54 protein-coding genes and 1 riboswitch (1 of these 55 running past the window's edge) are annotated in these 57671 nt (G+C 43.5%); of the genes, 41 read left to right on the forward strand and 13 right to left on the reverse strand.

All coding sequences use genetic code 11. The features are described 5' to 3' along the window. Positions 1–303: the 3' portion of a glycogen synthase GlgA gene (gene glgA / locus ABEW32_RS17870; protein ID WP_430189999.1), read on the forward strand. The gene continues 1140 nt to the left of window position 1, outside the view; 303 of the gene's 1443 nt are visible here — the last part of the coding sequence; its start codon lies off the left edge, out of view; its stop codon occupies positions 301–303. Positions 304–389: 86 nt separating this feature from the next. On the opposite strand, the gene ABEW32_RS17875 is transcribed toward glgA, so the two are convergent. Together ABEW32_RS17875 and ABEW32_RS17880 are read right to left on the reverse strand one after the other, a co-directional pair. Next, positions 390–1478, reverse strand: coding sequence for a glycine-rich domain-containing protein (locus ABEW32_RS17875; protein WP_430190002.1), 1089 nt, complete (start codon positions 1476–1478; stop codon positions 390–392). A gap of 39 nt (positions 1479–1517) precedes the next feature. Further along, positions 1518–2696, reverse strand: coding sequence for a M20 family metallopeptidase (locus ABEW32_RS17880; RefSeq protein WP_430190004.1), 1179 nt, complete (start codon positions 2694–2696; stop codon positions 1518–1520). A 148-nt stretch (positions 2697–2844) separates the two neighbouring features. Between ABEW32_RS17880 and ABEW32_RS17885 the strand changes: the two genes are divergently transcribed. The 3 genes from ABEW32_RS17885 to ABEW32_RS17895 all read left to right on the forward strand — a co-directional run bounded on the left by ABEW32_RS17885 (position 2845) and on the right by ABEW32_RS17895 (position 6102). After that, the gene (locus ABEW32_RS17885) at positions 2845–4308 is read left to right on the forward strand and encodes an ABC transporter substrate-binding protein/permease (protein ID WP_430190007.1); all 1464 of its coding nucleotides are present in this window, start codon (positions 2845–2847) and stop codon (positions 4306–4308) included. Next, entirely contained in the window at positions 4295–5017 is a 723-nt protein-coding gene (locus tag ABEW32_RS17890; protein WP_430190009.1) for an amino acid ABC transporter ATP-binding protein, read from the forward strand. Before ABEW32_RS17885 ends, ABEW32_RS17890 begins: the two co-directional genes overlap by 14 nt. Positions 5018–5258: 241 nt before the next feature. Next, positions 5259–5427: riboswitch (cyclic di-AMP (ydaO/yuaA leader) on the forward strand. Positions 5428–5433: 6 nt separating this feature from the next. After that, on the forward strand, positions 5434–6102 hold the full coding sequence (locus ABEW32_RS17895; protein ID WP_430190012.1) for a 3D domain-containing protein: 669 nt from the start codon (positions 5434–5436) through the stop codon (positions 6100–6102). 140 nt (positions 6103–6242) lie between these two features. Here ABEW32_RS17895 and ABEW32_RS17900 read toward each other — a convergent pair whose 3' ends face one another. Next, positions 6243–7049: a polysaccharide deacetylase family protein gene (locus ABEW32_RS17900; RefSeq protein ID WP_430190015.1), complete on the reverse strand. Its 807-nt coding sequence runs from the start codon at positions 7047–7049 to the stop codon at positions 6243–6245. 306 nt (positions 7050–7355) lie between these two features. On the opposite strand from ABEW32_RS17900, the gene ABEW32_RS17905 reads away from it, so the two are divergent. The 5 genes from ABEW32_RS17905 (at position 7356) to ABEW32_RS17925 (ending at position 10971) form a co-directional block, all read left to right on the forward strand. Next, positions 7356–8378 carry an NADH:flavin oxidoreductase/NADH oxidase gene (locus ABEW32_RS17905; protein WP_430190018.1) on the forward strand — a complete coding sequence of 341 codons (1023 nt, stop codon included), beginning with the start codon at positions 7356–7358 and terminating at the stop codon, positions 8376–8378. A gap of 87 nt (positions 8379–8465) precedes the next feature. Continuing rightward, positions 8466–9134, forward strand: coding sequence for a PspA/IM30 family protein (locus ABEW32_RS17910; RefSeq protein ID WP_430190021.1), 669 nt, complete (start codon positions 8466–8468; stop codon positions 9132–9134). Between the two features lie 130 nt (positions 9135–9264). Further along, the gene (locus ABEW32_RS17915; protein WP_430190025.1) at positions 9265–9672 is read left to right on the forward strand and encodes a DUF350 domain-containing protein; all 408 of its coding nucleotides are present in this window, start codon (positions 9265–9267) and stop codon (positions 9670–9672) included. Between the two features lie 23 nt (positions 9673–9695). Beyond that, positions 9696–10202 (forward strand): DUF4178 domain-containing protein, encoded by a 507-nt coding sequence (locus ABEW32_RS17920; protein WP_430190027.1) that lies wholly within the window; start codon positions 9696–9698, stop codon positions 10200–10202. A gap of 13 nt (positions 10203–10215) precedes the next feature. Then, positions 10216–10971 (forward strand): DUF4247 domain-containing protein, encoded by a 756-nt coding sequence (locus ABEW32_RS17925; RefSeq protein ID WP_430190029.1) that lies wholly within the window; start codon positions 10216–10218, stop codon positions 10969–10971. Positions 10972–11143: 172 nt separating this feature from the next. On the opposite strand, the gene ABEW32_RS17930 is transcribed toward ABEW32_RS17925, so the two are convergent. Beyond that, positions 11144–11401 carry a helix-turn-helix transcriptional regulator gene (locus ABEW32_RS17930; protein ID WP_430190032.1) on the reverse strand — a complete coding sequence of 86 codons (258 nt, stop codon included), beginning with the start codon at positions 11399–11401 and terminating at the stop codon, positions 11144–11146. A 260-nt stretch (positions 11402–11661) separates the two neighbouring features. Between ABEW32_RS17930 and ABEW32_RS17935 the strand changes: the two genes are divergently transcribed. From ABEW32_RS17935 to ABEW32_RS17950, 4 genes are read left to right on the forward strand one after another with little or no spacing between them, the layout of a single operon-like run. Next, positions 11662–12381, forward strand: a complete 720-nt coding sequence (locus tag ABEW32_RS17935; protein ID WP_430190035.1) for a hypothetical protein — start codon at positions 11662–11664, stop codon at positions 12379–12381. After that, positions 12326–12874 carry an accessory gene regulator ArgB-like protein gene (locus ABEW32_RS17940; protein ID WP_430190038.1) on the forward strand — a complete coding sequence of 183 codons (549 nt, stop codon included), beginning with the start codon at positions 12326–12328 and terminating at the stop codon, positions 12872–12874. The genes ABEW32_RS17935 and ABEW32_RS17940 overlap by 56 nt, the downstream gene beginning before the upstream one ends. Beyond that, positions 12847–12978, forward strand: coding sequence for a hypothetical protein (locus ABEW32_RS17945; protein ID WP_430190041.1), 132 nt, complete (start codon positions 12847–12849; stop codon positions 12976–12978). The genes ABEW32_RS17940 and ABEW32_RS17945 overlap by 28 nt, the downstream gene beginning before the upstream one ends. 4 nt (positions 12979–12982) lie before the next feature. Continuing rightward, the gene (locus ABEW32_RS17950; RefSeq protein WP_430190044.1) at positions 12983–13717 is read left to right on the forward strand and encodes a hypothetical protein; all 735 of its coding nucleotides are present in this window, start codon (positions 12983–12985) and stop codon (positions 13715–13717) included. Positions 13718–13985: 268 nt separating this feature from the next. Here the strand turns inward: ABEW32_RS17950 and ABEW32_RS17955 are convergent, their stop codons facing one another. Next, on the reverse strand, positions 13986–14201 hold the full coding sequence (locus ABEW32_RS17955) for a helix-turn-helix transcriptional regulator (protein ID WP_430190046.1): 216 nt from the start codon (positions 14199–14201) through the stop codon (positions 13986–13988). 87 nt (positions 14202–14288) lie between these two features. Between ABEW32_RS17955 and ABEW32_RS17960 the strand changes: the two genes are divergently transcribed. The 3 genes from ABEW32_RS17960 (at position 14289) to mobB (ending at position 16504) form a co-directional block, all read left to right on the forward strand. Next, positions 14289–14528, forward strand: coding sequence for a helix-turn-helix domain-containing protein (locus tag ABEW32_RS17960; protein ID WP_430190049.1), 240 nt, complete (start codon positions 14289–14291; stop codon positions 14526–14528). Positions 14529–14678: 150 nt separating this feature from the next. Next, positions 14679–15956 carry a molybdopterin molybdotransferase MoeA gene (locus tag ABEW32_RS17965; RefSeq protein ID WP_430190052.1) on the forward strand — a complete coding sequence of 426 codons (1278 nt, stop codon included), beginning with the start codon at positions 14679–14681 and terminating at the stop codon, positions 15954–15956. Continuing rightward, entirely contained in the window at positions 15953–16504 is a 552-nt protein-coding gene (gene mobB, locus ABEW32_RS17970; protein ID WP_430190055.1) for a molybdopterin-guanine dinucleotide biosynthesis protein B, read from the forward strand. Before ABEW32_RS17965 ends, mobB begins: the two co-directional genes overlap by 4 nt. 8 nt (positions 16505–16512) lie before the next feature. Here the strand turns inward: mobB and xerS are convergent, their stop codons facing one another. Further along, on the reverse strand, positions 16513–17613 hold the full coding sequence (gene xerS, locus ABEW32_RS17975; protein WP_430190058.1) for a tyrosine recombinase XerS: 1101 nt from the start codon (positions 17611–17613) through the stop codon (positions 16513–16515). A 111-nt stretch (positions 17614–17724) separates the two neighbouring features. Here xerS and ABEW32_RS17980 point away from each other — a divergent pair, with 111 nt between their 5' ends. The 3 genes from ABEW32_RS17980 to ABEW32_RS17990 all read left to right on the forward strand — a co-directional run bounded on the left by ABEW32_RS17980 (position 17725) and on the right by ABEW32_RS17990 (position 23109). Continuing rightward, positions 17725–18234: a GNAT family N-acetyltransferase gene (locus ABEW32_RS17980; RefSeq protein ID WP_430190061.1), complete on the forward strand. Its 510-nt coding sequence runs from the start codon at positions 17725–17727 to the stop codon at positions 18232–18234. Between the two features lie 158 nt (positions 18235–18392). Next, positions 18393–19565, forward strand: coding sequence for a M20 metallopeptidase family protein (locus ABEW32_RS17985; protein WP_430190064.1), 1173 nt, complete (start codon positions 18393–18395; stop codon positions 19563–19565). 472 nt (positions 19566–20037) lie between these two features. Beyond that, positions 20038–23109: a cellulose binding domain-containing protein gene (locus ABEW32_RS17990; RefSeq protein ID WP_430190067.1), complete on the forward strand. Its 3072-nt coding sequence runs from the start codon at positions 20038–20040 to the stop codon at positions 23107–23109. Positions 23110–23394: 285 nt separating this feature from the next. Here ABEW32_RS17990 and ABEW32_RS17995 read toward each other — a convergent pair whose 3' ends face one another. Then, on the reverse strand, positions 23395–24312 hold the full coding sequence (locus tag ABEW32_RS17995) for an AEC family transporter (RefSeq protein WP_430190070.1): 918 nt from the start codon (positions 24310–24312) through the stop codon (positions 23395–23397). Positions 24313–24552: 240 nt separating this feature from the next. Between ABEW32_RS17995 and ABEW32_RS18000 the strand changes: the two genes are divergently transcribed. Together ABEW32_RS18000 and ABEW32_RS18005 are read left to right on the forward strand one after the other, a co-directional pair. Next, the gene (locus ABEW32_RS18000) at positions 24553–25464 is read left to right on the forward strand and encodes a copper amine oxidase N-terminal domain-containing protein (protein ID WP_430190073.1); all 912 of its coding nucleotides are present in this window, start codon (positions 24553–24555) and stop codon (positions 25462–25464) included. 158 nt (positions 25465–25622) lie between these two features. After that, positions 25623–26411 carry an SDR family oxidoreductase gene (locus ABEW32_RS18005; RefSeq protein ID WP_016820742.1) on the forward strand — a complete coding sequence of 263 codons (789 nt, stop codon included), beginning with the start codon at positions 25623–25625 and terminating at the stop codon, positions 26409–26411. A 90-nt stretch (positions 26412–26501) separates the two neighbouring features. Here the strand turns inward: ABEW32_RS18005 and ABEW32_RS18010 are convergent, their stop codons facing one another. Next, the gene (locus ABEW32_RS18010) at positions 26502–27230 is read right to left on the reverse strand and encodes a DsbA family oxidoreductase (RefSeq protein ID WP_430190077.1); all 729 of its coding nucleotides are present in this window, start codon (positions 27228–27230) and stop codon (positions 26502–26504) included. A gap of 213 nt (positions 27231–27443) precedes the next feature. Between ABEW32_RS18010 and ABEW32_RS18015 the strand changes: the two genes are divergently transcribed. The 11 genes from ABEW32_RS18015 (at position 27444) to ABEW32_RS18065 (ending at position 39548) form a co-directional block, all read left to right on the forward strand. Continuing rightward, the gene (locus ABEW32_RS18015; RefSeq protein ID WP_430190079.1) at positions 27444–28472 is read left to right on the forward strand and encodes a LacI family DNA-binding transcriptional regulator; all 1029 of its coding nucleotides are present in this window, start codon (positions 27444–27446) and stop codon (positions 28470–28472) included. Then, positions 28465–29343, forward strand: coding sequence for a ribokinase (gene rbsK, locus ABEW32_RS18020; protein ID WP_430190081.1), 879 nt, complete (start codon positions 28465–28467; stop codon positions 29341–29343). The genes ABEW32_RS18015 and rbsK overlap by 8 nt, the downstream gene beginning before the upstream one ends. After that, on the forward strand, positions 29343–29777 hold the full coding sequence (rbsD, locus tag ABEW32_RS18025; RefSeq protein WP_430190084.1) for a D-ribose pyranase: 435 nt from the start codon (positions 29343–29345) through the stop codon (positions 29775–29777). Before rbsK ends, rbsD begins: the two co-directional genes overlap by 1 nt. Before the next feature lie 30 nt (positions 29778–29807). Beyond that, positions 29808–31289 (forward strand): sugar ABC transporter ATP-binding protein, encoded by a 1482-nt coding sequence (locus ABEW32_RS18030; RefSeq protein WP_430190086.1) that lies wholly within the window; start codon positions 29808–29810, stop codon positions 31287–31289. A gap of 1 nt (position 31290) precedes the next feature. Continuing rightward, positions 31291–32259: a ribose ABC transporter permease RbsC gene (rbsC, locus tag ABEW32_RS18035; protein ID WP_430190089.1), complete on the forward strand. Its 969-nt coding sequence runs from the start codon at positions 31291–31293 to the stop codon at positions 32257–32259. Positions 32260–32293: 34 nt separating this feature from the next. After that, positions 32294–33214, forward strand: coding sequence for a ribose ABC transporter substrate-binding protein RbsB (gene rbsB, locus ABEW32_RS18040; RefSeq protein WP_430190092.1), 921 nt, complete (start codon positions 32294–32296; stop codon positions 33212–33214). Between the two features lie 217 nt (positions 33215–33431). Further along, complete coding sequence (locus tag ABEW32_RS18045) at positions 33432–34439, forward strand: ABC transporter substrate-binding protein (protein WP_430190095.1); 1008 nt, start codon at positions 33432–33434, stop codon at positions 34437–34439. A gap of 33 nt (positions 34440–34472) precedes the next feature. Beyond that, on the forward strand, positions 34473–36188 hold the full coding sequence (locus ABEW32_RS18050) for an ABC transporter ATP-binding protein (protein WP_430190098.1): 1716 nt from the start codon (positions 34473–34475) through the stop codon (positions 36186–36188). Positions 36189–36225: 37 nt separating this feature from the next. After that, positions 36226–37206 carry an ABC transporter substrate-binding protein gene (locus ABEW32_RS18055; RefSeq protein WP_430190101.1) on the forward strand — a complete coding sequence of 327 codons (981 nt, stop codon included), beginning with the start codon at positions 36226–36228 and terminating at the stop codon, positions 37204–37206. A 229-nt stretch (positions 37207–37435) separates the two neighbouring features. After that, entirely contained in the window at positions 37436–38500 is a 1065-nt protein-coding gene (locus tag ABEW32_RS18060) for a FecCD family ABC transporter permease (protein ID WP_430190103.1), read from the forward strand. 1 nt (position 38501) lies between these two features. Beyond that, positions 38502–39548: a FecCD family ABC transporter permease gene (locus ABEW32_RS18065; RefSeq protein ID WP_430190105.1), complete on the forward strand. Its 1047-nt coding sequence runs from the start codon at positions 38502–38504 to the stop codon at positions 39546–39548. Positions 39549–39624: 76 nt separating this feature from the next. Here the strand turns inward: ABEW32_RS18065 and ABEW32_RS18070 are convergent, their stop codons facing one another. The 3 genes from ABEW32_RS18070 to ABEW32_RS18080 all read right to left on the reverse strand — a co-directional run bounded on the left by ABEW32_RS18070 (position 39625) and on the right by ABEW32_RS18080 (position 41245). Further along, entirely contained in the window at positions 39625–39792 is a 168-nt protein-coding gene (locus ABEW32_RS18070) for a hypothetical protein (protein ID WP_167669746.1), read from the reverse strand. Positions 39793–40238: 446 nt separating this feature from the next. Continuing rightward, positions 40239–40994, reverse strand: a complete 756-nt coding sequence (gene aiiA, locus ABEW32_RS18075; RefSeq protein ID WP_430190107.1) for a quorum-quenching N-acyl homoserine lactonase AiiA — start codon at positions 40992–40994, stop codon at positions 40239–40241. An 80-nt stretch (positions 40995–41074) separates the two neighbouring features. Further along, complete coding sequence (locus ABEW32_RS18080; RefSeq protein WP_430190111.1) at positions 41075–41245, reverse strand: hypothetical protein; 171 nt, start codon at positions 41243–41245, stop codon at positions 41075–41077. Between the two features lie 224 nt (positions 41246–41469). Between ABEW32_RS18080 and ABEW32_RS18085 the strand changes: the two genes are divergently transcribed. From ABEW32_RS18085 to ABEW32_RS18105, 5 genes are all read left to right on the forward strand, one after another. Continuing rightward, on the forward strand, positions 41470–42426 hold the full coding sequence (locus ABEW32_RS18085) for a tyrosine-type recombinase/integrase (protein ID WP_430190114.1): 957 nt from the start codon (positions 41470–41472) through the stop codon (positions 42424–42426). 305 nt (positions 42427–42731) lie between these two features. Then, positions 42732–43733: an ROK family protein gene (locus ABEW32_RS18090; protein ID WP_430190118.1), complete on the forward strand. Its 1002-nt coding sequence runs from the start codon at positions 42732–42734 to the stop codon at positions 43731–43733. A 256-nt stretch (positions 43734–43989) separates the two neighbouring features. Beyond that, positions 43990–44988 carry an MFS transporter gene (locus ABEW32_RS18095; protein WP_430190120.1) on the forward strand — a complete coding sequence of 333 codons (999 nt, stop codon included), beginning with the start codon at positions 43990–43992 and terminating at the stop codon, positions 44986–44988. Positions 44989–45554: 566 nt separating this feature from the next. Next, positions 45555–46361, forward strand: a complete 807-nt coding sequence (locus ABEW32_RS18100) for an HAD-IIB family hydrolase (protein ID WP_430190123.1) — start codon at positions 45555–45557, stop codon at positions 46359–46361. A 68-nt stretch (positions 46362–46429) separates the two neighbouring features. Beyond that, positions 46430–47335, forward strand: coding sequence for an ROK family protein (locus ABEW32_RS18105; protein ID WP_430190126.1), 906 nt, complete (start codon positions 46430–46432; stop codon positions 47333–47335). Positions 47336–47479: 144 nt separating this feature from the next. Here ABEW32_RS18105 and ABEW32_RS18110 read toward each other — a convergent pair whose 3' ends face one another. Beyond that, the gene (locus ABEW32_RS18110) at positions 47480–49441 is read right to left on the reverse strand and encodes an endonuclease MutS2 (RefSeq protein WP_430190129.1); all 1962 of its coding nucleotides are present in this window, start codon (positions 49439–49441) and stop codon (positions 47480–47482) included. Positions 49442–50072: 631 nt separating this feature from the next. Between ABEW32_RS18110 and ABEW32_RS18115 the strand changes: the two genes are divergently transcribed. From ABEW32_RS18115 to ABEW32_RS18125, 3 genes are all read left to right on the forward strand, one after another. Then, entirely contained in the window at positions 50073–51062 is a 990-nt protein-coding gene (locus tag ABEW32_RS18115) for a helix-turn-helix transcriptional regulator (protein WP_430190131.1), read from the forward strand. Positions 51063–51200: 138 nt separating this feature from the next. Beyond that, positions 51201–53042, forward strand: a complete 1842-nt coding sequence (locus ABEW32_RS18120; RefSeq protein ID WP_430190134.1) for an ABC transporter ATP-binding protein — start codon at positions 51201–51203, stop codon at positions 53040–53042. Continuing rightward, the gene (locus tag ABEW32_RS18125; protein WP_430190136.1) at positions 53039–54760 is read left to right on the forward strand and encodes an ABC transporter ATP-binding protein; all 1722 of its coding nucleotides are present in this window, start codon (positions 53039–53041) and stop codon (positions 54758–54760) included. Before ABEW32_RS18120 ends, ABEW32_RS18125 begins: the two co-directional genes overlap by 4 nt. Positions 54761–54845: 85 nt before the next feature. Here ABEW32_RS18125 and ABEW32_RS18130 read toward each other — a convergent pair whose 3' ends face one another. Further along, a complete protein-coding gene (locus ABEW32_RS18130; RefSeq protein WP_430190139.1) occupies positions 54846–56075 on the reverse strand; it encodes an MFS transporter in 1230 nt (409 codons plus the stop codon). A gap of 382 nt (positions 56076–56457) precedes the next feature. Between ABEW32_RS18130 and ABEW32_RS18135 the strand changes: the two genes are divergently transcribed. Next, the gene (locus ABEW32_RS18135) at positions 56458–57561 is read left to right on the forward strand and encodes a DUF3900 domain-containing protein (RefSeq protein WP_430190141.1); all 1104 of its coding nucleotides are present in this window, start codon (positions 56458–56460) and stop codon (positions 57559–57561) included. The last annotated feature ends 110 nt before the right edge of the window (positions 57562–57671 follow it).

The following is a 57671-nucleotide window of genomic DNA, read 5'->3' on the forward strand; positions in this document are numbered from 1 at the left end:
CCTTGTGGGATTAGTCAGCTGCTGGCGCTTCGCTATGGAAGCATCCCCATAGTACGAGAAACTGGCGGTCTGAACGATACTGTGCAGGCCTACAATGAATCCACAGGAGAAGGCAACGGTTTTAGCTTCACAAACTACAATGCACATGATATGCTGCATACCATTCGTCGTGCTGTTCATTTCTACCGCCAACCTGAGCATTGGAATAAACTCACACAGACGGCCTTTGCAGGAGAGTACAGTTGGAATGTATCGGCTGAGGCGTATATGGAGATTTACCGTTCGCTAGTAAAAACTGATTAAACAGGGTAGAAATACAATAATTATGCTAATAAAAAGGGAATCCCTTTAGCCACTGTTGGGCTGAGGAATTCCCCTTTTTGCTGCGGTCAGTCTCCGCCACCACCACAGCTGCTTCCGCACGAAGAGCTGCTGCTACACGAAGAACAACTGCTACACGAGGAATGACTCCCTGAATCACCTGAGTCATGGTGAGAAGATTCTCCGCAGTGAGAACTATCATGGGAGGAATGATGATGCGAATGGTGTGTATCCCAGTTTGAGCAGCCGCTTGCGGAGCTACAGCCGGATGAGCTGGCTAGTGCGGCACTGTTTGTAGAATCTGGGTGCATGAGTATGGCAAACTGGTCAGGCTGATACCATGAATACCACACAACAGCCAAGAGCAGATAGTCAATCTGTAAATAGTTGACCTTAGGCAGCTGCTTGCCCTCAGGATCACTTACAGCTTTATTTACCCGTTCACGGAGGTGTTCGACTATCTTATGAACAGCATGTGCTGCTTGCTGTGAAATGCCTGCATTGTCCTGTGAATTCCATCGGTCACCTTCTGGCTGCGCCGAAGCTGTCCGTTTGTAATAGTGCGAAAGCTCATCGTTCGGTAGAGGATGATTAAAAAAAGTCCCCCACAAACTGGCGCTGTAGCGGTTCCAGCCAAAGCACTCCACATACAACCAGTCAAACCACGCCCGCTCCTCAGGCATCGGCTGAGAGCCACCTGAATGGGGGGCATGGTGAAGCATACGACCAAAAAAAGCTTCCGAGAACTGCTGGTATTCGCGAGTAAACATTAACATTTCGTGCCATAGTTCATCCACAGCACTACTGAACATAGGCACTCGGTTCATAATCGCACATAGCATGAAGTATCGTTTTAGCTCATGCCAGCGCCAATCATATTCTTGCTCCGTCAGATTAGGATGGGCTTCCATGACACGTTGCTTTACGTTGTGAGCATAGAAGGCTGGAATGGATCGCTCCAGCAGCTCCTTCAGCTCCGTAATCTCTGGATGACGCTCCTGCGTGAGTGACGAAGGAGACGGGGAGCTAAGGAAAAATGCATTCCGGCGGCGCGTGCTTCTGTTTCCACGTTTCCTACGTATTGCACGGAATATAAACCAAAAAATGATGAGGTCAACCACAATAAACAACGTCCAAAAGCTACTCATACTATCCATAATGGCACTCCTTTCTCCAAGAAGACGGCATTTCCGATTTTAGCTTTTGCTATTCAGTAGAGCGAATTCTTTTTTAATCTGTGCCAGCAGCTCAGAATTTGTGATTACATCGCAAGCAGTCCATGCCAAGGTTCTCGCGGCCAAGAGCATTCCTTCCATTGCACGGTCCTGCATTGCCAGATCACGGAATTCTGGTGTATGCAAGGCATGCTTCTCGTCAATAACTTGAATGTACGGATGGATCGCAGGGCAATGAAGCGATACATTTCCGATATCCATTGAGCCATGATCGTCGCCTTCCGTAATATCTTCATGCGCAATGCCAGCCTGTACTAAATTTGCGGTAAAGGTGTCGGAGAGAACACGGTTAGTCACCATTTCATCGTAAGAAGTCTCATAATTGGAGGGTTCCAAACGACACCCAGCCTGTAAAGCAGCTCCCTCAGCGATTTGAATAACACGGCGGGTAAGCGGGTTCAGCTCTTGGCGAGTAGCAGCTCTCACGTAAAATTGGGCAGAGGCGTAATCAGGAATAATATTGGCAGCCTGCCCCCCCTGATTAATGATGCCATGGATACGCACTGAACTTTTCACCTGTTGCCGAAACGCGTTGATCCCGTTAAACGTTTGAATCACAGCGTCTAAAGCATTAATCCCTTCGTGTGGACTAGCCGCAGCATGAGCAGATTGACCAAAAAATTCGAATTGCACAGCATCAATCGCCAGCGATTTGCCCGATTTTTCGTAGCGGTCAAAGGGGTGTGTCATCATGGCTATGTCGCAATCATCAAACAACCCAGCCGCCGCCATCGGCACCTTTGCACCACGTGTTTCTTCCGCAGGCGTGCCGTATACACGTATCTCTCCACCCGTTTCGTCGATGATCGACTTGAGGCCGACAGCAGCACCTGTACTCATCATACATATCAAATGGTGCCCACAGGCGTGTCCTAGCCCTTTCAGAGCATCGTATTCTGCCAGAAAAGCAATGACTGGCCCAGGCTTGTCTGCTTTGTAGGTAGCAATAAAAGCGGTTTCTATACCCAATACGGACGATTGAACCTCAAATCCGTGAAAAGCGAGCTCTTCTTTTAGACGGGCAGAGGCAAGGAATTCCTCGTTTCCAAGTTCAGGATTTGCGCCAATATATAACGAAATATCCTTAAACCGTTGGGCATGCTGCTCAATTGTGTGTTGAATGGTCTGTTTAAAATCCATGCTGAAAACTCCTTTATATAATCTGTAATATAGGTACTGCGATAGGTGCACTAAAATTGTACTATAACATTCATTGCATATTCATGCATATTCATTTATAATGACACAATCTTATTTATTATAAAGAATTTAAGGAGAGAAAAAAAGATTGAAAAAGGCATATCGTTTTACCGCCCTGGTTTTGTCGGCGGTTATCTTGCTGTTGGCTGGTCTTCCTATGCTTACTGCATACGGATCGGAAGGAAAGCCACAGAAAAAACTTGTAGTGGGTATGAGTGCTGACTTCCCGCCGTATGAGTTTCATAAAGTGATTAACGGTCAGGATACCATTGTCGGGTTTGATGTTGAAATCGCCAAGGAAATCGCCAAGGATCTGAATGCGGAGATGGTCCCAGAGGACATGAGTTTTGACTCTTTGCTGCCTGCTCTGCAAAGTGGTCGTGTAGACTTGGTATTATCCGGTATGACACCGACGGATGAACGCAGAAAGAGCATTGATTTCTCGGATGTATACTATCGCTCCAAGCAAGTCATTATGGTACGTCCAGAGGATAAGGACAAATACTCAACGATGGCTGCTCTGAAAGGAGAGAAGCTTGGCGCTCAAAAGGGGAGTATCCAGGAAGAAATTGCACAAAAAGTGCCTAATGCTTCTGTAACCTCTTTGGATAAAATATCCGATTTGGTACTCCAGCTTCGGACTAAGCGTATTAACGCAGTTGTAATCGAAGATACCGTTGCTAAAGGATACACGCTAGACGGTACCGTAACCCTTGCCAAGGCAGTACCTGAAGATGAAGGAGCAGAAACTGCTGTAGGCATCCGTAAAGGAAATGCAGAATTGCTTGCTTCAGTAAATAAAACGTTGGCTCGCCTGAAAGCTGACGGGTCGATTGAGAAGTTTTCTACAGAAGCGAGTGCACTGTCTGCAGACAGACAGGTTTCTTCAAACAGCATTGTGGATATATTTATGAAATATCGCAGTTTTTACGCTACGGGTATCGGCTACACCCTACTGCTGTCTGCGCTCGGAGTACTGTTCGGATTCATTATTGGCCTGATCATTTCCTTGCTACGGATGAGTGGTATCCGTATTATCGAGTGGCTGGGCACCGCATATGTAGAAATATTGCGCGGTACACCAATGCTAGTGCAGCTCATGATCATTCATTATGGTGTTGCTTTGACATTGGGTGTTAATTTTACGCCACTCCAGTCCGGTATAATAACATTGTCCCTAAATAGTTCAGCATATTTGGCAGAAATTTTCCGTGCCGGTATTCAGGCCGTAGACCGTGGACAAATGGAAGCTGCCCGCTCGCTCGGGATGGGACGAGGCAAAGCGATGCGTCACGTTATTTTACCGCAAGCCTTTAAATCTATATTGCCTGCTATCGGTAATGAGTTCATTACCATCATTAAAGAATCATCTATTATTTCGACCATTGGGATGGTGGATATTATGTATCAAGCCCAGGTCATTAAGAATATTACGTACGAAGGTTTGAGTCCGTTCGTAATCGCAGCCGCTATTTATTTTGTAATGACATTCAGCTTATCTAAGCTGCTGGGTTTATGGGAAAGGAAGTTGAGAGCCAGTGATCACCGTTAAACAACTGCGTAAATCGTTCGGAAAAAATGAAATTCTAAAAGGCATCGATATAGATATTGCCAGAGGTGAAGTAGTCGTCATTATCGGCCCGAGTGGTTCGGGAAAAAGTACGTTTTTGCGTTGTATGAATCTGTTGGAACAGCCAACAGAAGGGGAGATTCTGTTTGAGGGTGAGCCAATTACGGCTCGTGGTCATAATATTAATGCGACTCGGGAGAAAATGGGGATGGTGTTCCAGCATTTTAATCTGTTTCCGCACAAAACAATATTGCAGAATCTGACGCTGGCACCAACGCAGGTGAAAAAGCAGTCAGGGAAAGAAGCGGAAAAAATTGCACTGGAACTCCTGCGGACCGTGGGTCTTGAGGATAAAAAGGATACCTATCCAAACCAGTTATCTGGTGGTCAAAAGCAGCGTATTGCGATAGCACGTGCTTTGGCCATGCAGCCGCACGTAATGCTGTTCGATGAGCCTACTTCTGCCCTGGACCCTGAAATGGTTGGGGAGGTACTAGATGTAATGAAGAAGCTCGCTGAAGGCGGCATGACGATGGTGATCGTGACGCATGAAATGGGCTTTGCCCGTGAGGTAGGAGACCGAATCATTTTTATGGACAACGGTCAAATTATAGAGCAAGGTACACCGGAGCAAGTTTTTGGTACTCCAAGCCATGATCGTACTCGTGATTTTCTAGCTAAAGTACTGTAAGATGTGCTTTTATAAATTGTTTGACAAAGCCCGCTGTGATAATTTTTCACGAAGGGCTTTTCTTTTTTTGTCACCATATCTCCACATTTTCGTAATATAAAACGGATTCTTGGTGACAAAATTGTAATGAGTATAGTATGATATTCAAGGTTCCCAACATTTTCATGCAGATATGGTTACAAAATTGTGATATTATGCAGTAAGCCAAAACTTACCGGGGCAGTAGCAATGATGACAAGTGCTCAATGCTGTGCTCCAAACCATGGGAAGTGCGGGGGACGTAACAACGGCAATTATTCCAAGACGTCGTTAGATGTGGGGAATATGCCTAGGGGTGAATTGCACAAGCATAGGGCTTCTCCTAAGCCCGAATCCGACAGCTAACTTCGCAGGCATAACAGAGGAGGTACATATCTTTGAAACATTTAAAACATATTGGAAAAACTATGAAATTTGCGGTGCTTGCCGCAGCAATTGCAGGGCTGGCACAGACAGCTGGAGTAGCAGATGCTGCTTCGCTTCATACTGCCAAAGAAGGGGATACCTTCTTTCTTCTTGCTCAACGTTATGGAGTATCGGTAGATGAATTGACGAAAGCAAATCCGAATATTGCGTCCCAAAACATATATGCAGGCTTGCAAATTAAGGTACCAGACGAAAAAAGTGTGAAGGCGGCTGCGGATTCGAAACCACAGCTTTTGACTGAGAAAGAATCAGCAAGTGAAAGGCCGACAATTGAAGCATGGGGAAAAACATTCAATTACAACAAAGTAATTGATGTTAAAGCTACAGCATATTCTGCCGCAGCTGATGAAAATGGCAAATGGGGTGCAGTCGATTATTACGGCAATCCGCTTAAGCTAGGTACAATTGCTGTAGACCCGAAAGTCATCCCTATGGGAACAAAGGTGCTAGTTACAGGCTATTCCCATCCCGGCTTGCCAGACCATTCTTTTGTAGCTGTTGCCCGTGATCAGGGGAGCGCCATTACCGGAAAACGGATTGATATCTTTATCCCTGGCAACAAATCATACGTGAATGACTTTGGCTTCCAAAATGTGAAACTGTACGTCATTGATAAATAGCATTAAGCATAGACATTATTAAATTAAACATAATGTACATTATGTAAACTTAAAAGGCCGTCTTGAAAAGCAGAAACTTTCTGCTCGTCAAGACGGCCTTTTTACGTTCTTAGATTTTATTGCTGAAGCTTGGCACAGTGTCATTTCCGTTCAGAGGTGTGAAGGAGCCGGGGGACTGTGACAAATTTGTAGCCCTTGGCTTTTAAAGAGTGGATGAGACCCGGCAAGGCTTGGACAGTACCTTGCAGGTTGGAACTTTGCCCTCCACCCGCATGCATTAAAATTATGGAACCAGGACCGGTAGCCGGGATCACGTTGCGCTGAATTTGTGTTCTGCTTAATCCCTTCCAGTCTAGAGAGTCCACATTCCAATTGACAATCATGTACCCATGACGACGTGCCCACTGGATTTGCGGCTCCGTGATTTCACCATAGGGTGGTCGTATCAACCTGGGTCGAAAACCTGCGCTAGCTTCTAAAATGCGTTCTGTTTTTGTAATCTGATGGCGAAAGCGCTCTGGTGTAGCCTTCCTGAAATCTGGATGAGTATAGGAATGGTTACCTATAGCATGCCCCTCACGGATGATGCGGCGTATGATCCCTGGATGCTTTTCCGCACGATGACCGACGATAAAAAAGGTAGCTTTGATACCGTTCGCGTGTAATACGTCCAAAACCTGGGGCGTATATCTTGAATCGGGTACATCATCAAAGGTTAAAGCGATTTGGCGGGTGTGCGGGCCGCACATTTTAAAAATGTCCGCATGCTTTTTTCGCAGCATCGCTAATGTAGGAGTAGCTTGTTCTTTACTTTGATATACAGACGTAGCGACAGCAGTTTCCTTGGGATGGGGCGTTCCGATATTAGGAGGCGTGTCCGCGTGAACTGGAAAACTTGGAAATGCTAGTAGCAGTGCTAAACATGGCAACATTCCCCTGTACCGCATTTGTATTCCCCCTTTCCGTGCAGTGGTACCTAATGGTGCTCTCAGCTATTATGTACCTGTCCTGTTAAAATTATGCCGGTGACTACTGAGTGAAGCCCTGTACAACTGAAGAGAAGCGCATCATGAAGTGAATATCCGTGAAGATGACGAAGTAAATGCACACATTCTCTTAAACACGAACGAAAACAGGAGTATTTTCGCAAGTTTTAGCCTTACACAGGATTCGGTATACTGTGACAGCTGGTGTATAATGGGGATGCTATTCATAATGTTACAGACTTGGAATTGAGGGAAGGATGGATAAAAGTGACCGACTTGTTTACTCCTTATCAATTAAAGGGGCTATCTTTGAAAAATCGGATTGTCATGCCCCCGATGTGTCAATATAGCGTAGAAGCCAAGGACGGCAAACCGACGAATTGGCATTATGTCCATTATGTGAGTCGCGCGGTAGGAGGGACTGGGCTCATCATTATGGAAATGACAGCGGTTCATCCCGATGGACGCATTACGGATCGCGATTTGGGCCTTTGGAGTGACGAACATATTCCTGCATATCGTAAAATTGTAGAGGAAGTCCACAAATATGGTGCGAAAATTGCCATTCAATTAGGCCATGCTGGACGCAAGGCTGAAGATGCTGATCCACCTGTTGGCCCGTCCTCAATTCCCTTTAGTGAACGCTTTAAAGAGCCGCACGCTTTAACGAGAGCAGAAGTCAAGGAATTGGTTCAGTCCTACAAAGAGGGGGCGCGCCGGGCGGTAGAAGCTGGCTTTGACACGATAGAGATTCACGGCGCTCACGGCTACCTAATTCATCAATTTCATTCCCCTTTAACAAATACCCGAGAAGATGAGTATGGGCAGGATCTATCCCTGTTTGGTGTTGAGGTTATACGTGCAGTTAAAGAGGTACTTCCTGCTGATATGCCTCTGCTTATGCGGATATCTGCCAAAGAGTATGTCCAAGACGGATATGATATTGAATACATAGCAGCTATAGGGGAACGATATCGTGATGCGGGTGTGGACATTTTCCATATTTCTTCTGGTGGCGAGGGTCCGATTGGCTCCAGTGGAGGTCCATCTGCACGTGCCGGCTATCAGGTGGATTTGGCTCGTACGATCCGTGAAAAACTGAATGTACCTGTCATTGCTGTCGGCTTGTTGGATGATTATGAGGATGCCCGCCGAGTTGTTCAGCAGAATGAAGCTGATCTGGTAGCCGTAGGGCGTGCCATGCTGCGTGATCCCTATTGGGCGCTGCATGCATCACGGGCGCTAAAAGTACAGGCAGATATCCCAGTGCCTTATTTACGCGGTTTTTAGATATTTTTGAAACCTCTTTGCAAAGCTTGCGTAAACATGTGTACAGAGCTTAAAATTTAAGCATTCAACTCTAGGAGGAAACTTCACATGTCTATTTTCAAACGATTAAGAGATCTTACAATGTCCAACATTAACGCCATTATCGACAAGGCAGAAGACCCAGTTAAAATGACGGATCAATACATTCGTGATATGCAAGAGGATCTGGAAGACGCAGAGAAGGCGGTAGCCGCTCAAATTGCTATTGAAAAGAGATTTAAACAGCAATACGAAGAACAGGCAGCTTTGGTGAAAAAACGCGAAGAACAGGCTCATACGGCAGCAAAAGCACAAAATGTGGATCTTGCTCGTCGTGCGCTGGAAGAAAGGAAATCTGCCGAACAAAAAATGAACGAGTTTCAAGCTGGTTATGAGCAAAACAAAGCTGCAGCTGACAACCTGCGTGGTAAGCTGGATGAAATGCGTAGACAGCTGACTGAAATGAAAAATAAGCGCGAGACACTGGTTGCCCGTTATAACGCAGCTAAAGCACAAACTGAAATTAACAAAGCGATGAACGGTTTTAGCTCAGATACGGCAACTGCCGGATTGAAGCGTATGGAGGAAAAAATGCTGCAAGCAGAAGCTCGCGCTGAAGCAAGCAACGAAATGGCTTCCAAGGAAAAATCGCTGGATGAAGAATTTAAAGAGCTGGATAAGAAAAGCGCTGTGGACGACGAGCTTGCTGCTTTGCTTAAACAATACGAAAACAAATAAGAACTTTGATGCATTACCGCTGGTGTGATGGCTCAGGAAGCGAAGGAGAAAGGTTTTCTCCTTCGCTTTTCCCTGCCTGGAGGCCGCAAATCAATTTATGTAGTCAAGAAGATGTGGAGGATGGTAGAAAATGCATTTTTTGGAAACGATGAAAGCGATGCTGGTATGGACGGGCGCGGGTGCTATTTTGCTGTTCGTATTAATGTATGTTGATTCTTTATTTACAAAGTATAAGGATTTTGCCGAAGTAAAAGCTGGAAATATGGCTGTCACGATACGGATGATTATGAAGCTGATTGCACAAGGATATATTTTATCAGGTTCAATTGCTACTGCTAATAATTTGCTCGAAGCGCTTGTGTATTCTGTAATTGCCTTTATCATCTTGCTTGTTCTGGAAGTGATTGTGCGTCTGCTGTTACGGTATTGGGCACAGTTTGATCTGGATAAAGGTACCCAGGAAGGCAAAATCGGTTTTGGTCTATTTTCTGGAACCCTGCATCTGGTGGGGGCCTTGATCATTACAGCATGCTTCTAGGCAAAGAAAGGACGAATATGACGATGAGTGTATGGAAACGAATTTCGAATCTATTTGCCAAGCCGGAGCCGCCGAAAGCGGAAAAAAGCATGCTTCACTTAAATCCAGGTGATATATGTGAAGTGTCGCTTGTCACCTATGAGGTGGTAGGGCGTGTACATAATCGTGCCCGGAATGCCGTTGTTTTGACGCTTCAGGATGGGAATCAAGTAAGTTATCTTCATATTGAGGAACGGGAAACACTGCAATTCGGACTATATCAGGCCATTGACGGCAGACTGGACAACCCGGAGGAAGTACCGACCATTTTAGAACTGGACGATACGATGTATCATTTGGAAGAACAGTATTTTGGGCATGTTACCGTTATGGGCCGTGCTCCTTTCCGACAGGGTGGAGAGCAGTATGTTTGGCAGTACCAGTCTGATGATTACCATCTATTGCGGGTAGAATGGCAGGACGGTCGCTTTATGCTTTATGAAGGAGAAGAAGTGATTACCGGAGACGTCAAGGTTATTCGAGCAAGCTAGGAGAGGGTTACACATGAGCAAACGCACCTGGCAATATGCATTAAAGGTCATTGTGGCGCTGAGCTTGTTCGTATCCGTGCTGAGCGGCTGCGGCGCGCCAAATGTAAAAGATACGTATCCGCTGGAATCCGTTAGTGGTAGTGGAAACTCGACCTCATACGTGTATCGGGCGGCAGGCAAAACAGTTCCCGAAGTAGCGGAGGAATTGAAGGAACAGCGTACACCGGAACAAATGTCACCTCAGAGCAATGAGCGGATGTTTCTGGTGTATAGCGATGAGTGGTACCATTTGCAGCAAGATCCAGCCAAGAAGGAAGATACACTCATTGAAATTGACAGTAAAAAGTATGTCGAGCAAAATTACAGTTCCAGCTTTCTAAAAGGATACTTAACCGCCACTGTGCTGAATGCTCTGTTCGATTCGTTGCGGGGGTCTGGCTCCTATCGAGGTTATTCAAGCAGAGATGTATACCGACCTTCACAGGGGCAATATCGTGCTCCAACAGCACAAGAGAAAAAAGCGATCCCACCGATAACAGTGGAACGAAAGGGTTCAGTTACCCGTAGAGGAAAAAACTCGGATTCCAGCGTTGGATCAAGCGGCAGTCTATTTGATAGAGGCACCAGCAGTTCACCAAGCAGAGGTTCGATTTCACGTGACCGAGGCAGCAGCGGCGGCTCCAGCATATTTGATTCGCCGCGTAAATCTTATAGTAAGCCTAAAACACGCAGCGGTTCAGGTAAAATTAGCCGGCGAAGTCGACGCTGATAGTAATTTTGTCGTGCTGTAGGGAATGCTAAAATGCTGGTTATGTACTTCGCCGTTTCTTTTTCGTCCATTTCTATTTTCTTCTAAAATTTATTTGCGGAACTGTGGAACTGTAGCACAGTTCCCTTTTTTGTTGTTTGATGAACCTTATGTGAATTGAACAGCTGCTCCCTCACTTCGATTTATTACCATCTACTTTGACCTGTTCTTGATCAAGGCTTATGTCCTCAATGCCATTTTCCTCAATGATGTTGCTTTTTTTGATACAGAAATGACGAGCTATCTTTTCTATAGCACCCATCCGTGGCTCAGAAAGCCCGCTCTCCCAAGCTGAAATTGCTTTATTGGTAACCCCAGCAATCTCAGCCAGCTCTTGTTGAGACAAATGATATTTTATACGTAATTTTTTAAAGTTGTCACTTAAAGCCACTTTAATCCCTCCACCCCAAATTAAGTAGATTATAACCTTGATATCGAAAAAAAACCAACATAATACATTAGCAAAAACAATTTTCTCTTCAGGATGATTTTTTTATCACGAGTGAATGTTGATTTGAAGAAGAAAATCGTGTGATAAAAATTTTTATTCTATATTCATACAAAGATTACCAATTTACTAGATTATTTCATTGCCACATCTATTAGTAAAATATACAATTACATCAGGAGAAATAGGAGGATGATGTAACTGTGTTATCTGCTTTTTTGTATATTTTACTTGGTTTTTTCGATGCTCTAGCGGCAGTTACCTTGGTTTTGAAGCTTTATATGCTCCCCGTATGGGAAAAGCGAAGAAAAATACTTTTCTATGCAATTGGCATAGCTTTATTTTCCTTTCTCATGAGAGAAGTAATAGGCATGCCTAAATTCGATTTTCCACTTCAGTATTTGTTAATGGTTCTCTTTCTAAGATTTGGTTTAGGGATCAAAACATATCTTGCGGCTTTTTCTGCTGGTTCCGGTCTAACAGCTTACATCAACCTACAGCTATTTGTATATATATTTGCAAATTTTTTCGGAGTAGCACAACCTGGCGTTATTAATAATACTTCTGGCTCTTCTATTTACGTTATACAGCTAGTCTCTATTTTTACTGCGTACTTCATTTCTTTTGTTATGGGGAAATACAACTTTGGTTTCTCATTCATCATTCAGCCCCCGCATGATTTTTTAAAAGGTGAAAATTACCTATCCTCTCTTAATAAATTGTTTATTATAGGCTCCCTAATCTCATGTACTACTATTTTTGTTACTTTGTATATGCTCTATAACTCCAATACGATAGGCTTACTTTCCATTTCGTTGCTAACTTTCGGAATATCGTATTTCTTTTCAGAGAAAGGGGATTACGAGGATGCTAGAAGCGCTATCGAGGCACATCGCATCAGAAATAAAGAAAGCGGATCCTGATGGACCCACAAGTGTAGAAGTGATGGAGTATGCGATTGGTATAAAAATCACTGAAATTTCAGCAGTGTTCATGATTGCAGTTATGGGTTGGATAACAGGCCATTTTTTTGGGGCATTATTAGCCCTGGTTACGATCATGCTTGTGAGGAGATTTTCAGGGGGAGCACACTTCAGCAGCCTTACACTTTGTGTCTGTGTTACAACGGCAATATGTGTAGCTATACCTTTCGTTTCTTTAAATTTAGATACGGTTTTAATTGTTAACGCTTGCTCAGCATTAGTATTTGTAGTTTATGCTCCTAATCATTTTATTTTTATTCGTAAGACCAAATACCACAAATATTATAAAACGATATGTATTTTGGTTTGCACATTAAATTTTTTTATACAATCACACATCATATGTTTAGCTTTAGCTGTACAAGCATTTAGTATTCTTCCTTTATGGAAAGGAGGTGAGCGAAAATGGATAAGAAATTGGCGAGAGCTTTAAATATAAGCCTTGGGAAATACGCTAACGAGTCTACCAAAAATGAAAAAACAATATTTGGTGCTAAACCGGTACCGGCAGAGCTGAAGAAAAAAGAAAACAACTGATTATATGGAAGAGGGAAAGCGAATCCTTGCTACTAAGTTGCTTGATGACAATTCACTTGGAGATTGCTCTTTTTTTTGTGAAAATCACCTTGTTGCAATTGAATTGTGGAAGCCTAAAAGCAATTATCACATCCCGCTTTTTCATACTTCACATGGAAGATTTACTGTTCCCACCACCCTCCATGAATGTTCTGACGGCTTACCCACTTTTTCCAATTTGGACGGATCTAATCTGGTTAACATAACACAAGTGGATAAGATCATTACGGGAGATTATGGAGGGGGTCAGGTTGTTTTTAAAAATCATGATAATAAGGAAAGTATAAATTCAGCTAATCTATCTCGGTGGAAACAAATATATGCGAATGCAATGCACGCCGATAAGGAAATTCGTTATATTTTCGGATCGGAAATTAAGGGAGTGGGCAAGGCAGCAGTAAGCGGTTTTTTTAAGGTAATGAATATGCTTAGTGTGGACATGTGGGAACCTAAAAAAAATTATTATGTGCCGCGTTTCAACTCTGGAGATCGCTCTTATACGATCGGGCTAACTGCGCAGGCTTGCAGGGAAGCTTTTTCATATCTGTATCCAGCTTATAAAGATACCCTGATAAATCTCGACCTGATTTGTGAGATTGAGTCTACCGCATTTGGAGGTCTGGTACGATTTGAGGGATCTGACTTTACTTGCGCTATGTCCCATAATAAGCTTAAAGCACTTAAAAGATTGTGGAAATGACCTGTGAATTCATGGGTCATTTTTGCTATCATATTTAAATGAATAAGTCAATAATCAGTTAGACTAGGATAAGCCGGACGAATTCGATTTATTTCGACATATTTCCCGTTTTTAATCATTTTCTGTATGATAAAATTTGATTATGAAAAAAATAACAATCTTTTAAATCAAAGTATAAACATTCTACATAAAAGAATAGGAGGGTGGAATTAGGGGATACAATGTAAATGCCGGCATGTACAAAATGCCCGAAGGAAATGCCTGTTTGTCAGGCAAGTTCCCACTCATATAAGTCCTCTGCTTTACACTCCAATATCCTAGAAATGAGGACTGCCGCCTCGAATGACATTTTGTCACGTCCTGCGATCCAGTTGGATATTTGTTGCCGCGAATATCCAGTTCGTCGGGCGAGCCAAGATTGAGTGCGTCCATGAGATCTGAGCTCCTCTTTCAAAAGGCATTTCCCCCGAGTAAGTTTTTGCACCTTACTTGCTCCTAACAGGGGAAAGTGTTTCGTTCAGAGTATACAGGTAAATTACTTTTTTATCAATTATATTGTGGAGTTGATTGGATGGTTGCAGATAAAAATGAAAATATAACTTGTACCAGCTTTTATACAATAAAGATGGCACGCCTTGCTTCTGGATATAGTGAGTTAATAGCTTGTAATATGCTTGGTATGTCTATGAATGAATTAAAACATATAGAGGAAGATTCATCCGACTTAACAATAGCTCGAGCACAGCAAATGTCCTTGTTGTATAATGTTCCAATAGATTCAATCTATTTCGGCAAAATTAATATAAATTGAAATCTGCCAAAAACAGTCGGGATATGATATTCAGGCTGTTTTTGTGGGTAGAGGTATGCCACAATCCACTAAACTCTGTTCGGATTTGCCAGAAAACGCTTTTAGCGTTATAACAGAAAGAGGGTATTTTTAGAAGAACGGAGTGAGAACATGAATCAAACCCCACTAAACACGGAAAAATTTCAACGTAAAGCAATTAAAGTGGAAGAAGCACAAAGCAGGATAGTTAGCTATGTTCAACAGGGCGAAAGGGAGGATGTAGGGCTCGAGCAAGCACATGGTCGCTATCTGGCAATGGATATGAACGCGCCACATCCGTATCCCCGTTTTCGTCGCTCTGGTATGGACGGTTATGCGATCCTAGCTTCGGACACTGAAGTCTGTTCAACCGGTCAGGAAATCTGGCTCCATGTGATTGATGAAATTCCTTGTGGCACCGTGTCGGACAAGCGGGTGGAGACGGGAATGGCAGCTCGCATCATGACAGGAGCACAGTTACCTGAAGGAGCAGACACAGTAGTTATGCTGGAAGCGACGCAATTGCGTGAGGAGAATGGGCAGATATACGTTGGTTTGAAGAAGCGTATGGAAGTTGGAAAAAATGTGACCCAAATTGGTCATGAGATTAAGGCAGGTCAGCTATTGCTCAGTAAGGGAACTTGCTTGGGAGCGGGCCACATGTCAGTATTGGCTACTTTTGGTGTACATCGGGTGCCTGTTTACAGGAAGCCAAGGGTGGCTGTTTTTTCTACAGGGTCAGAATTGCTCGCAGTGGATGAGCCATTACAACCGGGGAAAATTCGAAACAGTAATACATATATGCTGGCTTCTCAAATTAGAGAGGCAGGAGGAGAACCGTTCATTCTGCAAGCCATTCATGATGATTTGAATCTTGCCCGCGCTTCTGTAAGAGAAGCGATAGCTGCCTACGATATCGTGGTTACGAGTGGTGGAGTGTCGGTGGGTGACTTTGATATTATGGGTGACCTCGTAAGACAGGAAGATGTGAATATGCTGTTCAACAAGGTTACAATGCGTCCAGGTAGTGTAACCACAGCTGCAGTGATTGACGGCAAGCTGTTATTTGCGCTCTCAGGTAATCCCGGAGCATGCTTTGTAGGCTGTGAACTGTTTGTACGACCGACTGTTCAAATGATGTTGTCTTCGGAACATCCTTATTTGCAAACCTGGACGGCAAAACTAGGCGCAGATTATACAAAGGTAAACAACTATACCCGCTTTGTACGCAGTTCTTTGGAGATACGGGGTGGGCAAGTATATGCGATTCCTGCGCGAGTAGATGAATCCAGTGTCATGGTTACGATTAAGGACAGCGATTGTCTGATCGTGGTTCCTCCCACAACAGAAAGCTTGCGCGAAGGTGAAGAGGTACAAGTACTGGTGCTTCAAGGCGGACAAGCGACGTGAATACGAAACATCCATTTGTATGTCAGATCGTTGGATTCAAAAATACAGGAAAAACAACCTTTCTTGGAGGTTTGATTCGTTATGTTCAGCAGTCAGGACTGCGTGTAGCGGTGATCAAGCATGATGGACATGAGTTTGAGATGGATCATGAGGGAACTGATACTTACAAGCACCGACAGGCAGGCGCTGAAGGCGTAGCGATTGTTTCAGCAGGAAGAACAGCCATTTTGGAGGAACACAGTCGGCCAGTGATCGGACTCATTCGGCATTTTCAGGCATATGACTGTGTGTTGCTGGAAGGTTTCAAGCAGGAAAATTATCCGAAGCTGGTCATGGTGCGAGAACAATCGGATGCTCAGCTTGTTCAAGAACTGACCAATGTACAGGGAGTAGCAGTTTGGAAATATCATATAGATTGGGCTCGGAGTCACTACGTAGATGAAAAAACGATACAGATATTTCCTGCCGATGCCAGCGGCCCGGCAGGCCGCTGGTTACTCGAACAAATTCAGAAGCACAAAGCAGGATTCCAGACAGAACAGAGCTGAGATGACCATTAATCGGCTGAATCAGTCAGATTCTCGATCCGCCGTTCGATCGCCTGAGACATCGTTTTGTCTGTCAGATGGGCATAGACTTCTGTTGTTTCTGTCGAAGCGTGCCCCAGTTGTTCCTTGGTTTTGTAAATATCATTTTGTAAATAATAATCAGTTGCAAAGGAATGACGGAGCTTGTGAACGGTCAAATAGGGCTTGCCGAACCGTTTGGCGTATTTGATGATCATAGCTTGGATTGCTCTTTTGGTCATCCGTTTGCCCTCCGTACTACCGTTGGGACGCGCGACAAAGAGAGCTTTTTCTTTTTTTGGAGCGCGATAACGGGTATGTCTTAAGGATAAATAAAGTGTGAGATCATCTTTGGACTGCTCGCGAAAATATACTGGTGTTTTAAAAGTTTCATCGTTATTTCCTTTTCGGTACACATATAGTAATTTATTGTTTATGTCCAGATCATCCATGTTCAAGTTGACGATTTCGGATACACGCAGTCCCGAGTTCAAAATGAGGCTTGCGATACAAGCGTCCCGCTCCTTGTTTAATTCATAGGAATATAGAGCTTGCTTGTTATCAGCCAAATCTTGTCCATAGCCTTCATAAATATAGCCGATAAATTCAAGCAGTTCTTCCTCTTCCAGTATTTTTCCCTTAAGCTTGGCGGCCGTATCCTTGGGTTTATGTACACGCTTAATTTCGACTTTGGCCATAATATTGCGCTTAAGCAGCGGGTAAAAGTTTTCATCCTCAGCGATTTGGCTCAAATAATGAAAGAGTGAACGCAGGGACGATAGCTTACGTGAAATGGTAATGCGAGAATTGGAGCCTTCGCGTTTGGTAGATAGGAACAAGCGAAAGCCTGTAATGCTATCCATATGAAGTGTCTCTAATTCCTCCAGCGTAACTTGGGCATTCGTTTCTCCAGCAGACAAGCCTTCCGAGCGAAGCCATGAAAAAAAAGCTTCGTAATCCCGTACATATTCCAGCAAAGTTGAGGGGGATAGGTCGGGGAGCTTGTAGTCCATAAATTGCTGTACGTACCATGGTAGATCCGGCATCTTCTCATCCAGTTTGCGCCGGTCGATGATCTTTTGTATGTTCATAGGTTCCACCTCGTCCGGTCATAATATATGTATTTTAGCATATTTTGAGCAGCACTGGATGGGAAGTCATCGAAGTAAAGAACGAGTTGAATCGCCAAGAGAGGTGAATTTATGGGGTATAATATTAAATCAGAATTGAAGCTGTCCCTAAAGAGTGTGCCGGAGTCGCAAAAGGACATTATTGTGCAGCTCATGCAATTTTATTTATATGATTTTACAGCCTATCTGCGAATTGATGTCACGGAGAAAGGGACATTTCCGGCTTATCCAGACTTATATCAATACTGGACGAGCGGTGAACAGAAGCTGCCTTTTCTAATCTGGAGACAGAGTGTTCCCGTGGGCTTTGCACTCGTCGATCGAATGTCTAGCAGTCGAGAAGCTGACTACTACATGGCTGAGTTCTTTGTACTTCGTCCTTATCGGCACAATGGTGTGGGCACTTGGGCGGCGCATGAGCTGTTTGGACGTTTTAACGGACGCTGGAAGGTGACTCAGATGGGCACGAATAGACCAGCACAATCCTTTTGGCGTAAGGTAATTGGAAGCTATACGAACGGTGAGTATAGGGAACAAACACATCCAGTACGAGGGAATATAAGTCAGTTTTTCAATACATGAAAAATTCATAATAGAAAAATCAGCAGAAAGAGCCGAGGAGAATATCCTGTCGGCTTTTTTTGTCATTTATATTTGTACAATTCATATATAACTTAAGGGAATCATTTATGGTAAGATAAGGATAGAAGTATATAAATTCAATAGGAAAAGAGGGTATTATGCTAGAGAAATGGTTTGGGGAACTAAAAGATGGTGAACAAGAACTGATTGCATGGAGAAGACATCTGCATCAGCATCCAGAGCTTTCTTTTGAAGAAACGAATACATCTGCATTTATCGCCGATCAATTACGCTCTTTTGGTATCGAAGTAAGAACGAATGTTGGTGGAAATGGTGTGCTCGGTTTTTTAGAAGGCGGCCAGCCAGGTAGAACGATTGCATTTCGTGCTGATTTTGACGCACTTCCTATTCAGGATGAAAAGGATGCGCCTTATAAATCAACCGTTCCCGGTGTTATGCATGCTTGTGGACATGATGGACATACCGCTGCGCTGCTAGGCGTGGCACGAGTGTTAAGCCATCATCGTCAGACACTGAAGGGAAAGCTTGTGTTTATTTTTCAACATGCCGAAGAAAAGCCGCCTGGCGGAGCCCAATTCATGATCGAGGATGGTTGTCTGGATGGGGTGGAAGCAGTATATGGTATTCACCTTTCCTCGGAAATCCCACTGGGTAAAATCGGTTTAAAGAGTGGTCCGGCAATGGCGGCAGTCGATGCTTTTACAATTCAGATCAATGGTAAGGGTGGACATGGCGCCAGACCGCATCAGACAGTGGATTCCATCGTGATTGGCAGTCAGATTGTGAACGGATTGCAGCAGGTGGTAAGTCGCAGAGTGGACCCTATTGAATCAGCGGTGCTAACGATTGGGGTATTTCAAGCGGGTACTGCCTTTAATGTAATTGCAGATAAGGCCAAAATTGAAGGGACCGTACGTACGTTTAATAAGGAAATACGCAAGGAAGTCGAGAACGAAATTCGGAGTATCGTAAAAGGTCTGACGGATGCTTATCATGCCGGATACGAAATGAATTATTTGAATGGCTATCCTGCTCTGGTGAATGCCGAGGCTGAAACGGAACGGGTGCGTGAGCTAGTTAGCAAGCTGTATGGAGCAGATGCTTTTATGGATTTAAAACCGGTCATGGGAGCAGAGGATTTTGCCTATTATCTAGAGCAACGACCTGGAGCTTTTATTCATGTGGGTGCCCGTAATGAGGATGAACGAACGCATTTTGCTCATCACCATCCTCACTTTGATTTTGATGAGCGCGCGTTGCTCATTTCAGGACATATTTTTTTAGCGTTGGTGCTTGAATATTTGCAATAACTTTATTATTTAATGATTAGCCATAGGATGAATGAAAGCCCGAACCGCGCATAGCGCGGTTTTTTGCTGTAAATCAAAGTATTTTGACATCTAACCAGAATGATAATTAAAGGAAATAATTCACTATATGAAAAATTCATAAAAGTAAATTATAAAAGGTATCAACTGCAAGGGGAAGTTGACTCTTATATTACAAGTTGTCAAGCAGGAGATCAGATTGCAATATCTTGATTTTTCACACAAGGAAATGAGAAAAAGATGACGAATCTATTGAGCAGACAACGATGTAAGCGCTAACAAAAAATATTATGTCTGTATTGGATTACATCTACTGGAGGTGAGTTTGAGGGAACATTTGTTGGATTAGTGAGATGAAATGATAACGATAGGAACGAATCTGCAATTGTCTGATTACTTTTAGCTCAAAATGGCTTTTCTATTCAAATGAATACGGATAAGGAGGTTGAATTCATTGACTAAGGCCAAAAGCAGGTTGAAAGTTGCGTGTTTGGCGCTTGTAATAGCGAGTGCTTCCTGGACAGGCATGATAGCACCCACCCATGCTGCTTCAAGTGATGATTATACTTGGAAAAGTGTCGTTACAGGTGGTGGAGGTGGTTTTGTACCTGGTATCATTTTTAATGAAACGGAAAAAGATCTAATCTATGCTCGTACAGATATCGGGGGAGCTTACCGCTGGAATCCTGCCAATGAGAGCTGGATTCCACTGACGGATTCTGTGGGTTGGGAGGATTGGAACAAAAATGGTGTCGATGCACTAGCCACCGACCCTGTGGATCCGAATCGTGTATATATAGCTACAGGCACGTATACTAATTCCTGGGATAAACAAAACGGGCAAATTATGCGCTCCACCGACAAGGGGAATACGTGGCAGACGACGAAGCTCCCCTTCAAGGTAGGAGGCAATATGCCGGGGCGCTCGATGGGTGAACGACTGACCATTGATCCGAATAAAAACAATATATTATTCTTCGGAGCTCGAAGTGGCAATGGACTGTGGAAAAGCTCCGATTACGGGGCGACCTGGAGCAAGGTGAGTAGTTTTCCGAATCCGGGGACTTATGTACAGGACCCTTCAAATGAATATACCAGTGATATTGTCGGCTTAGCCTGGATCACCTTTGACAAAAAAACGGGCTCCTCCAGCAAAGCAACACAGACCATCTATGTAGGTGTCGCAGATAAAAAGCAAAGTGTCTATCGCAGTACAGATGGTGGCACAACCTGGTCTGCTGTAGCGGGGCAGCCTACAGGCTATTTGCCACATCACGGTGTTTTATCTCCAGATGGAAATCTGTATATTTCTTACAGTGATGGAGCTGGACCGTATGATGGAACAAAGGGTGAGCTATGGAAATTGAATACAGCCAGCGGACAATGGACTAACATCAGCCCCGTTGCGAGTAGCAGTGCGGACAATCATTTTGGATATGGCGGACTGACAGTGGATGTCCAGAAGCCCGGTACCCTTATGGTTGCAACGTTAAATGCCTGGTGGCCGGATGAGACAATTTACCGCAGTACTGATAGTGGAGCAACCTGGAGCCCTATTTGGGAATTTGATGGTTATCCGACTCGCAAGCTGAAGTACAAGCTGGATATATCCGGTGCACCTTGGCTGACTTTCAATGTCAATCCTGCACCGCCGGAAGTATCGCCCAAGCTGGGCTGGATGATTGGAGATCTGGAAATAGATCCATTCAATTCAGATCATATGCTGTATGGCACAGGGGCTACGATATATGGCTCTAAAAATCTAACCAATTGGGACAAGGGAGGTAAGCTGGACATTTCGGTAGCCGCTAAAGGGATAGAGGAAACAGCGATTTTGGATCTGGTCAGCCCTCCAGCAGGAGCTCCTCTGGTGAGTGCAGTGGGTGATGTATCCGGATTCAGACATGACGATTTGTTCAAGGCTCCTGCTAAAATGCTGGATAATCCAACCTTTACAAGCAGCGAAAGCATTGATTATGCCGAGTTGAACCCTGCTTTTATGGCTAGGGTGGGTAAAGCAGACTATAAAAAAGACCCCAATGCCAAATCTATCGGATTTTCCAATGATGGCGGAGCGAACTGGTACAAAGCAAATAGCGAGCCTTCCGGTACAGTAGGAGGAGGAAGCATCGCCGTTGCGGCAGATGGTAATGGCCTGCTGTGGAGTACGTCGGACAAAGGTGTATTTTATTCCAAAACCGGAGGCAACTCATGGACAGCAAGCACGGGGATTCCAGCCAATGCAAAAATCGCCTCTGACCGAATAAACTCTAACAAATACTACGCGTTTGCTGATGGAAAAATATATATCAGTGTTAATGGAGGAGTATCCTTCACTGCATCCACAATTACTGGTTTACCAAGTGTAGGGAATGCAGATATTGGTGCAGTACGAGGAGCGGAAGGAGATGTGTGGTTTGCTGGAGGCTCCGAGGACGGAGGGCCATACGGCTTATGGCATTCCAAGGATTCAGGTGTTACATTCAACCAGCTTGATCAAGTGCAGGAGGCGGATTTTGTAGGCTTTGGTAAAGCAGCACCCAATCGTACGAATGCAGCAGTGTTTATCGTTGGTAAGATTGACGGAACTCGTGGATTTTATCGTTCGGACGATGCTGGCGCAAGCTGGGTGCGCATTAATGATGACAAGCATCAATATGCTCGAGTGACCACCATTATTGGGGACCCTCGGGTTTACGGACGTGCTTATCTGGGAACGAATGGGCGCGGCATTCTGGTGGCAGATCGTGTGGGTGGTGACCAGCCGACTACCGGGCAAGCAAGTATTACGCCGACGGCTGCAACCTATGAAGTGGCTAAAAATAATAACAATATTACTGTCAAGCTTACACTTAACGGTAATACTCTAGAAGCGATCAAGCAGGGGAGTGTGGCACTGAAGGAAGGTGAAGATTATACGGTTAGTGAAGAAACAGTCTTTTTTACCAACAAGTATTTATCTAAACTTCCTAAAGGAGAGACAACGCTCAACTTCCATTTTAGTACAGGCAATGATGCGTTGTTCACGATTACGGTGAAAGGTGATACGCCAAGTGAGCCGGGAACAGGCGAAGGCGTTCTGAAGGTGCAGTCCTTCAATGGGAATGTATCTGCAACAAGTAATACGATCAGTTCCAAGTTTAAAATAACTAATACAGGAAGCTCACCTGTTCCCCTCGCAGACGTGACATTGCGTTACTATTACACCATTAACGGGGAAAAATCACAAAACTTCTTTACGGATTGGTCAAGCATCGGTACAGGGAATGTCATTGCTAACTTCAAAACATTAACCAATGCGAAGCCAGGTGCAGATTCTTATGCAGAAATTGGTTTTAAGTCGGCAGCTGGTTCTTTAGAGCCTGGTCAGAGTGTTGAGCTACAAACTCGGATATCCAAAGCGGATTGGAGCAATTATACACAAACTGATGATTATTCCTTTAATCCCACAGCAAATAGCTTACAAGATTCCACTAAAATAACCGCTTACCTGTCTGGGAACAAGCAATGGGGAATTGAGCCTTAAATATTTATAAAAATAATCTTGAGTCAGCCACTCTAATGAGTGAGCTGGCTTTATTTTTGGAGGAATCAGAGGTTAAAATTCAAATATATAACTATTTCACTATATGAAAAATTCATAATAGAAAAATATTCCTTCTCGCATACTATCACCGTTAAACAAACAGACCACTTTAAACAGAAAAAGGGGTACAATCACGAACGTGTGTTCCTGTTTTAATTGAAAAAGAAACGCTCCTGTCCTCAGACAAAAAGCGTTACAAATAAAGTTTTATATTTATCATACACCTCAAGTAAGATGACGGGATATTGAAATTAATAAGGTCATCGTAATGACATTCACAATCGTAGAAAGTAATACTGTTTGTGCCGCAAAGTCAGGTTCATTTTTATATTCTTCCGCCAAAATACTCGTATTAACACCAGTAGGCATACCTGATGCAATGAGCAGTGCTTGAGCGGGAATTCCTTTAAGGCCTAAGAAAAACACGAGCATAAAACCAACTATTGGCCCCGCAATCAGACGTAACACCATACTGATGTACACGGCTGTCCGGCGCAAATGAAAAGGATACTGCACAATTTGTGCTCCCAAAGTAAGCAGAGCCACTGCGACCATCGAATGGCTAATATAATTTAGAGGCTCAGCCAGCAAATTAGGCAATGGGCTGTGTAGGAGATTGAGGAGCAAGCCCAGCACAAGCGCATAGGGGACGGGCATTTTCAAAAAATTAATTAAAATTTTTCGTGTATTAGCCTTACCACTCTGTACAACAAAGGTACCGTATGTAAATGTAACAAAGCTTTGAAAAGTCATAATCAGAGCTTGGACAGAAATAGCCAGCGGATCACCTTTAAACACCAACTGATTAATTGGTAAGCCATAATTCCCTGAATTATCTAGCATTACACTGTTTGTAAAAGCTCCACGCATTCCGGGGCTGTATTTTAGGGACCTGGCAACAGTAGTGCTAATTAGGTACAAAATCGCTATGTACAGAGCATAAAAAAGTGAAACCTCACCCATGAGGATTAAAGAAATTTCAGAGTTATAAAGACCGGTAAACACAACTGCAGGGGTGATATAGTAAAAATTAATTTTAGCTAAGGTATACAAATCCAGTCGGAAATAATATTGCATGATACAGCCAAACCCGATAAGGACAAAAATAGGTAAAACAACGTCTAAAAGAATGGTGCCGAACATGTCTGTCTCCTCTTCTTTCTAATATGCGAATGTAAACGTTAATCCTTAAAATGCACATGCATTTCCCATTATACTGTGGAAATAGGTTGACGCATAATAAAATTTATTATAATGATTCTACCATCAGCCCCTACAAATGCAACACTAGTAAAAAAGGGCTTCATATTCAGCTTATAGTAGCCGTTAATATATGTAGGTTACATTTAAACCTGGTCTTTTACTATAAGGAGGAATCGCATCATGAGAAACACTTGGACAGCATTATTAGCGTGTATACTGGTCTTGGGACTGGCAGCGGGAACTGCTGAAGCTAAGCAGGGGCACCGAAATGATCAGGAGAACAAACAGGAAGCAAATACGTCTGATAAAGACCGGAATGAAAAGAGCAGCAAAAAAGATAAACACGACGAAATCAAAAAGAACACCCCTGTTGCAGTAACGGATGATACATACGGGGAGTCCAAAGACCATAAAGGTCACAAGGGACACAACGGGTACAATGGTCTGCTACAAGCAGTAAAAAATACAAAAGATAAGCCGGCAGGAGCGGTTATTGCGGATCTGCTGCTTACAAAATACCCGGAGCGTTTGACCCCGGAGCAGGTAACTGAACTTGAATTGATCCGAAATTCTGACAAAGCACTAACTAAGGCTGCTGAGCTACTGGCTGAAAACGGAAATGTAACAGATGCGGTTTACATGCAGGAGGAGGCAGTATTGGCTGATGTGTCCAATCTGGATAGCTACAAAAAACTGGATGTATTCTTGAGGAAGGCTGGACGGTCGTCAGGTATGAAGCTGTTCGTGAATGGTGAAAAATATGATGCCGAACCGATTAACCGCAATGGCACCACACTTGTTCCGTTTAGAACAGCTTCCGAAGCTCTGAATGCCAAGGTTTCCTGGGATCCGAAAGAAAAGGCTGTTACTGTCAGTCGTAACGGTGTGTCCGTCAAATTATTCGTGAATAGCGCAAAAGCATATATTAACGGCCAATCGTATTCTATCGAGCAGCCAGCATCCATAGTGGATGGAACGACAATGGTACCTGTAAGGGTAATCGGAGAGGCTTTGGGAGCAAATGTTAAATGGGAGCCTGAGAGCCAGTCCGTTGTTGTATATGAGAAGTCAACAATATCTGAAGCATTATAGTGCTATAAACCAAGAAAATAGTGTATAGCAGAAAAGGCGCTGACTGAATGTCAGGCCCTTTTTTGTGTTGTCTTGTTAATTTGTACCGAACTATTCGCATTATGTAGTGGTCATGTGTACAATTAAATAGAGAAATCTTAGAAAAGGGAGTGTCATAGATGGATTTAGGATTAACAGGAAAAGCAGCCTTTGTTGCAGGCTCCAGTAAAGGGCTTGGCAAAGCAAGTGCACGCGAATTGGCACGTGAGGGTGCGAATGTTGTTATTTCGGGACGTAACGAAGCAGAGCTTCAGCGAACACAAGCCGAATTGCAGGAAACTGCGAGTGGTCGCGTTGAATATGTAGTTTGTGATGTAACCAAACCTGAACATATTTCCCAGGCTATCCGCCGTACAGTTGATTGGTTTGGCACCGTCGATATTTTGGTTAACAATGCGGGCGGGCCCCCTGCGGGCACCTTTGATGATTTTACAGATGAAGTATGGATGCAGGCCTTTGAGCAAAATTTACTTAGTCATATCCGGTTGATCCGTGAAGCGTTACCCTATATGAAAAAACAACAAAGCGGTAGAATTTTAAATATCGCCTCATCATCAGTGAAGCAACCGATTCCAGGCCTGATTATTTCCAATACACTACGTACTGGAGTTGCCGGATTGGCGAAAACATTGTCCATGGAATTAGCTCCTTATAATATTCTGGTACATACTGTAGCACCAGGGAGAATTGCAACCGATCGCGTACGTAGCTTGGACGAGCATCGGGCCGAAAAATCCCACCAAACGACGGATCAAGTTCGCAAACAAGCAGAAGAGGGGATTCCGTTAGGACGGTATGGAGAGCCAGAAGAGTTTGGTAAAGTCGTGGCTTTTCTGGCGTCATCGGCTTCATCCTATTTGACAGGCAGCACCATTCTTGTGGACGGCGGTATGATTAAATCATTATAAAAAAATAAAGAAGCGTGCCGCATCAGATTTAATGGATGCTGGCACGCTTTTTCATAAGTTATTTAAAGAGAGGTTTAGTTCATTGACTGATCAGTTCTCGCGGCTTGGAAGCTCGCAACCATCATCGGTACATACACCCGCTGCATCCTGTTTGGACGAGTTACCACTAATCATAGTGAAAGGTGAACGTTCATCCCATGCTTTTTGAAGCGCGTCGTGAAATACCTCCTCCGGCTGAGCACCAGAAACAGCAAATTTTCGATCAAATACAAAGAATGGCACACCCTGAACACCTAACTTAGCCCCTTCAGCTTCATCAGCTCTAACTTCGTCGGTAAAGCGGTCACCGGCTAATATGGCAACGGCTTCGTTATGATCCAAGCCAACCTCGGCTGCCAACGCTGCCAGCACTCCCTGATCCCCAGTGTGCTTGCCTTCCATAAAGACAGCCTGAAATAAACGCTCGCTTAGTTCCAGCATTTTGCCTTGTGTTTGAGCCCAATGCGTTAGACGGTGAGCATCGAGAGAGTTTGTCGGCACCATGGCATGAATATTGTACTCTAGACCCGCAGAACGTGCGTTTTCGGTCATACGATCATTCATGGCATGAGCCTCTTGCAGACTGACGCCATATTTTGCTGATAGTTCCTCATTAATCGTTTTGCCACTATCTTTCACAGCATTCGGGTTTAATTCAAAACTCTTGAATGTCAATTGAACCTCATTGCGGTGTGGGAACTGCTGTAGGACCTGCTCCAAGCGGCGTTTGCCAATATAACAAAACGGACACATATAGTCAGACCAAACTTCGATATTCATTAGGGAAATGCCTCCAAGTATACATATTTTATTGAGCAGCTGGTAGAAAATCTGTCTATTCTAGAGTAAGTAAAAAGGTGGAACTTCATCAGTTACAAAAAAGATTATACGGCTAATGCTTTCGATGTGCAAATAATTAATGCTTGTCAAAAAATAAATGCTATGATATTTTATATGTGTAACCGGTTACACAATTGGAGTTGAACTTACATTATGACAACAATTAAGCAGGTAGCAAGTTTTGCAGGTGTTTCCGTGGCGACCGTATCCCGAGTTATTAATGAAACCGGATATGTCCACGAAGATACACGGCGAAAGGTTGAAGCTGCGGTAAAGCAGCTAAATTACAAGCCTAATGAAGTTGCACGTTCTCTGTATAAAAAGAAATCCAGATTAATCGGTCTGCTGCTGCCGGATATTACGAACCCTTACTTTCCCTTGTTGGCTCGTGGGGTGGAGGATCGAATGCAGGAAAATGATTTTCGGATCATTTTCGGTAATAGTGATGAGGATCGCCAAAAAGAATTAGATTACATGGATACTTTTATTCAGAATAATGTTGTTGGGGTTATTTCATCTACCAATGACCCTGCTGCTGATTGCTACGCCAAACTGAAAATCCCAGTCGTTTTTCTCGATCGGACTTCCAGTGACAGTTTATCCGTTTATGCGGATGGAGCTCATGGCGGTCGCTTGGCTGCGCAGGCCATGGTTGTCCGTGGCAGCAGACAAATTACAGTCATGCAGGGTCCTGCTCATATTCGTCCAGCACAAGATCGTTTTCGCGGGGCGGTGGAAGAGCTTCAGCAATCCGGTATTGCTTACCATGTCGTCGAGACAACATCCTTTTCGTTCAAGGAGGCTGAATTGTGGGCCAAAGAGCTGTTCAGCAAGTATCCGGATACGGACGGAGTGATTGCCAGTAACGATATTGTAGCTACAGCGGTGATGCATGAAGCACATAGATTAGGAAAGAAAATCCCGGAAGATGTTCAAATTATCGGGTTTGATGATATACCATTAAGCAGCTTGTTATTTCCGCCATTATCAACGATCCGGCAGCCTGCTTATGAAATGGGCTGGGAGGCGGCAGGTCTGCTCATTCAGTTGATCGAGCAGGCGCAAGCAACGAAATCAAGTGTACCTAATCTTCATTCGAAAGTACTTACCTATTCAAGCATACAATTACCCGTCAAATTTATCGAACGGGAAACAACGAGAAGGGTGGATCATCATGGCTAAAATTACCGTTATCGGAAGCAGTTCGATGGACCTCGTAGTTACTTCGTCCAAGCGTCCCGGTGCTGGTGAAACCGTATTGGGAGACAGCTTTACAACCGTACCTGGAGGTAAAGGAGCCAATCAGGCAGTAGCCGCAGCACGACTCGGTGCGGACGTTACGATGATTGGACGTGTAGGAGATGACCATTTTGGACAACATATTTTACGCAATTTTGAAGAGAATTATGTTCATATTAGCCATGTGAAACCGGTTACACATATGGAAAGCGGTACAGCACATATTATACTGGCCGAGGGTGATAACAGTATTGTTGTAGTAAAAGCAGCAAATAATGAGGTCACACCCGCTTATGTGGAAGAAGCGCTTGATGTTATTCGAAGTTCGGATATTGTGTTAATTCAACAGGAAATACCGGCGGAGACAATCGTTTATGTAAGCGAAGTTTGTGCGAAGTACCAGGTACCCTTGTTGCTGAATCCAGCCCCGGCTCGTGAAGTGGAAGAAAGTGTAATTGCTCATGCAACCTACATTACGCCTAATGAGCATGAAGCTGCCATCCTATTTAAGGATATGAGTCTTCAAGAAGCCTTGCGCAAATATCCGAACAAGTTGTTTGTAACGGAAGGCAGCAACGGTGTACGGTTTTTCGACGGAGAACAGGAAGTTGTGGTTCCCACTTACAAGGTGGAAGCTGTCGATACAACAGGTGCAGGAGATACTTTCAACGCTGCTTTTGCGGTGGCACTGGCTGAAGGAAAATCGGTGGCAGATAGTGTGAAATTTGCTAATCGTGCTGCGTCCTTGTCTGTTACCAAATTTGGAGCGCAAGGTGGAATGCCAACCCGTCGCGAAGTGGAGGAGCAATTATAATGAAGAAACATGGAATTCTAAACAGTCATATATCCAAAATACTAACGGATCTCGGCCACACGGACTTTATTGTCGTGGCTGATGCCGGCTTACCTGTTCCTGAAGGCGTTACCAAAATTGATTTGGCGCTGAAACTGGGCGTTCCGTCCTTTCAAGACGTTGTTGATGTTATTGCTTCGGATATGGTGATTGAAAAAGTAACACTGGCCGAAGAAATCAAACAAGAAAATGAACAAGCACTCCAGTATATTATGCGCACCTTTGCAGGAGAGCAACTAGAGGATTCACAAATTATTCAGCCGACTGCCGTCATTGAGTTTTGCTCGCATGAACAATTCAAGGAATTAACCAAGCAAGCCAAAGTTGTCATCCGTACAGGAGAGGCTACACCGTTTGCCAATTGTATTTTACAGTCAGGAGTTCATTTTGGATAAATTAGTGTGGAATGAAAAGGGGGGGACAGTATGCAGATTCAAATGAAAGGAATTCACAAAGCATTTGGAACCAATCAGGTACTGAGTGGCGTTGACTTTGATCTCCGTGAAGGAGAAGTACATGCCCTCATGGGTGAAAATGGTGCAGGCAAATCAACGCTTATGAATATTTTAATCGGGCTACATCGGCGAGATGAGGGAACGATCACCATTGACGGTCAGGAAACCTACTTTGCCAACCCCAAGGAAGCGGAGCAACAAGGAATTGCTTTTATTCACCAGGAACTGAATGTGTGGCCGGAGATGACGGTACTGGAAAATCTGTTTATCGGCAAGGAAATGACTTCCAAGTGGGGATTACTAGATAGCTCTAAAATGAAAGCGCTAGCAAATGAGCAATTTAGCAAGCTTTCAGTAAACCTTCCTTTGAGCGGTGAAGCAGGCGAGTGCTCAGTGGGTCAGCAACAAATGATTGAAATAGCCAAGGCACTCATGACGGATGCTAAAGTGATCGTAATGGATGAACCCACAGCAGCCTTAACCGAACGGGAAATTCAAAAGCTGTTCGAGGTTATTACTTCCTTGAAAAAAAATGGTGTTTCAATTGTGTATATTTCCCATCGGATGGAGGAGATATTCGCGATCTGTGATCGGATTACCATTATGCGTGACGGGAAAACCGTAGATACTCAAGCGATCCCTGATACGAATTTTGATGAGGTTGTACGGAAAATGGTTGGTAGAGAACTGACTGAACGCTACCCGGTAAGAACGCCTGCTTTGGGGGAAGTGGTGCTAGAGGTCAAAAACGCATCACATCAAGGTCTATTTGAAAATGTGAATTTTACTGTACGCTCAGGGGAAATCGTAGGCTTTTCAGGCTTGATGGGCTCGGGACGCACTGAGATCATGCGGTCGTTATTTGGACTTGATGCCTTGGATAGTGGTGAGATCCACGTCCGTGGGAAAAAGGTGTCTATTCGCAAGCCGGATGATGCAGTGAAACTAGGGATTGGCTTTATTACAGAGGACCGAAAAGATGAGGGCTTAGTGCTGGATTTTTCCATTCGGGAAAACATGGTGCTGACGAATCTGTTCAGTTTTACATCAAAGGGATTTATTTCAGGCAAAAAAGAAATGGATTTTGTTAATACATTAATTAAGCGCTTACAAATAAAAACACAATCGGCCGAAGCAAGGGTTGGTAGTTTGTCAGGCGGCAATCAGCAAAAGGTGGTTATTGCCAAATGGGTGGGAATCGGACCCAATGTGCTCATTCTGGACGAACCGACGAGAGGCGTGGATGTGGGAGCCAAACGGGAAATCTACCAGTTGATGAACGAACTGACCGAACGTGGAGTCGCGATTATCATGGTATCCTCAGAACTTCCCGAAATACTCGGCATGAGTGATCGTATTGTTGTGGTGCACGAGGGAAAGATCAGTGGAGAGCTGAGCAGGAAAGAAGCTACACAAGAAAATATAATGACGCTAGCTACAGGAGGACAGTAATATGACAACTATGAATGAAGCAAAAGGTAGCAAAGGCATCCAAATATCACAAATCACCCAGAAGCTTGGTCCATTGTTGGGACTCATTATTTTGGTAATTATTGTATCGGTCTTAAATCCCAGCTTTTTGGAACCGCTTAATATTTTGAATTTGTTACGTCAGGTATCTATTAATGCATTGATCGCGTTCGGTATGACTTTTGTTATTCTTACAGGCGGAATAGATTTGTCCGTCGGCTCCATATTAGCACTATCTAGTGCGTTTGTGGCCAATATGATGCTGGCTGGCTTTGACCCAATTTTGGCGATTATCATTGGTTGTGCATTGGGTGGCGTAATGGGCATGGTCAACGGCTTAATGATTACCAAAGGTAAAATGGCTCCGTTTATTGCCACACTCGCAACTATGACTATTTTTAGAGGATTAACCTTAGTTTATACCAACGGTAACCCTATTACGGGACTCGGTGACAGTCTAGTATTTCAATTGTTTGGTCGTGGTTACCAGTTTGGTATTCCGGTCCCGGCGATTACGATGCTTATTACCTTTGCAGTCCTGTGGACCATTTTGCATAAAACACCATTCGGACGTAAAACGTATGCCATCGGCGGCAACGAGAAAGCTTCGATTGTATCTGGTATTAAAGTACCACGTGTAAAAATCTGGATCTACTCTTTGGCTGGAATGCTTTCCGCGTTGGCGGGTGCTATCTTGACCTCACGCCTGAATTCGGCGCAGCCGACAGCGGGTACTTCTTATGAATTGGATGCCATTGCGGCTGTCGTATTAGGTGGAACAAGCCTTTCGGGAGGACGAGGACGAATTGTAGGTACGTTAATTGGTGTGCTTATTATCGGTACTCTAAACAACGGTTTGAATTTGCTGGGGGTTAACTCTTTTTACCAAATGGTCGTAAAAGGGATTGTCATTGCTATTGCTGTATTGATTGACCGTAAAAAATCCGCATAATACACCTAATCTGCGTAGAAGGAGACACACAAATATGAAAAAGCTTACATTAATTATGACTGCCTTGCTGCTCCTGCTCATGACAGGGTGTTCCCTGGAACCGCCCGAATGGGCGAAGCCTAAAGCGGCTGCAGACCTGAAGGACATTAAAATCGGTTTGTCGATCTCAACGCTGAATAATCCATTCTTCGTTTCTCTCAAAGACGGAGTTGTTGCAGAGGCCAAAAAACAAGGATTGCAGGTTATTGTGGTCGATGCACAAAATGATTCTGCGAAACAAAGTAATGACGTGGATGATCTGATTCAACAGGGAGTGAATGCGTTACTTATCAATCCGACAGATTCATCGGCTATCTCCACGGTGGTGCAGTCAGCGAATGCATTGAACATTCCGGTAATTACGCTGGACCGTTCTGCTGACAAAGGAGATGTGAAAGCGCTTGTCGCTTCGGACAACGTCGAGGGAGGACGGATGGCAGCCAGATACGTGATTGATCAAGTCGGAAAAGGTGCCAAGGTCATTGAGCTGGAAGGCGTCCCAGGCGCATCGGCTACCCGCGAACGCGGGAAAGGCTTCCATGAAGTAGCAGATAAGGACCTGAAGGTTATTGCCAAGCAGTCGGCTGATTTTGATCGGACCAAAGGTTTGAATGTGATGGAAAATCTGCTGCAAGGCAACCCGGACGTTCAGGCTGTATTTGCTCATAATGATGAAATGGCGTTGGGAGCGATTGAAGCCATTCAAAGTTCTGGTAAGAAAATTCCAGTCATCGGTTTTGATGGTAACGAGGATGCGCTTAAATCAATTAAGGAAGGGAAGCTGACAGCCACTGTGGCTCAGCAACCTGAGTTGATTGGACAATTGGCAGTGCAAGCAGCCAAGGATGTACTACAAGGTAAGACCGTGAAAAAATCCATTCCCGCCAAACTGGAGCTAGTGGATCAATCCAAATAAGAGTGGGTACGGAACCAATATATTAAACTTTCGAACTGATGCAAGAATACGCATCGGTTCTTTTTTTTGATATTTTACCAAGATGACATGTACACATAAATGGAAGTTTTTAATTTTTGTATTGTAAGAAGAGGCGGTAAAAGATAGAATAACAATTGTGTGATAATGAGAATCACTATCATTTTATGAAGGCATATATCTAAGGAGGACGTATATTATGCAACAAAAGTACAGCTTAAAGAGGGGAACCATGCTTGGTCTTGTCGTTTTTTTGATGGTTGTATTGGCTGCATGCGGAAATGCAGCTAGTACCAATCAGACCAATGAAAAGAGTGGAACGGATGCCCTTAACGGGCAATCCAAATCAGTTGTCATGCGCGAATATGTTGATGCCACTGGCCAAAAAATCAACATCCCTGCAAATCCACAGCGAGTCGTCACGACACAATATTTGGATGCGATGCTGGCCTTAGGTGTTAAGCCAGTAGGGGCTGCTTCTCATGTGTTGGAAGGCGACTATTTGAAAGGAAAGATTGACGGGATTGCTGATATTGGGAACCCGACGAATGTGGAAAAGGTACTGGAGCTACAACCTGACCTGATCATAACAACAGAAGATACCTCGCCGGAAGTGAAAGAGCAGCTGGAAAAAATTGCTCCAACTGTAGCCGTCTCGTTTGGAGATGGGGATGTATTTAAGCAACTGCGGGATGTCGCAGCCGTGCTAGGTAAGGACAAAGAAGCCGAGCAATGGATCGCTAGTTTTGACAAAAAGGCTGAAGAAGGCCGAAAGCAGCTGGCTGGAAAATTCAAAAAAGATGAAACGATTACCATTTATATGACCTACGGTAAGGACGTGCTAAGAGTGTACGGGGCACGAAATGTAGGGCATGTCATCTACCGTTCACTGGAATTGAATCCTCCAGAGTACATACGTCAGAAGCTCGCAAAGGACCCGAAGTATAACTTTGTATACGATAGCATTTCGATGGAAAAACTGCCTGAACTGTCAGGAGATCGTATTATTATGCTGGTTTACGATGAAGCGACTAAGGACGGAATGTTGAAGGAGATTGAGCAAAGTGCGCTATGGAGAAATCTCCCGGCTGTCAAAAATCACAAAGTGTATTTCATCAAGGCCGATCCTTGGTTTACCTACTCACCACTCGCTATCGATCAATCACTGGATGAGGCTATTAAAATGTTTTCCGTCGATCCTAAATAATCAGTTTATTTAAATAAGAAGGGAGAAGTCATATTGCTGAAACGATTTTTTGAATATTACCGTCCATACCGGACTTTGTTTATCATTGATTTTACTTGCGCTATACTAGCTGCACTGCTGGAGCTGGCTTTTCCACTTGCAGTCAATCGAGTAGTTGATGATTTGCTGCCCAGCGGAAACTGGAAATGGATATTATTTGCCTGTCTAGCTCTGCTAGGAATTTATGTTGTGAGTGCCGGGTTGAATTACGTCGTTACCTATTGGGGACATAAGCTGGGAATTAACATTGAATCAGATATGCGCAAAAAGCTGTTTGATCGTGTACAAAAGCAGTCCTTTCGCTTTTTCGACAATAACAAGACAGGCCATCTGGTCTCCCGTATGACGAACGATCTAATGGATATCGGAGAGATTGCCCACCACGGACCTGAGGATTTGTTCATCGCACTGATGACTCTGGGCGGGGCTTTCGGTATCATGCTCAGCATTAACTGGAAACTAGCAGTCCTGACGTTTGTTATCGTTCCACTAATGATTTACCTGTCCTTGTACTTTAGTCGTAAAATGAATGCCGCCTTCCATCGTATGTTTTCTGATATTGCGGACTACAACGCCCGGATTGAAAATAACGTTAGTGGTATCCGTGTTGTTCAAGCATTCTCCAACGAAGCACATGAAATGGAGCGTTTTGCTGAAAATAATGGACGGTTTCGTAAAACAAAGCTGATCGCTTATCGCATTATGGCATGGAATTCTTCAATTAGCTTTATCCTGATGAAGCTGGTCTCATTGTTTGTGCTTGTATGTGGAACGTGGTTTGTTATTGAGGGGCAGATGTCTTATGGGGAATTTATCGCATTTGTAATGTTGTCCAATGTATTCCTTGCACCTATCAAACAAATTAACTCTGTCATTGAAACGTATCCCAAAGGGATTGCCGGCTTCCGACGTTACTTGGATTTGCTGGAAAGTGAATCTGACGTAGAGGATGTGCCAGGTGCAAAGACCGTTAAGCATCTTAATGGAGATATTCAATTTGAAGGTGTAACATTTGGGTATGAAAACAAAGACAAGGTACTGCGCAAAGTGGACCTTGCTATTCATGCGGGAGAAACCGTAGCCCTTGTGGGTCCTTCAGGAGCAGGTAAAACGACACTCTGCAGCTTGCTGCCACGCTTCTATGATGTCGAGGAAGGCAGCATTAAGATTGACGGCATGGATATCCGCGAAATGAAGCTGGATTCGCTGCGATCCATGATTGGAATCGTACAGCAGGATGTATTCCTCTTTGATGGAACGATACGTGAAAATATCGCTTACGGCAAACTTGATGCTTCAGAGGATGAAATCTGGGATGCTGCCCGTCGAGCTCAGATTGAAGAACTTGTTCGATCGTATCCAGAAGGACTGGATACGATGATCGGTGAGCGAGGCGTAAAGCTGTCCGGTGGTCAAAAGCAACGTTTATCCATTGCCAGGATGTTTCTGAAAAATCCACCAATTCTCATTTTGGATGAAGCGACATCAGCATTGGATACAGAGACAGAAGCTGCAATTCAGCAAGCTTTGACAGAGCTATCTCAAGGTCGCACGACACTTGTGATTGCCCATCGTCTGGCAACGATTAAAAATGCTGACCGCATTATTGTAGTTGCAGATCAAGGGATTGCCGAGCAAGGAAAACATGAAGAATTAATGGCCGTAAAAGGTGCATATAGCCGCCTGCACCAAGCTCAGTATGGAACGTAAGAGTCGATTGCGACTTCGTAAATCGAGAGAGGAATGAATGGATTTGACAAAGAAAATGTGGATTGTGACGATGCTTTTGTCAGTCATTGTCATTCTTAGCGCCTGTGGTGGAAAGGTAAATCAGCCAGAAGAAAAGCAGAATCAAGCTTCTGATGAACCAAAGTCGGCTGTAACCAAAACAGTCAACACGATTCATGGAGATATTCAGATACCTGTCCATCCTCAACGGATTGTAGTAGATTTATACCAAAATGATTTATTAGCACTAGGTATCAAACCTGTCGGAAGTGTGAAGTATTTTCTAGACAATCCATACTCGAAGGATCTTGTACAGGGCATTGAAAGCATAGGAGACCGCAGTAGCGTATCCGTGGAAAAAGTATTGACTCTGCAGCCGGATTTGATTCTGATTGCTTCCAAGGATGCTTCTGAATATGAGAAATACAGTAAGATTGCTCCGACTCTCGTTATTCCTTATGGAACGTACAAGGATGTACATGAGGAACTGACGGCTTTTGGTGAACTGCTGGGAAAAGAACAGGAAGCCAAAACGTGGCTTGCCCAATATGATCAGCGGATGCAGGCTGCACGTGACAAGTTGAAGGGAATTGTTCAACCCGGAGATACATTCACGGTAATGGAAGCTTCGGAAAAGGAGTACTATGTATACGGTGATAATTTTGGCAGAGGAGGACAGGCGGTTTACAGAGGATTGAATTTGACACCTCCACCGCTTGTCCAAAAAGAACTATTAGGTGAGACACAATGGAAGTCGATTTCGAAGGAAGTTATTAATCAATATGCTGGCTCTTACATTTTCCTGACGGTTAACAAGGATTTGAGCGGTTATGAAGGAGACAGCATATGGAAATCACTAAGTGCAGTCCGTAATGGGAAGGTTTTTGAGCTTCAGGAGGATCGATACTGGTACTTTGATCCTATCGCTATTGTGGGGCAAGCTGAAGAATTGGCAGATATGATCGTCCAGCGGAATAAAGAAAACACTTCACAGAAGTAGTTGTTTCGGTAATGTTGGCAGCCCTTTGGTATTTATGCCAGAGGGCTTTATTTTTTCACAAACAGCTGAGTATAAGAGAATCGTCGAAATTTTGCTATTGAAGCCGTTGCCGCATTAATTTACAATAGTAAAGATTGCATGATAATAATTCTCATTATCATGCAATATCTTCACTACAGGTTTTCATGATAGCCTACATACTATTCAACAGTAAGGGTGAACCATAGTTATGAAATTATCAGAATCTTCGGATAGTCCTGCTCAAAGTAATCAAAATCAGCCGTCGACTCAATTTCACTCGCGGCCATGGGCGGCTTCTCTTATTTTGACAGCCGGGTTAGCACTGTTAGCATTCGGCATTGCTCTGTCTTTATCATTTGGTGCAGCTTCAATCAGACTGGAGGAGGTTTGGAACGCCGTCTTTCATTTTAATCCTGAGCTGCAAAACCATCAAATTATATGGGAAATCCGTCTACCTCGGATTCTGGGTGGTGTGCTAATTGGAGTTTGTTTTGCTGTAGCTGGGGCCATTATGCAGGGAATGACGCGCAATCCGCTTGCAGACTCTGGCCTGCTTGGTCTGAATTCGGGCGCCAGCTTGACGATGGCGATTTGCTTTGCTCTATTTCCAGGTACTTCCTTTTTGAAATTAATGTTGTATTCCTTTGTGGGTGCAGCGTTGGCGGTTGTAATGGTCTATGGTACAAGTGCTATATCCAAATCAGGCATTACGCCAGTTCGTCTTGTATTGGCAGGTGCAGCTGTTACGGCGTTGCTGTCTGCCTTAGGAGATACGATCAGTTTATACTTTAATGTTGGACAGGACTTGGCCTTTTGGTATGCTGGAGGGCTTAGTGGTACCAAGTGGGTTCAGCTAGGCATTGTCGTTCCGTGGGTTGTGGCAGCTTTTATCGGTGCTCTCATGTTATCACGCTCTATTACGTTACTTAGTCTAGGCGATGAAATTGCGTTGAGTCTTGGTCAGCGAACTGGGATGGTAAAGATCGCCGGGATGATTCTCGTATTGATTCTAGCAGGTGCCGCGGTATCGCTGGTTGGTTCTATAGGCTTCGTGGGGTTGATTATTCCCCATATTACGCGCAAACTGGTTGGGGTCGATTATCGCTGGATTATTCCTTGTTCAGCTATAATGGGAGCTTTACTTATCGTGTTTGCCGATCTGGCGGCCCGTATGATTAACGCACCTGAGGAAACACCAGTGGGTGTACTTATTGCCTTAATTGGTGTCCCGTTCTTCCTTTATCTGGCACGTAAAGAAAGGAGGGCACTGTAAGATGAGTAACGTAATGAATGGGGCTATTGCCAAAGCAAGTCACCGTAAAAAAATCCATGATTGGATCGTTGTTATCATTTTGCTTGTATTACTCATTGCTGCATTCACCGTGAGCGCAAACACGGGAACGATCCGGCTTTCGCCAATGGAGCTTTTTAGAACCTTGTTCGGACAAGGGACTCCACAGCAGGAATTAATTCTGTTTGAATTCCGGTTACCGCGAATGGTTATTTCCATTCTGATCGGTGCAGGGTTGGCCGTCTCCGGTTGTATTATGCAAGGGGTATCGCGCAACAGTCTAGCGGACCCTGGTATTCTGGGGATTAATGCAGGCGCTGGGCTGATGGTTATGCTGTTTGTACTGCTGTTCCCATCTATGCAAACTATGAATTCATTATTTTTACTTCCCGCTCTGGCACTAATTGGATCGGGAGCGGCTGCTATTCTGATCTATGCTCTTTCTTACAAGAAAGGCGAAGGTATTTCTCCGACAAGGCTATTGCTAAGTGGAATTGGGGTAGCGGCGGGTATCAGTGCTGCCATGATCATTATGACTCTTAAATTGACACCCGAAAGCTACACGTTTGTAGCTAATTGGTTAGCAGGAAGCATATGGGGTTCAAACTGGAAATTCGTTATGGCTCTGCTACCTTGGCTGATTATATTGCTTCCTTTTGCGTTCTATAAAGCAAACGTGATGAATGTGCTTAATTTAGGGGATCAGACAGCATCCGGGTTAGGTACACCTATCGAAAAGGAACGTATTCTTCTCCTTGCTGCTGCGGTTGGACTGGCCAGTTCAAGTGTGTCAGTTAGTGGCGGGATCGGTTTTGTCGGATTGGTGGCTCCGCATTTGGCAAGAAAGCTGGTGGGGCCAAAGCATAGAATGCTGCTGGTAACTTGTGCTTTGGTCGGAGCACTTTTGGTACTCGTAGCGGATACGATCACACGTGCCCTACCTTTACAGAAAGAAATTCCGACAGGGTTAATCGTTGCTATCATAGGTGCGCCATACTTCTTATATCTGCTTAGTCGCTCAAAAGGATAACATAAAAAATAACCTTCAGCTCCACTTTTTTAGTGGTGTTGAAGGTTATTTTTATTTGGTGTAGCAGCCTTTCATTTCAACGGGAAGCATTCAAGGCATGAGAGGTTTGATGTAGCTCTCTGATCATTTTATGCAACGTGTAATTTTCCTGCCGTGTCACGCCGTGTTGATTTTCCTGAACCAGCAACTGATGGATATTTCGTTTTAAAATCTCACTTCGACGTTCCAGCATTTCGGTACTCATAAATAAATGAACACTCCCTTTGTCATGAATAAATCAACATTTTAGAAATAAGCATAGACTGAATAAGGTTGCCTTTCGACTTCTTTAAGTATATCGTGCTGGATGATCAAGGGAAAACAGAGCGAGACGGCAAAATACTTATCCTCATCATCCATACCGTATCGACAGCTACTCACCCCATGAGTTCTTAGATATACTTCCTTATGCTGGCGATAACAGGAGATTAGGGACAATTAGCTTCATTTATATGGATTCACCTATCAGTTGCTGAACGCAATGGAAAAGGAGCGCGGTTTCCATATGAGTATAAAGGCAAGGGAATACGTTTGAAGAAAGGAATGGTTCTAACTATTACGGCCTAAGCTGACATTGGGCAGTTGACGTTCTTATGTGGAAGATGATGGTTGGACTGCTTGGACAATGAGGAGGAGTTGTTTTTACCATCATTATTTGTATTGTGGATATACTGGACGAACGGCTACTTGCTCAGGATCATGACCAAAGAATAACAGATTCGGTTTGATCTCCTGTACAATCTGCTGAATACGCGCGATTGACTGGCGTGCCTGTTCACGGTCAAAGCCGTCAAACGGCACGTCGTTTGCGTAATTCTCCTGTGTGTAGGCAACATCAATCGTCAGCATGACCGGGCCCGATTCCTTTGTTGTGACCAGCGCGGACTGATGACCCGGCGAATGACCGGGAGTATAGAGCAGTTGCAAGCCCGGAATGAGCTCATGGTCCCCTTGGAGCAGTCGATAATTCAAGTCCGTCTGCACGCATTCCGGTGGCGCATACTCCAGATTACCGATCGCAGCGTCTGCTTCGCTCTGCTGTACATAAATCGGTGTATTCGGAAAATGTGGATTGCCGCCGGCATGATCCATATGCATATGAGAGATTACGATGGCATGGATATCGTCCGGTTGATAGCCGATCCGATCCAGTACAGCCACGATACTGTCATTGGCTGACATATGGGGAATGAAGCGTCCTTCAAACGGTGTGCTTTTAAAGTAATCCGGGTTGTCGATAAACGAATCCGGCATACCGGTATCAATGAGGATCGGACCATGATCTGTCTCCAGCAGATACGACCAGATTTGCAGGCGTACCAGTTCACCTGGCTGTGCATGGTGGTTGAGTGAGGAGCGATCAATATCAAGCTGTCCGACCGGTAACCAATACAATTTGTTAATCATCCAATCATCCTCCAATCATAGTTTACATAATAAATATTATGTAGTTTATATCACTCTTTTGAAAATTGATTTTTAATAGTTTAAATGATAAGACATACAGGCGTCCAGCAGGAATTTACCGTCAAGCAGGCCAGTTCATGCTGAAATATAATCGGATGGGTAAAAATACGTACACGCTCGTCGTTCAGTAGATTCAACAAGTCGCTCGTTGGAACTCGATCAAGTAGATACTGGAGCTTCAGAGCCGTCATCTATTTAGAGAGGATACCAGACTGGACAAGAGGGACGAGCTTTATTTATACTTAAAAAGCGCTCAAAAAAATTGCGTATAATATAAATTATACGCATTTTAGGTTTAAAACGACTTTTAGATGCCCTCCTGCATAAGATGTCGATCGGTTTGTCGATAAAAACCGGACGAAAATGATCGTTTTGCAGCATATTTTGAATTTGAACTGAAATGGAGGCAAGCGGAATGAAAAAAGATTTGCGTCATGTGGAGCTCGATACGATAGAAGAAATTGATGAAGTATATACTGAGGAGCTGGAAGCTTTTTTGATTTGGATGAAGGATGCGGGGTATACGATACATACGCAAAAAAATTACACGGGGGATGTAAAACAGTTTTTACGTACGTTGCGTGATAAACCACTCGACCAGGTGAAAAAGATTCATGTGATGTCGTATTTATCTAAAGCGCGGGAGGGAGGCGCCGGCGATAGTACACGGAACCGAAAGCATGCAGCGGTGAACAGTTTTTTTAGAGCGCTACAGGAATTTGAGTTATGCAGCACAAATCCGGCAGCGGGAATCAAAAAAGCAAAGACTGAAAAGAATCGTATGCCTGTCTATCTGGATGAGAAGGACATTCAGCCGTTTTTGCTTGCGGTGGAAGGAAAATATGCCAATCGTAATATGGCTATCTTTCTGCTCATGGTGTACATGGGATTACGGGTGGGGGAAGTTCATTCTTTGAATGTCTCAGATTACAGTCGAGAAAGACGCACATTAGATGTGTTCGGTAAAGGGCGTAAGTGGCGTACCCTGCCAGTACCGGCGGCCGTATGTGATTTTATAGAGCAAGCATTGGAGGAAAGATTGACGCCGTGGAGAGGTAAAGAGGACGCGATGTTCGTATCCCAAAAAGGCCGCCGTCTAGCAGTGCGCTCTATCCAACAGATTGCTACAGAAACATTCGAACGATTCCAGCAGGATAAGGGCATAGAGCGTCGGGAGGCTTATTCCAGCCATAAGCTGAGACATACATTTGCCACGATGCTATTACGCAAGGGAGCAGATCTGCGTACAGTGCAGGAGCTATTAGGGCATTCATCCATCCAAACAACCACAGTATATACACACGTCACTGATCGGGAAAAAGAAAAAGCGATGGATAAGCTGGATATTCAGATACCTATAACGGGATTGTAAGTATATTCCACGCTTATATTGTATAGTTAATCTGAAGTTGGTTTACATAATTATAATTATGTAAACCAACTAAAAAGAATTGAACCTGACTTACAAATTTTATCCATAATATTAAGCCATTAACACTATGGACGTTGTATCCTTTATCATGCATTTTGTCTTGATTTTGATTGTTTTGCTTATTTAATAGCCAGAATACGATGTCCTTGACAAAGGTCATATTTTGCTACAATATTAGTGGTGCCACTTTATAAATATGGTTTATGAAGTAGTTCCACTAATTTTGTACCAAGAAGGAGTACGATATGGAAAAAGCCAATACAAATTTAATTAAAGAAATAAATCTGAATCTGGTTCGTAAAGTATTAAAGCAGATCAGCAAGGCCACAAAGCCCCAACTGGCTGCGCTAACAGATTTAAGTGTGGTGACTATCAATACTCTTATGCAGGAATTACTTAATAATGGAGAAATTTTTGAAGATGAGATTGTTCCTTCAAACGGAGGTAGACATGCGCTAACCTATCGTTTTAATTATGAGTATAGTCTGGCACTGATTATACATATTAATGAAAAACAAGGAATGGACGTAGTATCGGCCACAGTGGTTAATCTAAACGAGTATGCTCTTATGAAAGAAGAACACCCCTTTCAAATTTTTGATGCAGCACAATTTTATTCTATAATTCAAAACATCATTTCTCTGTATCCTTCTATTAAAGTTATTGGTATTGGAATACCAGGACAATCTGTAAATGGAGAGATTACGGTCAGCAGTCATGAAAGATTGAATGGAATTCGGTTAGCGGAGGATGTGCAGAGCACATTTGGTTTGCCCGTTATTGTGGAGAATGATGTAAATGCGGCTGTGTGTGGATACGTTTATAGAGAACAAATTGATAGAGATCAATGTGTGCTGGCCATCTATTTTCCTGAAAATTCTCCACCAGGGATGGGCATTTACTTGCGTGATGGGGTTTTAAAAGGTAAACATGGATTGGCTGGTGAAATCAAATTCCTCCCGTCTATAGTTTGGGATGAAAGCAAGGGAAGAGAAGTTATTTTCAATAGTATATGTGAAGTTATTCAGATATTACAATCTGTATTTGATCCAGATCAAATTGTGGTTTATAGAGAGCATATGGAAGAAGAATCTTTCTTTCATTTTGTGGAAAACTACAAAGCCAAGCATGAGATGCCTTTGTATCCTGACATTATTGTCTCGGATTTATTTTATGAAGATTTTAAAACAGGGCTGAGAGGACTAACCCTTAAAGAGTTGGAACGTCCTATTATTGTATTTAAATAATGACATCTATCGTATGAGCAGAGGAGCGAAGAAATGATGGCAACCTGGTTTCTGGTTATTATTTATCTAGCGTTTATTAGCTTGGGAATCCCCGATTCCCTGCTTGGGGCAGCATGGCCTGTGATGTGGCCGGAACTTGGGACTGCATTTGGATCAGCCGGAATAATATCCATGGTCGTCGCAGGTGGAACCATTGTATCAAGTCTAGCTAGTGGAAGTATCATTGAAAAAATAGGTACAGGCAAAAATTACTCTAATGAGCTGCTTGTTGACAGCCGGCGCGTTACTCGGGTTTTCTTTTGCGCCTTCAGTATTGTGGCTTGTACTGTTGGCAATTCCTCTTGGGCTAGGCGGGGGAGCCGTAGACGCAGCACTCAATCAGTATGTGGCTACTCATTATAAGGCATATCATATGAGTTGGCTACATTGCTTTTGGGGTGTCGGAGCTACGATGGGACCGATGATTATGTCTTTCTACATTTCAAACTACAGCTCATGGAGAAGTGGCTACACAGCCGTATCCATGATTCAGTGGGGGCTGGTTATTATTTTGCTTATTACACTCCCATTATGGAAACGTGTGACCGCGATACAAAATCCCCTTACTTCTGAAGCTCAATCAGACTACTCACATATGGATCACAATATCGTACAAGTTGAGAACACACCTAAACCAAATCTAATTCGAATGAAAGGAGTTAAATACACGCTCATTGCTTTTTTGTTTTATTGTGGTGTGGAAGCCACGGTGGGCTTATGGGGAGCCAGCTATTTGGTAGGGGCAAGAAATATCACAGCTGATACTGCTGCTGGTTGGATTTCTATGTACTATGGTGGAATCACGGTAGGCAGGTTTATTACAGGGTTTGTAACTTTAAAAATAAATAATCGTATGTTAATCCGGCTTGGTCAACTTACTGCTGTTGCAGGAGGACTTATTTTGTTGCTTCCGTTACGAGTCATCTTTTTATTACCTGGCTTCATTCTTATTGGTTTAGGGCTCGCACCGATTTACCCAGGACTTCTTCATGAAACGCCAACACGGTTTGGTAAGGAAAATTCCGCCAAACTCATGGGTTATCAGATGGCAGTGGCTTATACAGGAACAACTTTGCTCCCGCCCATTTTTGGGATTATAGCTACACAGGTAAGTATTCACTTTTTTCCGGTTGCAGTTCTTGTTTTCCTTCTTTTTATGCTGCTCAGTTCAGAACAAGTGAATCGTATATTCAAAAAGAGAATTTTGAAGGGGTAAAACAAATTACAACTTGACCTGAAACGCGTTTCATCGGCTAAAGTAAATATATAATCTAAAACTGAAAGGAGAGCCTCTATGATTTCACTCATTTGTTTATGTTTAGTTGTATGGGGTGGTGCTTATTGGTGCTTAGCATTATCAAGACAGCCTATGGAAGTAAAACCTTACCGCTCTTTTGATGATTTTTTCGAGTAGCTTTGTAGCCACTTAATAAAGGTACTTTTTTTACTTACTTTATTAATATGTTTAATTAAATGGTTTATGAAGTGAACTAGATTTGTTCCGTGCTCATTAAATGGATTACATGTTGCGTAAAAGTTGGAGATACGAACACTAGGGAGTGCGACAATGTGGGAATTGAAGGCGTCTTATGCCTTGCTGTTTTATTCATTATATATTTCATAATTCGTAGTTTGGCTCATTCTTCTTTTGTACTAAAGCTTGCAGCACGTATGTTTGAGGATTTCAATAGAGACTTTAATGTTGATCCCTGGAAAGAACATAAAAAACCATAAGTATGAACTGACAGCTAGAAAGCTTTAACAACTAAGGGAGGCTTATTTATGTTTAAACTGGTAGTAAGTGATTTGGATGGCACTTTTCTGAACAATAGTGGTATTTTTGATATTGAATTATTTAATCAGGTATACGAAGAGATGAAAAAAAATAATATTTCCTTTGTTGCTTGTACAGGTAAGCAATGTGAACGAGTAGAGGAATTATTTGGTGAGCACGGAAAAGGAATCTGGATTTTGGGGGATAGCGCTACTCGTATTAAAAAGGATGGAGTCGTTGTAAAAGAGTTTACAATCGAGCGTAATTTAGCGTTACAAGCAATCCATCAAATTGAAGCTTTCGCTAAGGATTTTATTATTATTGCATGTACAACAGAAGCAGCTTATGTTCACTCTCATATTGAAGAGGAATATTACAAAATTGTGAAGGGCTCCTACAAGGAAGTGCTGAAGATTGATTCATTTGATCAAATAAATAGCAACTTTCTTAAAATAACTGTTTATGATCCATCCGGGAGAAGTTCCTTATTAAGAAAACATGTTGAAAAATCACTGCTAGATCAAATTTATATTGTGGATTCTGAAGCGAATTGGTTGGATATTACAGCCCTTCATACCCATAAAGGAGAGACGGTAAGAAAACTCCAAGAGATACTGAATGTTACTGTGGACGAAACGATGTCTTTTGGAGATGGTGAAAATGATGTAGAGCTTATGAGTATTGCCAAATACAGTTTTGCTGTAAAAAATGCTTGTGAGAACACAAAAAATGCAGCAAGTTTTATTACTAAATCCAATGAAGAAAACGGTGTATTGTTAACGATAAAGAAAATGATGGATTTACAAAAGCACTAATATTAATTATCGTTATTAAAAGATAGACTTCAGATTCCACACTACCGAATGGAAGGACTATACGCAGCATGAAAAATAAAATACTGGTTTTTGATATTGGCGGCTCTTTTATTAAATTCAGTTTATATTTTCAAGGTGAATTTATGACGAAGGGCAAAGTTGCTACACCATTAGATTCACTAGAGAATCTGCTTATAACCTTGCAGCAAATTCACAATCAGTTTATAGATGAATGTGAAGGTATAGCCGTCAGTATGCCAGGTATTGTGGACTCGGTCACTGGTCATATGGTGCATGGTGGTTCATTAAGGTATATAAACGATATCAATATGATTGAAGTTTTTAAGGAAACGTTTGGTTTACCTGTAGCTATTGAAAATGATGGAAAGTGTGCTGCTCTTGGAGAAGTATGGCGCGGATCTCTACAGGGTATTGCTGATGGTGTTGTTTTGGTAGTTGGAACAGGGATGGGCGGTGGAATTATCTCTCAAGGTAAATTGCTGAAAGGCCATCATTTATCGGCAGGGGAATTCTCCTTTATCAGAACGAACAACGAACATGCAGACGATGTTGATTATCTGCTTGGTATGCAAGGAAGTAGTTCTGTTTTAGCTAAAACGGTTGCCAAGGCTAAAGGACTTCCTGAAGATGCTATAACAGGTGAAAAAGTATTCAAGCTCATTGAAGAAGGGGATCATACGGTACAAAGGATTTTTCAAGAATACTGTAGGAACATCGCAACACAAATTATTAATTTGCAAACAATTCTTGACCCTCAAAAGTTTGTAATTGGGGGAGGCATATCTGCCAATCCTTTGTTGGTTGTTACCATTAAAGAAGAATTAGAGAAGCTTTACCTGCATTCAATCTTAAATTTTGTGCGTGCAGATATTGAGCAAAGTAAATTAGGCAATGAAGCGAATTTGTTAGGTGCTATATACAATTACATGAAGTCACACCATCTTGAGGTATAAGTTAAAATAAAAGCAAAAGAGCGTGTCTTTAGCTTAGGACACGCCTTTTTGCTTTTATTTAGTTTACATAATGTTTATTATGTTCACTTAGTGTATACGAAATTCCGCAGCAACCTATTTTCAATGAAGAATATACACGTACGCTTACTTTTCATTATCCGGGGGTGATTCAATTATTAGCCCCTGAACATGTTTGCGCGTTAGAAGCTTTCGTTTTTTGCGGTTTTCCTTTGTTTCTAAAACAATATCCAGATCATAGTCGTCAGGATACAATTCTGTTGCAGCGATGTGAAGAGTGAGCCTCTTTTTGTTGATGATCAGCTTTTGTCCTTGAATCAAAATTCCAACATTACCTCGCTCATCCTCGGTCTTGTAAACAATACCGGTTCGATCTAGATAGCCGGCATAAACACTATCTCCAAGAGCAAATGGCTTGGCTTTGAGTGGGTGCTCTTGTTTTTCCTGTTTTGCGACTAAGCGGTCTGTAGATGCTTTTTTAGAGGCAGGTTTATATACATCGTCAGACTTTTTATCATCAAGAGAAGGGGGAATAACCAAGGATTTTTGTGTATCCTGAGATGCTCTTCCAGCAGAAATGACCTCCGAACGCTCGATAATGCGAGTCCACATGCCTAGCTTCAAAGCTATTGCGTATGCGTAGCTTTCCCCGGCCTCGCCGATGCGAAGTCGGTACAAGGGTTGCAACGTTTCGGTATCAAACTCCATACGAGCATTTTGAAATCCCGGTGTGTTTTCAGCAAAATGCTTGATTTCGCTAAAGTGGGTGGTAGCCACTACTGTCGCCCGTCGACGATGGAATTCTTCCAGCAGGGCGATAGAGAGACCTACGCCTTCTCCCGGATCGGTACCGGATGCCATTTCATCAATCAGGATCAAAGTAGAGCTGCCTGCCGTTTCCAAAATGCCAATCATGTTGCGGATATGTGCAGAAAAGGTGCTCAAAGCATGTTCAATACTTTGGCCATCCCCGATGTCTACTACAATGTCCTCGAATACAGCCATGCGGCTGCCTTGCAAAACAGGTACCAACAGGCCAGATTGTACCATGAGTGTTAACAGTCCGACGCTTTTGAGAGCCATCGTTTTTCCGCCTGTATTCGGCCCGGTAATAATAAGCGAGGAATAACCTTCACCAATTGAAAAATCGAGCGGCACCATCGTGTTCGCCATCAATGGGTGACGTGCACCATGGATATCTATAATTCCAGCATCGTTAAGCTCGACAGAGACCGCATCCAGTGTCATGGCATATTTGGCTTTAGCCAATAAAAAATCCAGTATGCCTACCGCCTCTGTATTAATGCTTAATTCCTGGCTGTATGACTCAGCCATTGCGGTCAAGTCTCCCAGTACTTTCATTTCTTCTTTTGATTCTTCTGCCATGTTTGCGCTCTGTTCGAATTGTAGATTTACGATCTCTGCAGGTTCAACATAGACAGTTTGACCGCTTCCTGATTCATCCAGTACATTGCCTTTCACCTGTTTGCGGAATTCCTTTTTGATCGGAAGCACGTAACGGCCATTGCGCTGACTGATCATATTTTCCTGCATGATGGATCGATGACGGTCGGTGAGAGAGTCTAATTTTCTCTTGATACGTTCTTCAGTAACAGCAATTTTTTTGCGAATTTTAGCTAGCTCTTTACTGGCGTTATCCGTTACTCGACCCGAATAAATGCATCTCTCGATTTCGGATAGGAGTGACTCCATACCATACATAGAAGAGGCATAAGCACTGACGGTTGGAGCTGCATCCGCCTTGGCATGCATATATTTCATTAGCTGCATGCAGCTTCTGATGAATTGGGCCAAATGAGAAAAATCACGCTCGCTGAACATATAGCCGGTCCCCAAGAGGTGCAGGATGTGCTCCATTCCTTCCAATGAAGGAACGGGTACGCTAGCTCCGTGGCGAATGAGCTGTACAGCTTCGCTCGTTTCGTTAAGACGGTTTGTGATTGTACGAATATCTGTAATTGGCTGCATGGAAGCGGCATGATGCTTACCTAGGTACGAAAAAGCACATTCAGATACTCTTGTTTTAATCTGATCATAATCCAAACGCAGCATTGTAGTTTCGTTCATGAATAAATCTCTCCTTTAGTTGTGTATTGACAGGATTTTTTAAAACCTTTCTGGAAAACAAAAAAGGGCGGAGAATGAACAAAACGTTCATTCTCCGCCCTTTAAGGGAGAGGGAATGTATGATCAAATAAGCCTGTAATCCAGCATATGCTCTCCCAATTTTGTGTTTTAATCTACAGGCCAACCAACATAACAGCTTATTGGCTTATGAATAGAAAAACGTGTAAAAGGAGTTCACAAAGCTGAAAACAAAAAAACCGTGCTGAACACAGCACGGATTAAGGCCTAAATGAAAATAATCCCAAAGGCGATTTATGATATCCGCATGTTCTTAACTAATACCAGGGTGATAACTCAGCAAGAAACAAACCTGTCCCTAAAGGATACAAGCGCCTGATGGTCTTCCCTGAATATGCAATTGCTTAGTTAAGAACGTTCACCGACATTAAAATCTCTCCCTTAATTGAAGATATATCCATAATATACGATCAGACAGGTATTGAAGTCAAGGTCGACTTTTGCACTGAATGTTAATTATCTTTTAATTGAGAATGATAATCATTATAATTATAGTGATAAACTGAATTCGTATGTACTGCAAATCCAGCTATAAGAAGGAAGTGATGACAAGATGAAGATACAAACTTCTCCGTCTACTTTTAATGAATATTTTAATCAGATAATCGATTCCAACCTAATGATTCATGATAATAGCTCCACTCCATTAGGAATGCAGCACGAACATTTTTATCAGATACCCGAAAAGTGGGGAGACGGAATACATCGAACACATTTTTTACGCAATGGCCTTGAGCTATCACTTAGCAAAATGTTATTTCATGAGCCAGTCCAGATATCAAAAAGAATTGATAGGCCTTATCTGGAGTTGGCACTAAACATTGATTATTCCGCCACTTGGTCTGTGGATGATTTTCGTTCAGATCGTGAGCACGGGGGACATGTACAGCTCGTCTACATGAATGATGTGAAGATTCACGCAGAGATAGCAGCTAGTAAGGCGATGAATCATCTAGAGCTGCGTTTTAAGCCATTGCTATGGCAAGAGTTACTACAAGAGCTGGGTATTCGTTTGGAGCAGTCTTTTGCTTGCATGGAAACGTTGATTACTCCTGATATGCGTGCTATTGCTCAAGAATTGTCATCTCATTCTTACGTGGGCATAACCCGTCAGCTTTTCTTGGAGAGCAAAACGCTGGAATTGATGGCTCTGTTTTTGCAAGAAATACGTATATCTCCACCTAAACTTTCCATGACGATTAAACCCACTGATGTGCAATGTATTCACGAGGCGCGAGACATTTTACTCCGTACACTGGTTCAGCCTCCCAGTCTGATTCGGTTGGCACAGATGGTACATATTAATGAGCAAAAACTGAAAAATGGCTTTAAAGAGCTATTCGGAACAACAGTATTCGGCTTTGTGCGTCAGCAGAGACTGGAAAGAGCCAAGCAACTGCTGGAGCAGGAGCAGATTTCAGTCAGTGAAGCATCGGCGATGGTTGGCTATAGCAACTTTAGCCATTTTGCCGCACTATTCCGAAAAACATATGGCTACAATCCCAGTGCCTACCGAAAAAATAAAAATTTATGCTCCTTATAAAACGTTCATCTTCCTAAAATTCTCCCTCCAGCGGTGATGTTTCTCCCGGAATTGGCGGTAGAAGGCAGATTGCGGGTCCTACAATGACATAGGCTCAAGCATTCTGTAACTGCCGTACTCGGAAAGGAGAAATGATTCATGCAACCAAAAACGGGCATCGCCCGATTACTCCAAATCGCTGGGGAAAAACGCGGATTACTTGCTTTTTCCGCTTTATTTTCTGGTTTAAGCGCCATTTTCATGTTGGTGCCTTATGCTTCAGTTTATTTTGTGCTCAAGGAGCTACTTGAGCATGCTGCACAACCTGCAACCGCAGACGGGCCATGGATGATTCAATGGGGGCTCATCGCTTTAGCAGGTTTGTTAGCCAGCCTTATTACCATGTACGTCGGCGGGCTTATCTCACATATAGCGGCTTTCCGTATTTTGTACGGCTTACGCGTCAAGCTTTCAGCGCACATCGGTAAACTCCCCCTAGGATGGCTAAATGGTACTTCCACGGGGGCTGTCAAAAAAACCTTGGAGCAAAATGTGGAGAAAGTAGAGACGTTTGTCGCTCACCAATTACCGGATCTAGTGCAGGTTGTTGTGACAGCAGCCGTGATGATTGCCGCCATGTTTAGCTTGAATATATGGCTGGCGCTCGCTTGCATCGTGCCGATTCTGCTTGCTTTCACTGTTCAGATGACACTGATCGGTGGCTCCAAAACACAGGATAACATCAAGGAATATTACAACTCATTAGAACGCCTGAATGGGTCGGCCGTGCAGTATGTCCGTGGTATACCCGCAATCAAGGTGTTTGGGCAGACGGTGCATTCGTTCCGTAGGTTTTATTCCGATATGGTGCATTATCGTGAGTATTGCATGAGATTCACTGACCAATTTGAAACGGGTTTTCTCGTATTTAAGGTAATCATTGGCTCATTTGCTGCTTTTGTACTTCCTGTCGGTGTATACCTGTTAAGTGGTAATCCGCAAAATGTTGCATTTGCCTCGGTGTTACTATTTTTTCTGGTAATGGCTCCCGGAGTGTCAGCACCCATGTTTAAAATTATGCACCTGATGTCTTCAATGCGTGATATTAATGAAGGTGTTAGTCGGATAGACCGTATTTTTAACGAACCTGCAATACAAGAGCCAGCGCATCCGCAGCAGCCGACTACTTATGATGTGCAATTTGAGCAAGTTTTCTTTTCCTATGGAAATACAGAAGAAGTTAATAAGCATGAGGACGGAGATGATAATCAATCGGCTCATGTACTGTCTGATATTACTTTTATGGCAAGACAAGGGGAAATGACCGCCTTAGTCGGCCCGTCTGGTTCCGGCAAATCGACGATCGCTAATTTGGTGCCGCGTTTTTGGGATGTACAGAAAGGTGCAATCCGTATTGGTGGCGCAGATATCCGCCAGATGAGCACATCTAACCTGATGGATACGGTTGCCTTTGTATTTCAGGAAACTTTTTTGTTCTATGACTCCGTATTTAACAATATTGCTGTAGGTGATGCGCAGGCTTCTATGGAGCAGGTTATAGCGGCTGCAAAGGCAGCACAGTGTCATGAGTTCATTTGTAAGCTGCCGAACGGCTATGATACGCTCATCGGGGCTGGCGGGGTATACCTATCAGGCGGAGAAGAGCAGCGACTTGCGGTAGCACGTGCCATTCTCAAAAACGCACCTATTCTCGTATTGGATGAAGCTACGGCATTTGCTGATCCTGAAAATGAATATGAAATGCAGCTGGCATTAAAAGAACTAATGAAAAACAAGACGGTTATTGTTATAGCACACCGTTTATCTACTATTCAGCATGCAGACCAGATTCTGGTGCTTCAGGATGGGCATATTGCTGAACGGGGGCAGCACAGTGAGTTGCTGGAACAAAAAGGCCTATACGCCCACTTGTGGCAAGCCTATACGGATGCCGGACAATGGCAGATTAGTGCACGGGATGAGGAGGCGGCTCAACGATGAGAATGTTGCAAAATATCACGGCTGGAAATCCAAGAGTACTGTTAAAACCGGTAGTATACACGACCTTAGCCAATATCGCAGGCCTGATTCCTTTTGCCTTGCTGGTAGGAGCGGCCCGCCTGATTTTCGAGCCTTTTATTCATCCGGGAGCTTCGCTCCATGCTGCTGGCTTATGGTGGATTAGTGGGGGACTGCTCCTGTCGCTACTTCTGTTGTTTCTGTGTGAGATTCCTGCCTATCGTTCCCAATACCGTGGAGCCTATGATGCCTCGGTAACCGGGAGGTCGCGTCTGGCTGAGCACTTACGTAAACTGTCTCTTGGATTTCTGAACAAGCGCGATCCCGGTGACTTGGCCAATATGATGATGGGTGATTTTACAATGGTGGAGCATGGGATTTCCCATTTGGTGCCACAGATGATCGGGGCGGTGACAATGCCACTGCTGGCATTAATCGGATTATCCTTTTTAGATTGGCGGATGGCGCTGGCATTGTTTGCAGCTTTTCCGGTGGCCATTTTGTTGGTATTGCTTACTTCCCGTATCCAGCGGCGGCTGGGGGCCAATCATATGCGCGCCAAAATCAATGCTGCGAATCGTCTACAGGAGTATTTAAATGGTATTCGGGTGATTAAAGCCTACCAGCTAACTGGTGAGCGTTTTGTCCGGCTGGAGCTTGCATTTAGAGAACTGATGCGGCACAGCATCCGTATTGAAGGATTATTAGGACCGATTGTGCTGGCTGCCATTGCTTTCATGCGGTCTGGCTTGACGTGGATGGTTATGATCGGGGTATATCTACTGCTAGCGGGCCAAATGGACGTTATTGTGTTTGTTTCTTTTCTAATTGTAGGCACGCGTATTTATGATCCCCTGACCGCTGCGCTTGTAAACTTCGCTGAGTTTAAATACCACGAGCAGGCAGGTGAACGTATCGTCCAATTGCTGAACGAGCCAGTGATGGCGGGTGACCAATTGCCTTCGGAAAGATACGATATTGAGCTAAGGAACGTAAGTTTTGGATATGGTGATCAGCCTGTATTGCGGGATGTAAGCATGACTATGCCGTTCTGTTCTTTTACAGCACTCGTAGGACCCTCCGGCAGCGGGAAAAGTACGGTATTGCGTATGATTGCTCGCTTTTACGATCCGGATCGGGGCCGTGTGCTATTAGGTGGAAACAACATCCAAGAGATGAACCCTGAAGCACTGCTGCGCAAGGTATCTATGGTATTCCAGGATGTATATCTGTTTCAAGATACCATAGCGAATAATATTCGATTTGGCAAAAGCGATGCTACACAGGAAGAAATCGAAGCGGCTGCTCGTCAAGCTTGTTGCCACGATTTTATATCCAGGCTGCCCAAGGGATATGATACCCGGGTAGGTGAGGGAGGTAGTACATTATCGGGCGGCGAGAAACAACGGATCTCCATTGCCCGTGCTATTCTTAAAAATTCACCGATTGTTTTGCTGGATGAGGCTACATCCTCGCTGGACCCTGAAAATGAAAGGGATATTCAGCAGGCTATTAATCGTCTTGTACAAGGTCGAACGGTTATAGCGATTGCTCATAGGCTCAAAACCATTCGGAACGCAGACCGCATTGTAGTGTTGGACAAGGGAAGGATCGTGGAGCAGGGAAGACATGATGAACTGTTGGATAACACCGGCCTATATGCACGATTGTGGAACAGGCAGCATGAGGTAAGAGAGTAATAGTCTGTATGAACTCAGGATACAAACATTAAGAAACCGCCCCGGGAGAAGATGTCATATCTACCAGAGGCGGTTTCTTGTCGTGTTAGTCAGAATCATCGACTATGACAGCTTGTACAGGCTGCTTGTCACGTAGCTTGTCACGTAGCAATGGTAACAACAGCATCGCTCCAAGTAAAAATAAACCAGCACTCACGGTATATACAGTGATCAAAGAGGATGCGCCTTTGAGTGTTCCGCCGATGCTCATACCGACGACCATCATCCCGGAGAAAAGGGGAGAGAGGGCACCGCCGACGCGGCCGATAAAAGCAGCTTCGGCATTTTTCATCATCATCGTGTTGATACCAATATGAATGCAAGGATAAAAGAGGCCGCTGAATACTTGTAATGCCATTGTCAACACAATATTATGTGACCATCCGACTCCGAAGGTGGCCAGTGTGCTGACCAAAAGTCCGATCACGAGCAGCAATTGCGGCTGTACTTTTTTTGCAACCCCCATAATCAGGCCACCTCCTACCAGCATAGCTGCTCCGTTCGCCATTAGTGGCCACTGCAGAAATTCCTTGTTTTGCCCAAGGTTCTCGATGGCGACAAAAATCATTAATGGTTGAATAAGTCCGACCGCTAGCCCAATTATGGTAAATGTCCCCCCAAGCGTGCGAAGTGTACGGTTATTCCATACATAGCGTATTCCTTCTTTGAGTTCTTCAGTGAAATGAGTGGGTCGATCATCAACCTGAATTACTTGTTCATCTTGTGGGATACGAGTCAGAACAAGCGCCGAGATGAGAAACAATATTCCTGTTATGGACAAAGAAATGAAAATTCCAAAGTGTTGATAAATAAATGTCCCGATCACAGGACCGATAACCATAAATAATGCCATAAGCGACTGAAAAAGAGCCATAACTCCCTGAAGCTGTTCTGGGGCTACATGCTGCTTTAATATTTTCATCGCAGAGGGCTGAGAAAATTGAGATAGAATGGCCGAAAAGAAAGTGGATAGCAATAGCACCTGCCACGACCCGTACCACAATGCGAGCAACACGATAAAAATAGACGCGGCCGACAGCAGATCGCAACTAACCATTGTCCGTTTAGGCCGCCAACGATCCGCAAATGTACCTCCAATGATGGCAAACAGAAAGATAGGTGCAAATTCAGCAACCGAAATGAGCGATACGTATATGGGATCATTACGAGTCAAATCCGTTACATACAACAGTATGGCAAAGTTTCGCACCCAGATGCCCAAATTTAGCAGTGCGTTGGAGGCGATAATGGTCCTTATATATGGATTTTTAAACAACAACAAACTCTCCTTTCTTATTGTCAGATCATTAGCTCTTGAATGATTTTATAAACAAAATAATATTTTGTCTATATAATAATAGATAATATAATAAATATACTGTTATTCAGTCAAATGTTTTTTTATAATCCTGAATAAAACATAGGGAATAAAAGGAAATAGTCAATCATGCAAAAAAGCGGATTAGAATAGAAGAGGGGGATCACTACATATTTATAAATTGAATGGGATATCCAAATAAAAAAACAAAACTACATAATAAATATTATGTTAACTAATTCATGTCTCTTATCTATCAGAATCTGAATCCGATGTACCTTTTAAAATCATAGTGATATAATTACGCGTACATGCCTGAAAAGGAGCGTATAGAACGTAAATGAACTTTCAAGTGGACTTTTTATCTTTTTTTGTTATTCAGGTAGACGGGAAAGAAGGACAAGGTGGTAAGTCCTATAAGCATTATGCTACAATGGATGACTATGATTACGACGAGAGTGATGTCAAAAAATTTCTGGACGGGGAATTTGCTCGTATTAGCAAGCGAAAGGTTGAAAAAAATCCCAGCACAGAGCAAGCACCAACAAAAATTGGCCGCTTTATCGTCGAACCGGAACATGAATTGAGCAGCAATCCGAATTTTAATATGTTCGCCCGACTACGTGCAGCAGAGGATAAGGAAGATTTTAAAAATGCATGTGATGATCTGGTGCGGATGTATCTGGATACAAGCGCGGTACGCGGTGGTGCACTGATCATTGTGCAGGCTACATTGAATACCCATTCTGACGACCCGTTTATTTTTGTACTCAAATGTGATTTCGAACCTAAAATTGCACGAATTACTGAAAGCAGCCTGGTCAGTGAGGTCGAAATGGCCATTTCAGCCCGGAATATGAAATCCATTATGTATCCTTACATGCTGGAAGAGGGGATGAACGATGAGTGGGAGCTTAAAATTCATCAGTCTTCGCATGCGCGGTATTTTGAAGACTTTTTGAAATTCGTGACCTATGAGCAATCCATGCCGGAAATCGTTAATGAGCATGTTATGGGCTTCGTTCAGAACTATGTAGAAACCAAATGGCCGGATGCCTCTAACGAGGAAAGACAGCAGGAAGAGCGCGATCTGGAGCTGTGGGCGGCCAGTGAAAAACGGGATTTGCAAGGGAAGTGGGAGCCTCTTCAGGTTGTAGAGGCTGCGCAGCATATTGTTGAGCTAAAACCGGAAATTGAAGTTCGTTTCAAACTGGATGATACGGCTGTGCGCGGGTTATTATCCGACTTTGGTGCCAAGCTGCATATCACAAAGCTTCATGATAGATACGCCCTTATTATTGAAGGTGATGCATTTACGTTTGAAAAGGGATTTTCACCGATTGAGCTGCTGCAACCTGAATCATTTGAAACGGTGGCTGAGCGGCTCAAAGAGAAACGTCAACATGAAGATGAAGGTATGGGTGGCGATACGCCACCTTGGTAATTTAGAACGCATAGCAGGGCAAGAAACGGAGTTATATTAAAAAAACGGACCTCACAACGGATATATCCGCTGTGTAGGCCCGTTTTTGTTTATCCTTTATGTTCCTAACT

It is taken from the genome of Paenibacillus jamilae, assembly GCF_050482105.1.
Taxonomy (GTDB): Bacteria; Bacillota; Bacilli; order Paenibacillales; family Paenibacillaceae; genus Paenibacillus; species Paenibacillus jamilae_B.

What these genes read in the sequence shown, in the direction of transcription:
- ABEW32_RS17875 (WP_430190002.1), bottom strand. Translation starts at nt 1,478, where the DNA reads ATGGATAGTATGAGTAGCTTTTGGACGTTGTTTATTGTGGTTGACCTC.
- ABEW32_RS17880 (WP_430190004.1), bottom strand. Translation starts at nt 2,696, where the DNA reads ATGGATTTTAAACAGACCATTCAACACACAATTGAGCAGCATGCCCAA.
- ABEW32_RS17900 (WP_430190015.1), bottom strand. Translation starts at nt 7,049, where the DNA reads ATGCGGTACAGGGGAATGTTGCCATGTTTAGCACTGCTACTAGCATTT.
- ABEW32_RS17910 (WP_430190021.1), top strand. Translation starts at nt 8,466, where the DNA reads ATGTCTATTTTCAAACGATTAAGAGATCTTACAATGTCCAACATTAAC.
- ABEW32_RS17915 (WP_430190025.1), top strand. Translation starts at nt 9,265, where the DNA reads ATGCATTTTTTGGAAACGATGAAAGCGATGCTGGTATGGACGGGCGCG.
- ABEW32_RS17920 (WP_430190027.1), top strand. Translation starts at nt 9,696, where the DNA reads ATGAGTGTATGGAAACGAATTTCGAATCTATTTGCCAAGCCGGAGCCG.
- ABEW32_RS17925 (WP_430190029.1), top strand. Translation starts at nt 10,216, where the DNA reads ATGAGCAAACGCACCTGGCAATATGCATTAAAGGTCATTGTGGCGCTG.
- ABEW32_RS17940 (WP_430190038.1), top strand. Translation starts at nt 12,326, where the DNA reads ATGCTAGAAGCGCTATCGAGGCACATCGCATCAGAAATAAAGAAAGCG.
- ABEW32_RS17945 (WP_430190041.1), top strand. Translation starts at nt 12,847, where the DNA reads ATGGATAAGAAATTGGCGAGAGCTTTAAATATAAGCCTTGGGAAATAC.
- ABEW32_RS17950 (WP_430190044.1), top strand. Translation starts at nt 12,983, where the DNA reads ATGGAAGAGGGAAAGCGAATCCTTGCTACTAAGTTGCTTGATGACAAT.
- ABEW32_RS17960 (WP_430190049.1), top strand. Translation starts at nt 14,289, where the DNA reads ATGGTTGCAGATAAAAATGAAAATATAACTTGTACCAGCTTTTATACA.
- ABEW32_RS17965 (WP_430190052.1), top strand. Translation starts at nt 14,679, where the DNA reads ATGAATCAAACCCCACTAAACACGGAAAAATTTCAACGTAAAGCAATT.
- xerS (WP_430190058.1), bottom strand. Translation starts at nt 17,613, where the DNA reads ATGAACATACAAAAGATCATCGACCGGCGCAAACTGGATGAGAAGATG.
- ABEW32_RS17980 (WP_430190061.1), top strand. Translation starts at nt 17,725, where the DNA reads ATGGGGTATAATATTAAATCAGAATTGAAGCTGTCCCTAAAGAGTGTG.
- ABEW32_RS17985 (WP_430190064.1), top strand. Translation starts at nt 18,393, where the DNA reads ATGCTAGAGAAATGGTTTGGGGAACTAAAAGATGGTGAACAAGAACTG.
- ABEW32_RS17995 (WP_430190070.1), bottom strand. Translation starts at nt 24,312, where the DNA reads ATGTTCGGCACCATTCTTTTAGACGTTGTTTTACCTATTTTTGTCCTT.
- ABEW32_RS18000 (WP_430190073.1), top strand. Translation starts at nt 24,553, where the DNA reads ATGAGAAACACTTGGACAGCATTATTAGCGTGTATACTGGTCTTGGGA.
- ABEW32_RS18005 (WP_016820742.1), top strand. Translation starts at nt 25,623, where the DNA reads ATGGATTTAGGATTAACAGGAAAAGCAGCCTTTGTTGCAGGCTCCAGT.
- ABEW32_RS18010 (WP_430190077.1), bottom strand. Translation starts at nt 27,230, where the DNA reads ATGAATATCGAAGTTTGGTCTGACTATATGTGTCCGTTTTGTTATATT.
- ABEW32_RS18015 (WP_430190079.1), top strand. Translation starts at nt 27,444, where the DNA reads ATGACAACAATTAAGCAGGTAGCAAGTTTTGCAGGTGTTTCCGTGGCG.
- rbsK (WP_430190081.1), top strand. Translation starts at nt 28,465, where the DNA reads ATGGCTAAAATTACCGTTATCGGAAGCAGTTCGATGGACCTCGTAGTT.
- rbsD (WP_430190084.1), top strand. Translation starts at nt 29,343, where the DNA reads ATGAAGAAACATGGAATTCTAAACAGTCATATATCCAAAATACTAACG.
- ABEW32_RS18030 (WP_430190086.1), top strand. Translation starts at nt 29,808, where the DNA reads ATGCAGATTCAAATGAAAGGAATTCACAAAGCATTTGGAACCAATCAG.
- rbsC (WP_430190089.1), top strand. Translation starts at nt 31,291, where the DNA reads ATGACAACTATGAATGAAGCAAAAGGTAGCAAAGGCATCCAAATATCA.
- rbsB (WP_430190092.1), top strand. Translation starts at nt 32,294, where the DNA reads ATGAAAAAGCTTACATTAATTATGACTGCCTTGCTGCTCCTGCTCATG.
- ABEW32_RS18045 (WP_430190095.1), top strand. Translation starts at nt 33,432, where the DNA reads ATGCAACAAAAGTACAGCTTAAAGAGGGGAACCATGCTTGGTCTTGTC.
- ABEW32_RS18055 (WP_430190101.1), top strand. Translation starts at nt 36,226, where the DNA reads ATGGATTTGACAAAGAAAATGTGGATTGTGACGATGCTTTTGTCAGTC.
- ABEW32_RS18060 (WP_430190103.1), top strand. Translation starts at nt 37,436, where the DNA reads ATGAAATTATCAGAATCTTCGGATAGTCCTGCTCAAAGTAATCAAAAT.
- ABEW32_RS18065 (WP_430190105.1), top strand. Translation starts at nt 38,502, where the DNA reads ATGAGTAACGTAATGAATGGGGCTATTGCCAAAGCAAGTCACCGTAAA.
- ABEW32_RS18070 (WP_167669746.1), bottom strand. Translation starts at nt 39,792, where the DNA reads ATGAGTACCGAAATGCTGGAACGTCGAAGTGAGATTTTAAAACGAAAT.
- aiiA (WP_430190107.1), bottom strand. Translation starts at nt 40,994, where the DNA reads ATGATTAACAAATTGTATTGGTTACCGGTCGGACAGCTTGATATTGAT.
- ABEW32_RS18080 (WP_430190111.1), bottom strand. Translation starts at nt 41,245, where the DNA reads ATGACGGCTCTGAAGCTCCAGTATCTACTTGATCGAGTTCCAACGAGC.
- ABEW32_RS18085 (WP_430190114.1), top strand. Translation starts at nt 41,470, where the DNA reads ATGAAAAAAGATTTGCGTCATGTGGAGCTCGATACGATAGAAGAAATT.
- ABEW32_RS18090 (WP_430190118.1), top strand. Translation starts at nt 42,732, where the DNA reads ATGGAAAAAGCCAATACAAATTTAATTAAAGAAATAAATCTGAATCTG.
- ABEW32_RS18095 (WP_430190120.1), top strand. Translation starts at nt 43,990, where the DNA reads ATGAGCTGCTTGTTGACAGCCGGCGCGTTACTCGGGTTTTCTTTTGCG.
- ABEW32_RS18100 (WP_430190123.1), top strand. Translation starts at nt 45,555, where the DNA reads ATGTTTAAACTGGTAGTAAGTGATTTGGATGGCACTTTTCTGAACAAT.
- ABEW32_RS18105 (WP_430190126.1), top strand. Translation starts at nt 46,430, where the DNA reads ATGAAAAATAAAATACTGGTTTTTGATATTGGCGGCTCTTTTATTAAA.
- ABEW32_RS18110 (WP_430190129.1), bottom strand. Translation starts at nt 49,441, where the DNA reads ATGAACGAAACTACAATGCTGCGTTTGGATTATGATCAGATTAAAACA.
- ABEW32_RS18115 (WP_430190131.1), top strand. Translation starts at nt 50,073, where the DNA reads ATGAAGATACAAACTTCTCCGTCTACTTTTAATGAATATTTTAATCAG.
- ABEW32_RS18120 (WP_430190134.1), top strand. Translation starts at nt 51,201, where the DNA reads ATGCAACCAAAAACGGGCATCGCCCGATTACTCCAAATCGCTGGGGAA.
- ABEW32_RS18125 (WP_430190136.1), top strand. Translation starts at nt 53,039, where the DNA reads ATGAGAATGTTGCAAAATATCACGGCTGGAAATCCAAGAGTACTGTTA.
- ABEW32_RS18135 (WP_430190141.1), top strand. Translation starts at nt 56,458, where the DNA reads ATGAACTTTCAAGTGGACTTTTTATCTTTTTTTGTTATTCAGGTAGAC.